General features: G+C 50.7%; 44 protein-coding genes (2 of these 44 running past the window's edge). 26 read left to right on the top strand and 18 right to left on the bottom strand.

Annotation, left to right across the window (positions count from 1 at the left end; translation table 11 throughout):
• The 4 genes from secDF to BM030_RS06850 form a co-directional block, all read left to right on the top strand.
• A protein-coding gene (gene secDF, locus BM030_RS06835; RefSeq protein ID WP_090972555.1) for a protein translocase subunit SecDF crosses the window boundary here: on the top strand, nt 1-128 show its 3' portion. It extends 2,893 nt beyond the left edge of the window; the window shows 128 of its 3,021 coding nt (coding positions 2,894-3,021); its start codon lies beyond the left edge, outside the window; its stop codon occupies nt 126-128.
• A 176-nt stretch (nt 129-304) separates the two neighbouring features.
• On the top strand, nt 305-1,801 hold the full coding sequence (locus BM030_RS06840) for a glutamate racemase (RefSeq protein WP_244518737.1): 1,497 nt from the start codon (nt 305-307) through the stop codon (nt 1,799-1,801).
• A gap of 5 nt (nt 1,802-1,806) precedes the next feature.
• Complete coding sequence (locus BM030_RS19825) at nt 1,807-5,136, top strand: penicillin acylase family protein (protein WP_170845652.1); 3,330 nt, start codon at nt 1,807-1,809, stop codon at nt 5,134-5,136.
• A gap of 132 nt (nt 5,137-5,268) precedes the next feature.
• A complete protein-coding gene (locus BM030_RS06850; protein WP_090972557.1) occupies nt 5,269-6,579 on the top strand; it encodes a dicarboxylate/amino acid:cation symporter in 1,311 nt (436 codons plus the stop codon).
• Here BM030_RS06850 and BM030_RS06855 read toward each other — a convergent pair.
• The gene (locus BM030_RS06855) at nt 6,576-7,871 is read right to left on the bottom strand and encodes a dicarboxylate/amino acid:cation symporter (protein ID WP_090972559.1); all 1,296 of its coding nucleotides are present in this window, start codon (nt 7,869-7,871) and stop codon (nt 6,576-6,578) included. The two genes, BM030_RS06850 and BM030_RS06855, sit on opposite strands and share 4 nt — an antisense overlap.
• A 160-nt stretch (nt 7,872-8,031) precedes the next feature.
• Here BM030_RS06855 and BM030_RS06860 point away from each other — a divergent pair, with 160 nt between their 5' ends.
• The 6 genes from BM030_RS06860 (at nt 8,032) to BM030_RS06885 (ending at nt 14,715) form a co-directional block, all read left to right on the top strand.
• Nucleotides 8,032-8,460: a MarR family winged helix-turn-helix transcriptional regulator gene (locus BM030_RS06860; RefSeq protein WP_244518738.1), complete on the top strand. Its 429-nt coding sequence runs from the start codon at nt 8,032-8,034 to the stop codon at nt 8,458-8,460.
• Between the two features lie 13 nt (nt 8,461-8,473).
• Nucleotides 8,474-9,505 (top strand): NAD(P)/FAD-dependent oxidoreductase, encoded by a 1,032-nt coding sequence (locus tag BM030_RS06865; RefSeq protein ID WP_090972561.1) that lies wholly within the window; start codon nt 8,474-8,476, stop codon nt 9,503-9,505.
• An 11-nt stretch (nt 9,506-9,516) separates the two neighbouring features.
• Nucleotides 9,517-9,843, top strand: a complete 327-nt coding sequence (locus tag BM030_RS06870; RefSeq protein ID WP_090972563.1) for a 2Fe-2S iron-sulfur cluster-binding protein — start codon at nt 9,517-9,519, stop codon at nt 9,841-9,843.
• Between the two features lie 61 nt (nt 9,844-9,904).
• Complete coding sequence (locus tag BM030_RS06875) at nt 9,905-11,221, top strand: NAD(P)/FAD-dependent oxidoreductase (protein WP_090972565.1); 1,317 nt, start codon at nt 9,905-9,907, stop codon at nt 11,219-11,221.
• 21 nt (nt 11,222-11,242) lie between these two features.
• Nucleotides 11,243-12,928: a helix-hairpin-helix domain-containing protein gene (locus BM030_RS06880; RefSeq protein ID WP_090972567.1), complete on the top strand. Its 1,686-nt coding sequence runs from the start codon at nt 11,243-11,245 to the stop codon at nt 12,926-12,928.
• A gap of 125 nt (nt 12,929-13,053) precedes the next feature.
• On the top strand, nt 13,054-14,715 hold the full coding sequence (locus BM030_RS06885) for a M1 family metallopeptidase (protein WP_090972569.1): 1,662 nt from the start codon (nt 13,054-13,056) through the stop codon (nt 14,713-14,715).
• 8 nt (nt 14,716-14,723) lie between these two features.
• Here the strand turns inward: BM030_RS06885 and BM030_RS06890 are convergent, their stop codons facing one another.
• On the bottom strand, nt 14,724-16,622 hold the full coding sequence (locus BM030_RS06890) for a DUF3857 domain-containing protein (protein ID WP_090972571.1): 1,899 nt from the start codon (nt 16,620-16,622) through the stop codon (nt 14,724-14,726).
• The gene (locus BM030_RS06895) at nt 16,619-18,604 is read right to left on the bottom strand and encodes a DUF3857 domain-containing protein (protein WP_090972573.1); all 1,986 of its coding nucleotides are present in this window, start codon (nt 18,602-18,604) and stop codon (nt 16,619-16,621) included. The genes BM030_RS06890 and BM030_RS06895 overlap by 4 nt, the downstream gene beginning before the upstream one ends.
• A gap of 126 nt (nt 18,605-18,730) precedes the next feature.
• Between BM030_RS06895 and BM030_RS06900 the strand changes: the two genes are divergently transcribed.
• The 5 genes from BM030_RS06900 to rodA all read left to right on the top strand — a co-directional run bounded on the left by BM030_RS06900 (nt 18,731) and on the right by rodA (nt 24,481).
• The gene (locus BM030_RS06900; RefSeq protein ID WP_090626315.1) at nt 18,731-19,753 is read left to right on the top strand and encodes a rod shape-determining protein; all 1,023 of its coding nucleotides are present in this window, start codon (nt 18,731-18,733) and stop codon (nt 19,751-19,753) included.
• A 123-nt stretch (nt 19,754-19,876) separates the two neighbouring features.
• Complete coding sequence (gene mreC, locus BM030_RS06905) at nt 19,877-20,710, top strand: rod shape-determining protein MreC (protein WP_090972575.1); 834 nt, start codon at nt 19,877-19,879, stop codon at nt 20,708-20,710.
• Nucleotides 20,703-21,218, top strand: coding sequence for a rod shape-determining protein MreD (locus BM030_RS06910; protein WP_090972715.1), 516 nt, complete (start codon nt 20,703-20,705; stop codon nt 21,216-21,218). The genes mreC and BM030_RS06910 overlap by 8 nt, the downstream gene beginning before the upstream one ends.
• A gap of 31 nt (nt 21,219-21,249) precedes the next feature.
• Nucleotides 21,250-23,217: a penicillin-binding protein 2 gene (gene mrdA, locus BM030_RS06915; protein WP_090972577.1), complete on the top strand. Its 1,968-nt coding sequence runs from the start codon at nt 21,250-21,252 to the stop codon at nt 23,215-23,217.
• The gene (gene rodA, locus BM030_RS06920) at nt 23,210-24,481 is read left to right on the top strand and encodes a rod shape-determining protein RodA (RefSeq protein WP_090972581.1); all 1,272 of its coding nucleotides are present in this window, start codon (nt 23,210-23,212) and stop codon (nt 24,479-24,481) included. Before mrdA ends, rodA begins: the two co-directional genes overlap by 8 nt.
• 175 nt (nt 24,482-24,656) lie before the next feature.
• On the opposite strand, the gene BM030_RS06925 is transcribed toward rodA, so the two are convergent.
• Both BM030_RS06925 and BM030_RS06930 read right to left on the bottom strand, forming a co-directional pair.
• Nucleotides 24,657-25,190: an RsmD family RNA methyltransferase gene (locus tag BM030_RS06925; RefSeq protein WP_090972583.1), complete on the bottom strand. Its 534-nt coding sequence runs from the start codon at nt 25,188-25,190 to the stop codon at nt 24,657-24,659.
• On the bottom strand, nt 25,181-25,984 hold the full coding sequence (locus BM030_RS06930) for a DUF3822 family protein (RefSeq protein ID WP_090972586.1): 804 nt from the start codon (nt 25,982-25,984) through the stop codon (nt 25,181-25,183). The genes BM030_RS06925 and BM030_RS06930 overlap by 10 nt, the downstream gene beginning before the upstream one ends.
• A 66-nt stretch (nt 25,985-26,050) precedes the next feature.
• Here BM030_RS06930 and BM030_RS06935 point away from each other — a divergent pair, with 66 nt between their 5' ends.
• The 5 genes from BM030_RS06935 to BM030_RS06955 all read left to right on the top strand — a co-directional run bounded on the left by BM030_RS06935 (nt 26,051) and on the right by BM030_RS06955 (nt 33,752).
• Nucleotides 26,051-27,469, top strand: a complete 1,419-nt coding sequence (locus BM030_RS06935) for an ATP-dependent DNA helicase (RefSeq protein ID WP_090972717.1) — start codon at nt 26,051-26,053, stop codon at nt 27,467-27,469.
• Between the two features lie 109 nt (nt 27,470-27,578).
• Nucleotides 27,579-28,988 (top strand): APC family permease, encoded by a 1,410-nt coding sequence (locus BM030_RS06940; RefSeq protein ID WP_090972588.1) that lies wholly within the window; start codon nt 27,579-27,581, stop codon nt 28,986-28,988.
• Nucleotides 28,989-29,078: 90 nt separating this feature from the next.
• Nucleotides 29,079-29,606, top strand: coding sequence for an SAM-dependent methyltransferase (locus BM030_RS06945; protein ID WP_244518740.1), 528 nt, complete (start codon nt 29,079-29,081; stop codon nt 29,604-29,606).
• A 240-nt stretch (nt 29,607-29,846) separates the two neighbouring features.
• The gene (locus BM030_RS06950; protein WP_090972590.1) at nt 29,847-32,093 is read left to right on the top strand and encodes a sodium-translocating pyrophosphatase; all 2,247 of its coding nucleotides are present in this window, start codon (nt 29,847-29,849) and stop codon (nt 32,091-32,093) included.
• Nucleotides 32,094-32,264: 171 nt separating this feature from the next.
• Complete coding sequence (locus BM030_RS06955) at nt 32,265-33,752, top strand: amino acid permease (RefSeq protein ID WP_090972592.1); 1,488 nt, start codon at nt 32,265-32,267, stop codon at nt 33,750-33,752.
• Nucleotides 33,753-34,011: 259 nt separating this feature from the next.
• Here the strand turns inward: BM030_RS06955 and BM030_RS06960 are convergent, their stop codons facing one another.
• From BM030_RS06960 to BM030_RS06975, 4 genes are all read right to left on the bottom strand, one after another.
• Nucleotides 34,012-37,233, bottom strand: coding sequence for a TonB-dependent receptor (locus tag BM030_RS06960; protein WP_090972594.1), 3,222 nt, complete (start codon nt 37,231-37,233; stop codon nt 34,012-34,014).
• A gap of 170 nt (nt 37,234-37,403) precedes the next feature.
• Complete coding sequence (locus BM030_RS06965; protein ID WP_090972596.1) at nt 37,404-38,051, bottom strand: MgtC/SapB family protein; 648 nt, start codon at nt 38,049-38,051, stop codon at nt 37,404-37,406.
• 35 nt (nt 38,052-38,086) lie between these two features.
• Nucleotides 38,087-40,465, bottom strand: coding sequence for an endonuclease MutS2 (locus BM030_RS06970; RefSeq protein WP_090972598.1), 2,379 nt, complete (start codon nt 40,463-40,465; stop codon nt 38,087-38,089).
• Nucleotides 40,466-40,468: 3 nt separating this feature from the next.
• Nucleotides 40,469-41,155 carry a DUF4296 domain-containing protein gene (locus BM030_RS06975; RefSeq protein WP_090972600.1) on the bottom strand — a complete coding sequence of 229 codons (687 nt, stop codon included), beginning with the start codon at nt 41,153-41,155 and terminating at the stop codon, nt 40,469-40,471.
• Nucleotides 41,156-41,269: 114 nt separating this feature from the next.
• Between BM030_RS06975 and BM030_RS06980 the strand changes: the two genes are divergently transcribed.
• From BM030_RS06980 to BM030_RS07000, 5 genes are read left to right on the top strand one after another with little or no spacing between them, the layout of a single operon-like run.
• Complete coding sequence (locus tag BM030_RS06980; RefSeq protein WP_090972602.1) at nt 41,270-41,935, top strand: YggS family pyridoxal phosphate-dependent enzyme; 666 nt, start codon at nt 41,270-41,272, stop codon at nt 41,933-41,935.
• An 8-nt stretch (nt 41,936-41,943) separates the two neighbouring features.
• A complete protein-coding gene (locus tag BM030_RS06985) occupies nt 41,944-42,402 on the top strand; it encodes a GNAT family N-acetyltransferase (RefSeq protein WP_090972604.1) in 459 nt (152 codons plus the stop codon).
• 20 nt (nt 42,403-42,422) lie between these two features.
• Nucleotides 42,423-43,220, top strand: coding sequence for a DUF3298 and DUF4163 domain-containing protein (locus BM030_RS06990; protein WP_139215830.1), 798 nt, complete (start codon nt 42,423-42,425; stop codon nt 43,218-43,220).
• Nucleotides 43,221-43,233: 13 nt separating this feature from the next.
• On the top strand, nt 43,234-44,502 hold the full coding sequence (locus tag BM030_RS06995) for an aspartate kinase (protein WP_090972608.1): 1,269 nt from the start codon (nt 43,234-43,236) through the stop codon (nt 44,500-44,502).
• 23 nt (nt 44,503-44,525) lie between these two features.
• Nucleotides 44,526-45,107: a peroxiredoxin family protein gene (locus BM030_RS07000; protein ID WP_244518743.1), complete on the top strand. Its 582-nt coding sequence runs from the start codon at nt 44,526-44,528 to the stop codon at nt 45,105-45,107.
• Between the two features lie 46 nt (nt 45,108-45,153).
• Here the strand turns inward: BM030_RS07000 and BM030_RS07005 are convergent, their stop codons facing one another.
• Nucleotides 45,154-45,372 (bottom strand): hypothetical protein, encoded by a 219-nt coding sequence (locus BM030_RS07005; RefSeq protein WP_139215831.1) that lies wholly within the window; start codon nt 45,370-45,372, stop codon nt 45,154-45,156.
• A gap of 31 nt (nt 45,373-45,403) precedes the next feature.
• On the opposite strand from BM030_RS07005, the gene gap reads away from it, so the two are divergent.
• On the top strand, nt 45,404-46,408 hold the full coding sequence (gene gap / locus BM030_RS07010; protein WP_090972614.1) for a type I glyceraldehyde-3-phosphate dehydrogenase: 1,005 nt from the start codon (nt 45,404-45,406) through the stop codon (nt 46,406-46,408).
• A gap of 104 nt (nt 46,409-46,512) precedes the next feature.
• Here gap and rplT read toward each other — a convergent pair whose 3' ends face one another.
• From rplT to BM030_RS07050, 8 genes are all read right to left on the bottom strand, one after another.
• The gene (gene rplT, locus BM030_RS07015; RefSeq protein ID WP_090972616.1) at nt 46,513-46,857 is read right to left on the bottom strand and encodes a 50S ribosomal protein L20; all 345 of its coding nucleotides are present in this window, start codon (nt 46,855-46,857) and stop codon (nt 46,513-46,515) included.
• Nucleotides 46,858-46,936: 79 nt separating this feature from the next.
• Nucleotides 46,937-47,137: a 50S ribosomal protein L35 gene (gene rpmI / locus BM030_RS07020; protein ID WP_090972618.1), complete on the bottom strand. Its 201-nt coding sequence runs from the start codon at nt 47,135-47,137 to the stop codon at nt 46,937-46,939.
• Nucleotides 47,138-47,171: 34 nt separating this feature from the next.
• The gene (gene infC, locus BM030_RS07025) at nt 47,172-47,741 is read right to left on the bottom strand and encodes a translation initiation factor IF-3 (protein WP_090972620.1); all 570 of its coding nucleotides are present in this window, start codon (nt 47,739-47,741) and stop codon (nt 47,172-47,174) included.
• Nucleotides 47,742-47,754: 13 nt separating this feature from the next.
• Complete coding sequence (gene thrS, locus BM030_RS07030) at nt 47,755-49,680, bottom strand: threonine--tRNA ligase (RefSeq protein WP_090972622.1); 1,926 nt, start codon at nt 49,678-49,680, stop codon at nt 47,755-47,757.
• 148 nt (nt 49,681-49,828) lie between these two features.
• Nucleotides 49,829-52,006 carry a hypothetical protein gene (locus BM030_RS07035; RefSeq protein WP_211657540.1) on the bottom strand — a complete coding sequence of 726 codons (2,178 nt, stop codon included), beginning with the start codon at nt 52,004-52,006 and terminating at the stop codon, nt 49,829-49,831.
• A 15-nt stretch (nt 52,007-52,021) separates the two neighbouring features.
• Complete coding sequence (locus tag BM030_RS07040) at nt 52,022-52,837, bottom strand: DUF3823 domain-containing protein (protein WP_090972626.1); 816 nt, start codon at nt 52,835-52,837, stop codon at nt 52,022-52,024.
• 27 nt (nt 52,838-52,864) lie between these two features.
• Nucleotides 52,865-54,925 carry a RagB/SusD family nutrient uptake outer membrane protein gene (locus BM030_RS07045; protein ID WP_211657541.1) on the bottom strand — a complete coding sequence of 687 codons (2,061 nt, stop codon included), beginning with the start codon at nt 54,923-54,925 and terminating at the stop codon, nt 52,865-52,867.
• Between the two features lie 11 nt (nt 54,926-54,936).
• Nucleotides 54,937-57,671 carry the 3' portion of a SusC/RagA family TonB-linked outer membrane protein gene (locus tag BM030_RS07050; protein ID WP_090972630.1) on the bottom strand. It continues 436 nt past the right edge of the window, so 2,735 of the gene's 3,171 nt are visible here — the last part of the coding sequence; its start codon lies off the right edge, out of view; it ends in the stop codon at nt 54,937-54,939.

Genomic DNA, 57,671 nt, shown 5'->3' on the forward strand with positions numbered 1-57,671 from the left:
TTGTGGCTACATTTTCGTCCATCTTCCTGGCGGCTCCCATGGTGGCTGACCTGCAAGGCAACGGCCCCGCTGAAGAGACTGATTCGGCGGTAGCAAATAAAGCTCCGCTGAAACCGGCCAAAGCATAAGCCATACGATGGCATGAGTTAAACGGGCCGTTGGGACAGATGTTCATCAACGGCCCTTTTTTGTAATCTTTTCTACGCCCAAAAGGCTTTTCATCCGTCTTATACCATAAGCGGTTGATGGTTGGGTCCGGCAAAGCAATTCAGGCATCGCTGCATAAATAACTAATTCAATTAAAATGAAAACCGTAACGACACTATTAGGATGGATCGGCATGTGTGCCGTGCTGTATTCCTGCAACCAAACAGCTGGCGACAGCAACCGGCAAACCGGTGTGCTCTCTCCCATTGAACAGGCCATTATAACCGATACAGCAAGTTTTTATTATGTTGATGTGGCCGCCTATCCGGCACATGACGAATCGTTGCCGATAGGGGTATTCGATTCCGGCACAGGAGGACTTACGGTGCTGGACGCGCTGGTAAGGTATGATGAAAACAACAACGACAACCAAACGGCCGGAAGAGACGAAAGACCTGATTTCCAGAAAGAGAAATTCATTTACCTGGCAGATCAGGCCAATATGCCGTATGGCAACTACCACAGCGAACAGAAATCAGATTTACTGGTAGAGCATACCATCAAGGATGTCCAGTTCCTGCTTTCAAACCGCTATTATCCGCAGGCCTCGTCGGTTGAGCCCTCTGGCAGGAAACAACCGGTGAAAGCCATCGTTATTGCCTGTAATACTGCTACCGCCTATGGCAAAGCGGCCATTGACGCATTCATGGAAAAAGCGGGATTGAATATTCCGGTCATCGGTGTCATTGATGCCGGTGCGCGCGGTGCATTGGCCGCCTTCGGGAAGGATGAAAGCGGTTCCATCGGAGTATTTGCTACGGTGGGAACCATTGCGTCCAAAGGGTACGAGAAAACATTAATGCGCATCAAGGATGAACTGGGATACACGGGGAATATCCAGGTGTATAACCAGGGCGGCCATGGTGTGGCTGAAGCGGTGGATGAGGAACCAGATTTCATCGACCGGAGAGCAACCGCCCCGCGCCCCAACTATCGCGGCCCGGCGCTTGACAATAAGTCATACGCTATAGATAAAGATTTGCTCGACGTCTATCGGTTCGACTTCTCGGGCAATAAAATGCTTTGTGATAGCGAGTCGGCATTGGACTGCTCGATCATGCAGTTGAACGATACCGAGAACTATGTGCGTTACTATTTGGTATCCCTGCTGGAACAAATGCGTAAACAGCCGGATGCCAAGCCTTTGAAGGCCCTGCTCCTGGGGTGTACCCACTACCCCTACCTTACGGATAACATCAAGCAGGTACTGGATGAATTATACCATTTCCAGGAAGCAGGGGAATACCGGTACCGGCATTTGATGGCTGAAACCGTCCATATTATCGACCCGGCCGAGAATGTGGCAGATGAACTGTATACATACCTGAAAGCGCAGCAACTGTTCAACCCGGCGGGCGACATGACCAGCAGTGAGTTTTACATCAGCGTGCCCAATACCCACAATAGCAACGTTAAGACCGATAAAAGCGGGCACTTCACTTATGATTACAAATACGGGCGGCGGGCCGGTGAAATACAGGAATACGTCAAGGTCGTACCCTTTGATTATTCAAACATTCCTGCAGAAACCATTGAACGGATGAAAACGGCCATTCCGCAGACCTTTAGGCTGATTAACACGTTAAACCAATAAATACCATGCGAAAACACCTGCACGGCTTCTTACTTCTGCTCTTTTGCCTGCCCGGGGCGTGGCAACAAGGTCAGGCCCAACATATGGCAACCAAGCCTGACCCCTCCCCTATTCTACAAGCCATCATGCACCAATACCAGGCGGTAGGACTGGCTGTTGCGGTTGTAAAAGATGGCAACATCATCTACAACCAGTCTTTTGGCTGGAAAGACGCTGATAAACGTTTGCCGCTTTCCAACGACGATGTGTTCCGTATCGCTTCAATCTCAAAGTCCTTTTCCGCTACGGCCATTATGCAGCTCGTGGAAGCCGGCAAGCTGACGCTGGACGATGACGTCAGCGAGCTCATCGGATTCACGGTCAGGAACCCCCGCTACCCCGACGCCGTAATCACCCTGCGCATGCTGCTCTCACACACGTCGAGCCTTAACGACAGCCAAACCTACCACTCCCTTGACGTTGTCAATCCGGCGGCAAATCCGGATTGGCAGAAATGTTACAGCCGCTATCGCCCGGGAGAGCGATACAGGTATTGCAACCTGAACTATAATATGGTGGGTACCATTATCGAGCGGGTTTCGGGTGAGCGGTTTGACCGCTACATCAAGCGGCACATCCTGGATCCACTCGGTTTGTACGGAGGGTATTGCATCGATTCTCTTGACGCGCGCCGGTTTGCCAATATATACCGTTACAACGCTAAAGAAGGGCGTTTTAGCCATTCCGAAGCGGCTTATGCCCGCCAGAGTGATGAACTGGAACGATACGTAATGGGTTATAGCGCACCCATTTTCTCCCCTACCGGGGGAATGAAGATATCGGCGCGCGATCTGGCCCGGTATATGATCATGCACATGAACCTGGGGCATGTGGGGCAAACGGAAATCATGACAAGGGCAAGTTCCGAGGCCATGCAACGGCCCGTGGCGGCTGACATCCCCTACGGATATGCCATCCGTACAACTGATGAGCTCATCAAAGGCAAAACCCTCAAAGGGCATACCGGCTCGGCACATGGCCTGTATAGCACCATGTTTTTCGACCCTGAAGAGAATTTCGGCATCGTTGCCATGACCAATGGCTGTAGGCACGAAACCATCAACGGGTTCGATGCGCTCCTATGGTCTACCGTCAATTGCCTGTATACGCATTTTATTGGAGAGAATAACGATTTGGCGGACCAGGTCGTTGTACGCCGTACAAGTTACGGCATCCCGCATATCAAAGCCGATAACCTTCGTGCGGCGGGATATGCCATGGGATTTGTACAGCTTGAAGATTATGGAAGGCGCGTAGTAAACGGACTGGTACGGGCGCGCGGCGAGTGGGGCCGCTATCATCAAGCCAAAGCAGAAGAACAGGACGGCCAGATCGACCGTGACGCCGCAAATAAATTGAAATATTCGCGCGCGGCCACCACATACCACCGGCTTGGAGCAGACACCCGCGATGTGCTGGAAGGTTTTGCCGCCGGCGTAAACCGGTATATCGAGCTGCACCCCGATGAGTTTCCCTCCTGGGTTAAGCCCGACTTCACGGGCTATGATGTCCACGCATTAGGCATAGGCTCTTATAGCGAAAGCACCGTGAAAGCCTTTATCCGTGCACACCGGCGCAAACAGGATACCGCTAATATACACTCCGGCGCAGGCGAGCATTCGGTATGGGCCAACTTGGCCGTTGTTGCTCCTGATCCGCACCCAGACGAAGGCTCCAATACCTGGGCATTCGCACCCAGCCGTACTACAGGGGGAAATGCCATCTTAATGCGTAATCCGCACCTGTCGTGGGATGCCGGATATTATGAAGCACATGTGGAGGTGCCGGGGAAATTGAACTTCTATGGCGATTTCCGCATCGGCGGCCCCCTGGGCATCATATGCGGGTTCAACGCCGATCTGGGCTGGTCGACCACCAATAATGCGCCCGATACGGACGAAATTTATGCTGTACATGTTGATCCGGAGGATCCGAACCGGTATTTGCTCGACGGAGAAAGCCATATACTGGAAGAAAAATCAGTTGCAGTGACCGTCAAGAGTGGTACGGCACTGGACACGGCAACCCGCAAATTCCATTACACGTCCTTCGGTCCCGTCATTTACCGGGACGATAAACACATCTACGTGATGAAGGCCGCCGGAGACGGCGAATACCGTACGGGCGAACAATTCCTTCGCCTGATGTTGGCCCGCAATCTGGAAGAATGGAAGGAAGCCATGCGTATCCATTCGAAAACGACGTCGAATTTCACCTATGCCGACCGCGACGGAAATATTTTCTATGTCTGGAATGCCATGGTACCGGCATTGCCGCTACCTTCTGGCGGCGATACCACGGCTGTATTGGTCACCGCAAGCAACCAGGTATGGAACGCGCTTATCCCTTGGGATGATCTGCCGCAGTTGCACAACCCTGAGACGGGGTATTTACACAATGAAAACGACCCGTTCCATTTTACCAACCTGGAAGAACCTTTTGACGCGGCTGATTTTCCGGAACATTTCCCCGAACCCCGGCTACGGTTGAGAAGCCAGCGGGGGGTGCAGCTCGTTATGGGCAACGATAAGCGCTCACTGGAAGACATCATCGTACAGAAGCATGACGCCCGTTTATTGCTCGCTGACCGGGTAACAACCGACTTGATTGCTGCGGTACGCCGTACCAAGCCGAAAGGTGATATCGCCAAAGCGATTAAACTGATTGCCAAATGGGACCATACGGCCAATCACGACAGCCGTGGCGGCGTTTTGTTCGAGACCTGGTGGGATCGCTATGTAACGTTGGTAAACGGCGGCAAACAAGTTGCTTCCACGCCGGCATCCGCAGGCTATCCTGCGCCGGCTGATTCGCTCTTCAGCACGCCTTGGTCGCCAGAGAACCCCATTACCACCCCTTACGGTCTGGCCAGTCCGCAGAAGGCTGCCGAGGCTTTCGAATGGGCCGTGGAGCAGTGCAAAACACGCTATGGCGCATGGAATTTGCCGTGGGGCGACGTTTACCGGGCCCGTATCGGCGACAACGAAATACCCATAAGCGGCGCCCCCGGTGAACTGGGTTGTTTCAGGGTATTGTGGTTCCGGCCGCATGAAACCGACAAAACCAAGCGGGAAGTCCGGGGCGGTGACGGCTGGGTACTAGCCGTGGAATTCGGGGAAACGCCGCGCGCAATGTCTGTATTGGCTTACGGCCAGAGCAACAAATCAGGGTCGCCGCATGCATCGGATCAACTGGAGCTCTTCGCACGTGGAGAATTAAAGCCTGTGGCCTTTACCGAGGCAGAAATTCAAGCGCAATTGCTACGCACCTACCGTCCGGGAAAGGACTTTTTATAACTTTGCCGGCGTATAACTAACTAACGGAAGTAAACGCAAGATCATTTACGCTTAACACCATTGCGGTCGTACCGCAATTTACTCATATATTCACAAATTATTAATGCCGCAAAGCGGCACTATCATTAATACATGAAGTTACATACGAAGATTTTCATCGGCATGGTCGTCGGTATTGTGGCCGGGTTGATTGTCAAAACGCTCGGGTTACCCCAGGAAACACTTCAGACCATCGTTAAATGGGTGGAACCCATCGGCCGGATATTCATGAACCTGATTTTCATGATGGTCATTCCCTTGATCCTGTCGGCACTTATTTTGGGCATCGCCGAAATCGGGGATGTGAAAAAGTTGGGGCGCATGGGCATCAAACTGTTGGTATATACCATTGTGGTAAGCTTCATTGCCGTCCTCATTGGTGTAACCATGGTCAATATGTTCAACCCGGGCCGTACCATTTCTGAAGATACCAGAGAATACCTGGTCAGCGAATTCGGGGCCGAAGCGGCAAAAGCAAAAGCACAGGCTCAGGCGATCGAGGCAGATGAACGTACCGTGGGCGATATATTGGCGCAGATAATCCCCAGAAATCCGTTCGACGAAATGGTCAACGCCTTTAATTCAGCACACACTGGTGGCGGACTGCTTTCGGTCATGTTTTTTGCGCTCATTTTCGGTGTAGCCATGGCTGCTGTGGGCGAAGAGAAAACCGCTACGCTGAAGAAGTTCCTTGAGGGGCTCTATGAGGTAGTGATCAAGGTGATCGGCTATGCTATGGCACTCGCCCCATATGGTGTTGCTGCGCTCTTGTTCAATATGGTCTTGAATGTCGGTGCTGACTTTCTGCTGTCGTTGCTCTGGTATGTCTTGATTGTGTTGGGTGCACTGGCCATTCACCAGTTTGTGGTTTATTCCATTATTCTGAAATACTTTGCCAAACGTAATCCCATCCAGTTCATGAAAGATATGGGAGAAGTGACCCTCACCGCATTTTCGACCAGCTCAAGCAACGCCACGTTGCCTACGGCCATACGCGTGAGTATCGAAAAGCTTAAAATACCTAAACCTATCGCACATTTTGTGCTTACCATCGGCAGTACGGGCAACCAAAATGGCACAGCGCTATTCGAAGGGATAACGGTACTGTTCCTGGCGCAGGTGTTCGGTGTGGATTTGAGCCTGGGTTCGCAGATTACCGTGGTTTTGCTATGTATCCTGGCTGGAGTCGGCACGGCCGGCGTACCGGGCGGATCGCTTCCTGTAATCGTTACGATTCTGGTATCCATCGGAGTACCGGGCGAAGCCATTGCATTGATTTATGGTGTTGATCGCATCTTGGATATGTCGCGTACTACCTTAAACGTGAACGGCGATATTACCGCTGCGGCGTATATACAGCATGTAGAAGAAAAACAGGCGGCAAAAGAAGCGGCAGCCCGTTAGGGCTGCTCGTTTACCGGCGACTGGGGAGGATGCAGCAGTCCTACGGATTTGGCCACCATGGCGGAGACTGCTGTATCGCTCGTCACATTCGTCAACGTCCTGCACATATCCAAGGGCCGGTCTACGGCAAAAATTAGCGCCAGTCCCGCTTCGGGAATTCCGGCCTGCCCCAAAACGATAACCAACATCACAATGCCGGCGCTGGGAACGGCTGCCGTACCGATAGACGCCAACACCGTTGTGAGTATAATCATCAATTGCGCTTCAAGCCCCAACGGCACCGGCAGCATCGCCTGGGAAATAAAAATAGCGGCCACTGCCTGATATAGCGCGGTGCCGTCCATATTAATGGTGGCTCCCAACGGCAAAACAAAGCTGGAAACTTCATCGTCAACGCCGAGATGATCAGTAACCCGTTCCATGGTTACCGGAAGCGTGGCCGCGCTTGAACTCGTAGAAAATGCCAATAGCTGGGCCGGCGATATCGCCCGGAAAAACTGCCCAGGTTTGATTTTGGCGAACAGATAAACAAGCGTGGGATAAAATGCGAATATCAGCAGGGCCAGCCCGATTAAAACGGTCGCGCCATAGATACCCAACGCCCCGAGCGTTGAAAAGTCTGGTATCTCCACTATCAGCGCAGCCATTAACGCAAAAACACCCACGGGAGAAAACAGCATGACGATATCAATAACCTTAAGAATGACATCGTTAAGCCCCTTGAAAAAGTCAACCACCGGCTTCGACTTGCGTTCGTCAATCATAATCAGTCCGATACCGATGAGGATGACGAAAAAAATCACCTGCAGCAAACTGCCGTTGTCTGTCATCGCCCCAAAAAAGTTATCCGGCACGATATCCACCAGGGGTTGCAAGGGCCCTTGTTCTTTAGTCGCTTCAGCTAACTTAATCTTTTCATCCGCCTCGCCGGCAAACCCTTCCAGTAAACGCTGTCTGGACGACTCGTTGATGAACCGGCCGGGTTTGATGAGATTGGCCAAAATCAATCCCAGCGAAACCGCGCAGACCGTCGTAAACAAGTAAAGGACGATAGTCCTGCCACCCAGCTTAGACAGTTTCGATATGTCTTTCAGATCGGCAAGGCCAACAATAAGCGATACGGCCACTAACGGTACCGCAATCATCTTTAGCATATTGATAAATATGGTTCCGAATGGCTTTATCCAATCAACTACGGCCTGTTGCAGACCCATTTCCTTGAATAGGAAACCGGCGAGCAAGCCTGACAACATACCAATAAGAATCTTCCAATGTAAAGCCATACGTTTCATGCAGCTATGATATAGTAAGGGTTTATGTTTAAATGATCGAGTTATGGGGCCAAAAGTAACGGTTTTGCCCGACTTTGAAAGGATTGTAAAAATGTTTTTATACGGAGAGCGAATTTCGTTGGAATTCCATATGTTTGTCAGACTAATTATTATTATGCTAATGGAGCAATACAACGCATATTCCTTTCTGTTGGATCGTACGGCGCGGAGGGTAAAGCAATACGCGCAATACCAATTCAATTGCAGGCAGTTTGGCATTACGGTTGACCAGTGGGCGGTACTCAAAAGCCTTAAGCTGCATGCCGATTTATCACAGAAGGAATTAGCCGAATATTGTGGCAAAGATCAACCCACGTTAACCCGTATCGTTGATCTGCTGGAAAATAAAAAACTGGTCGAACGGCGCCCTCACCCCGCCGATAGGCGCAGTTTTGTCGTCCACCTGACCCCTGTGGGTGAGCAGAAAGTAACAGAGTTGTCTGCCAGCGTAAATGAAATCCGTATGCAGGCTTGGAAAAACCTTGGCGAAACAGATTTCGAGCAGCTGAAGCGGATATTGAACACCATATACGATAATTTGGAGATTTGAACCCAGTAAAAACATGAATACACAACAAAATACAACCGAACCCATAATAACAGACATCTGCATCATCGGAGCAGGCCCGGTAGGACTGTTTACCGTGTTCGAGGCGGGACTGCTGAAAATGCGTTGCCACCTCATTGATGCCCTACCCCAGGTAGGCGGACAGTTGTCTGAGATTTATCCCCATAAACCGATATACGATATCCCCGGCTATCCTTCCATCAATGCCCAGGAACTGGTGGATAGGCTGATGGAGCAAATCCACCCCTTCAAACCCACATTCACCTTGGGCGAGCGCGTTGAAGCGCTGAGGAAACAAGCCGATGGTTCTTACCATGTGATTGGCAGTGAAGGCACTGTAATCCATGCCGCGGTGGTGGCCATCGCAGGGGGGCTTGGTTCATTTGAGCCCCGGAAACCTGAAATCCCCGGCCTGGCCGATTTTGAGGGCAGGGGCGTCAGCTATATGGTTAAAAACCCTGAACACTATCGTGACCGGCGGGTTATCATCGCCGGGGGCGGCGACTCCGCATTGGATTGGACGATCTTTCTGAGCGACTTGGCCAAGGAGGTAACCCTGGTGCACCGGAGCGAAAGTTTCCGCGGAGCGCCGGATTCAGCCGAAAAGGTCTTTAACCTCGCCGAGCAGGGAAAAATAAACCTATTGTTGCAAAGCAACCTCAGCAGCGTGCACGGCAACGGCACACTGAGCCACGTGGGGGTTATCGGCAAAGAAAAGCGCGAAACGTTATTGGAAGCCGATGCGTTGATACCGTTGTTCGGTTTAAGTCCCAAATTGGGTCCGATAGCCGATTGGGGGCTGGCTATTGATAAATCAGCCATCGCCGTAAACACATTCGATTACAGCACCAATGTGGAGCGCATCTATGCGGTTGGCGATATCAATACCTATCCGGGCAAACTTAAGCTAATCCTGTGCGGCTTCCACGAGGCAGCATTGATGGTTCAGAGTGCGTTTAAGTTTGTTTATCCCGCAGAGCGCCTCAGCTTCAAGTATACCACAGTAAACGGCATAAATCCCTTTTAAAGGACAACGTTATGACAGACAACATTCGCATCATCGTCGAAACCGGACAAGGAGAGACGCAGCAACTGGAAATCCCTGACGGCATCAACCTTAGTCTGATGGAAGTGCTCAAAGCCTCCGGATACGATATCATGGCTACGTGCGGGGGTATGGCACTTTGTGCCACCTGCCGCATCGATGTCATTGAAGGCCTGGAAAGCCTCGAACCGGTATCCGATGCCGAGCTCGACATGCTCGACACGCTTCCCGACGCGGGTGAAACCAGCCGGCTGGCCTGCCAAATTCGGCTGAAACCATCGTTGGATGGGCTAAAAATACGGGTGTTCGGAAACAATTGACGCCACCATCCGTTCATATTATACAGGCAATTTCCTGGAAAAACACAGATTCAAACAAGACATGCGACACATCGACAGTAAATTCCCTCGGGTAGTCATCATCGGCGGAGGCTTTGGCGGAATAGAGGTAGCTAAAGGACTCAAAAATAAAGAAGTGGACGTGCTGCTTCTGGACCGGAATAACCACCACACCTTCCAGCCACTGCTCTACCAGGTCGCCACCGGCACGCTCGACGCCCCCTCCATCGCGTTCCCGCTACGCAAGATGTTCAGAAAGCAGGAGAACTTTACGTTCCGTATTGCTGATGTACAGGCCATAGACGCCGTGAATAAGCTGCTCCAGACCGACATCGGGCCGATTACGTATGATTATCTCGTGATTGCCACAGGCGCTACCACTAACTTCTTCGGCAATAAAGACATCGAGTACTATGCCATGCCCATGAAGAATGTGAGAGAAGCGGTAAACATCCGGAGCTTTCTATTGCAGAACATTGAAGAGTCCTTGCTTAAAAGCACCTCGGCGGAACGCACTCCATACTTGAATTTTGTGGTGGTTGGCGGGGGTCCCACCGGTGTGGAGCTATCGGGCGCCATTGCCGAAATACGCAACCATATTCTCACGAAGGATTACCCAGAGCTCAAAAAGGAAGACATGAGTGTCTACCTCGTTGAAGGGCTGCCCAAAATATTGGCCAACCTCTCCCCGCAAGCATCTGAAAAAGCGGAACTATACCTACGCGAACTTGGTGTCAAAGTGTTACTGAATGTACAAGTAACGGGCTACGATGGCGATGTGATTACCTTTGCCGATGGGAAGAGCATACCCACCAAAACCGTGCTTTGGTCTGCCGGTGTCGCCGGCCAGTTTCCTGCCGGCATCAGCGACGAGATTGTGGTACGGGGCAACCGCATACGTGTCGATGAAGAGTGCCGCGTAATCGGCATGGAGGATGTTTTCGCCATCGGCGATGTCGCTGCGATGATTTCCGACGAATTACCCCGCGGGCATCCCGGGGTAGCCCCCGTTGCCCAGCAGCAAGGAAAGTTCCTGGCCAAAAACATTATCCGCCTGATTAACCGCCAGCCCACAGAGAAATTCAAGTATTTCGACAAGGGGTCCATGGCCACCGTTGGGCGCAATAAGGCAGTGGTTGATATTGGTAAGATACGGTTCCAAGGCTTTTTCGCCTGGTGGGTGTGGATGTTCGTTCACCTTATGTCGCTGGTGGGCTTCCGCAACCGTGTGGTTACCTTTATCAACTGGGCGATTAACTACATCACCTTCAACGCGGGTATCCGCTTGATTATCCACAAATACCAGCGACCACCCAAGCGTGTATCGGATTTAAAGGACACCCATCATGTAAATCAATAGGGAATCGCTAATTTTACCGCCATGGATAACAAGGCGATTGCAAAAGCCATCAGGTTTTATGCACAGTTGATGGAATTGCATGGGGACAATCCCTTCCGGACCAAGGCAATGGCGGCGGCAGCTTTTAAGCTGGACAAGCTACCGTTCATGATCACACCCGATACTGTGGGGACACTGGCCGAAGTGCCGGGGATAGGAAAAAGTACCGCCCAAAAAATCGAATCATTGCTGGCCAGTGGTACATTTCCCGAATTGGACAACCTGTTAGCAGCCACGCCGGAAGGTGTATTGGAGATGTTGCGTATCAAAGGGCTCGGGCCTAAAAAGATACAAGTGATATGGCAGACACTGGGTATCGAAAGCACGGGCGAATTATACTATGCATGCAACGAGAACCGACTGGTGGAGGCCAAGGGTTTCGGCCTCAGAACACAGGAAGAAATCAAGAAAGCCATCGAGTTTTCCATCGCCAACCATGGTTGGTTCCTTTATGCAAATGTTGAAAAACTGGCGGAAGATGTCCTGGCCATCCTCCGGGACGTGCTTCCCATAGATCGGAGGCTCTCCTATGCAGGCGAATTCCGCCGGAAATGCGAAGTGCTGCAAACCGTTGATGTAGTCATTGAGGCTTCACACGGCGAATTGGCTGACGCCGTCGCGAAAGCCGGTATGCTGGTTACCCGAATATCGGATGATCCGCATTTACTGGAGGCCACACACGAAACAGGCGTCCCGTTCCGCTTTACACCGGCAGATCCCACCTCTTTCCACAGGCAATTGCTCATTGCCACTGGATCGGACGAACACCTGCGGCAGTTGGACGATCTCCTGCAGGAGCAGCAACTGCCCGATTTTGACACTGAAGCGGCCATCTACAAATCGCTGGGGCTACAATACATTGAGCCCGAATTGCGTGAGGGCACCAATGAGCTGGCCTTGGCTAAAACAGGCCACCTGCCCACCCTCATCAACTATGCCGATATCCGGGGAGCACTGCACAACCACAGTACGTACAGCGATGGAGTAAACACGCTGGAAGAAATGGCCCTGTATTGCCGTGACGAACTGCGATTGGAATACCTGGGGATCTGCGACCATTCCCGCACGGCGGTCTATGCCAATGGACTGGGTGTCGAGCGCGTACAACAACAATGGGCAGAAATCGATGCCCTCAATGCCAGCCTGTCGCCCTTCCGGATATTCAAAGGCATTGAGTCGGATATTCTGGCCGATGGTTCATTGGATTATCCCGATGATATCCTCGCCGGATTCGACTTTGTGGTGGCATCCGTGCATAGTAACTTTAAGATGGATGCCGGAAAAGCTACGATCCGTCTGATCAATGCTATCGAAAACCCATATACTACCATCCTTGGTCATCCAACGGGGCGCCTGTTGCTCAGCCGGTCTGGTTATCCCATAGATTACCGGCGAGTTATCGATGCTTGCGCCGCCAACGGGGTGGTTATAGAAATCAATGCAAACCCACTGCGTCTCGACCTTGACTGGCGATGGCACCGTTATGCCGTGGAAAAAGGCGTGCTACTATCCATCAACCCTGATGCACACCGCAACGGAGGCTTCCGCGATATGCAGTATGGCGTCTATGCAGCCCGAAAAGGGGGACTGTCCGCCGGCAATTGCCTTAATACGTTTACAGTTGACCAGATTTCCGCCTATTTTCAACGCCGGAAAGAACGTCTGTAACCGTCGTAACGCCAGTCTATTCGAGCCATCCCATTTCATATATTACCATCATTTATTACTTTTGGTGACGTAATAAAAATCCCAGCACGCACGCCTGCCTTTTGGCAGCCATCAATAATCCGGAAATGAAACAGTTTGTCATCATCTTATTCCTTGCCGCTGTATCAGCAACGAGCCACGCACAACTGTTTGTGCCCGCCAGCAAATTGTTCAGCCGCGCGGATTCGCTGCGCGGCCAGCTGACGCCACTGCGCACTTGTTATGATATCAATTATTATCACCTTAACGTTGCCGTCGATCCGGACAAGCGCCACATCAATGGCTCCAACCTATTCCGGTTTACCGCAACAAGTGACTTTTCACGCCTGCAGTTTGATCTCTTCGATAATCTGCGGATAGACAAGGTGGTATACCACGGGCAGGAACTACCCTTTAAACGCGAGTACCATGCAGTATTTGTCGACTTTCCCCGTACCATTAAAGCGGGACAATTGGATTCGTTCACCGTGTATTATCAAGGGCATCCCGTACAAGCTAAACGGGCACCCTGGGATGGCGGCTTTGATTTTAAAAAAGACAGTAACGGCAAGCACTGGATTGCCACAGCCTGCCAGGGACTTGGCGCAAGTGTTTGGTGGCCGAATAAAGACCACCTGTCGGACGAGGTTGACAGCATGCTTATCAGCATCAGCGTCCCCACCGGGCTGACTAATGTATCAAACGGACGGTTCCGGGGCCAAACCGCTCTGGACAACGGCTATACACGGTTTGACTGGTTCGTAAGCAACCCCATCAACAACTATAATGTAGCCGTGAACATTGGTGACTACGTGCATTTTGCCGATACCTTCCACGGAGAAAACGGTGTGCTCGATCTCGACTATTGGGTGCTCCGAGAAAACGAGGCCAAAGCCAGGCCGCATTTCGATGCAAATATTAAGCCTATGCTGCGTGCCTTTGAATATTGGTTCGGCCCGTACCCGTTTTATGAAGACGGTTTCAAGCTCGTAGAGACGGCCCACCTTGGCATGGAACACCAGAGCGCCATCGCTTATGGCAACAGGTACCAGAACGGCTATCTCGGCACGGATGGCTCGGGCACCGGCTGGGGCAACAAATGGGATTTCATCATTATCCACGAGGCGGGGCACGAATGGTTCGGCAACAGCATCACCTCCAAGGACCTTGCGGATATGTGGATACATGAGAGTTTCACGAACTATTCCGAATCGTTATACATCGATTATCATTTCGGTAAACAGGCCGGACAGGAGTATATCCACGGCAACCGCCGGGGTATACAGAACCTCGCCCCCATCATCGGCAACTACCATGTCAATAACGAAGGATCCGGCGACATGTACAATAAAGGCGGCGTGTTGCATAACATGGTACGCACCATCATTGACGACGATGAAAAATGGCGGCAGATACTCCGGGGCCTCAATAAAGAGTTTTATCACCGCACGGTTGACTACGAGGACGTGGTCAACTACATCAGCAAGCATTCCGGCAAAGATCTGTCCAGTGTTTACGCACAGTACGTTCGGCATGCCAACATCCCGACCTTGGAATTTTATTTCAACGCGGACGGGAGGGCGTTTTGCAGGTGGACAGCAGATGAACCCAGGTTCGACATGCCGGTGCGTATCCGCGCGGGGGGTGGTAAATACCACGTTATCCAACCCACGCGGCGCCTGACACCCGTCGCCATACCCGGACTAACGCGTGACAATCTTGAGGTAGACACCTTTAACTTTTATATCGGCGTGCTCGTGAACGAATAATATCCCCGTTACCTTCTGGCCAATACCGATTTCTGATTATCCAGCACCGCAATACGGTTCATAAATTCGCGGAACGCCTCATACTTTTCGGAAGCAAACGTCCCCCCGTAGACCGTGAGCCTGCGGTAAACCAGCAGTTGGTTCCCTTCCTGCCGAACGGTGGTTTCGTACCGGCCGAACGGACTGTCTAACTCCATGGCCGTTGGCCCCGATATAAGCAGGTATCCTTCAGGCAGTGTATAGTTTAGCTGATCTTCATCGGTGTATCCTCGGTTGATATACAGCGGCAACGTCCGGTTTTTCACTTCTGGCACCATGCCACGGCGATTAAACACGTTGGTCACGAGAAACACCTGGCCATCGTTTTCCGGCGCATACCGATCCAGGTTTACCTCAAAGGTTTCTTCCAGTTCGGGTTGCCCGTCCAACCGTTTGTCATATGCGATATTGCTGAAGGTGATATGATCGATGTCATAAGCTTCTTTAAGCAGCTTCAGCTGCTCTTGGCCGCTGGTCCCCGCAATTTCCAAGTGATTATCATATTGTCCTGCAGAAAAAACCGTTTTCACGCTCCCTGCAACAGTGCCGTCGGCACCCAGCGTCAGTACCGCTTGGCGGACCTGGGTACTTTCTTCTGCGTTAAAGCCGGGAGTGCGTAGTACCCTCCCTCCTTCAGGGGTGCACGCCCAAACGGTTCGGTCATCTGTAAAAGTGCCCAGGTAACCAAACGGAATCCGTTGGCTGGTGCATTCCAGCCAGGTGGTATCGTTGGCAAAAGGTATGCACAAAATCACATGATTGCCCTGTTCCATGCCCGCGAAGTCGGCCTGGATATCGCGTTTCGCGTTACCAGCCTGCACAACGCAATAATAAGAGGGAATGTCTACGACATCCAATAACGCCTGCATGTAATTAACCAGCGCTTTGCAATCGCCATATCCCAGTCTATCCACTTCGCTGGCCGGCATCGGCTTGAACCCGCCGATACCAATCTGCACGCTGACGTAACGTGTCTTACGTTGCAGGTAATCATAAAGAATGCGTGCTTTTTCCTTGTCTGACGCTGCTTCGGCCACCAGAGACCGCACCTCCTGCACCGTAGGCGCAGGCAGTGTACGGCCGTCGGAAAGCAATGCGCCATACATCCAATGCCCCAATTCATTCCAGTCGGTATAACGTCCTTTGTGTTTATAATAAGAAAACTCCACCGGCGCTATCCGCACCGTAGTAACGTAGGTTTCCGGATCGGGGCCATAAGGCTCTTGGCGGCGGGCGGGCATATTGTTAACCCGCCATGAAAGCACTTTCCGCCCGTCCACCATACCGGATTCAGGTGCCCCTTCATAGTTGGCCGTCCGGATACGCACCTGTTCGGCCGGATCATAAACAAAGGTGTATTCGCTGTGTTCTACGGCAACATCGGAATGGGCGTTTGGCCGCCATGCGGGGATAATCAGGTTTTGTTTAAGCTCCACTTCAAAGTCATATTCCACCGTAAACGGATAACTCGTCACCGACGGCAGGAAATGTTTCCTGCGGCTGTCTTCATATAAGGAGACGCTGCTTACCGCGCTTTCGTCACGAAAATCACGTTGGGAAAATTTTCCCGTTTGGAATCCGTTGGCGTCGAACACCCGGCCGGCGATGCGCTTAATAGCTGTGCTTTTGTCGTAATGAAGCACCAGCCGGGCCTTCGCTTCGCCCGCCCGGTTGAATACCGTTATCGCTCGCTTCACCGCATACCGCACGCGGGTCGGCGATTGCATGTCTACGTTAATCGTTTCATGGCGCACCACCGCATCGGCCCGGTTTTTCAGCACATCTGTAAGATGGCCAACGGCATAATCGGACTGTCCCCGGGCTTGGCTTACCAAAAGCAGCGCAAGCAGGCAAATCATGTTTCTCATCGTGCCTCCACCTTACGTAACACAACATCCACTTTTTCGTGCTGGATAATCCTGCCAAAAAACTCTTTTAACGAAAAATAATGCTCCGGCGTATACATCGGCCGGTTCAGCGACAACAGCTGCTGGAAGCTAAGCATATTGCCATCACGCCTGATCTGACCGATGTACCTCCCTCCATTATCCTCCAGAGCCATATTGCGGTCGTCTGGCATAGACACTACTTCATAGTTGTCAGGCAATCTGATGTTCATGACTACCCGGTCTTCGCGTGCGGCCCCCATGTCAACGGGGTATGTCCGTTCGTCCAGGTTAAACGGATTTTTACCGACCCGGTTCAGAAAAAAGGGGTTAAAAAAAAGCGTCGGTTGCCCTGTTTCGTCGTATAACTTCATTTCGATATCATAAATTTCGGTCAGCAACTGGTCCAAGCTGTCAACGCCACGGATATCACCATGGGTAATACTGATGTTCGGCCACCGTTCGTCAACCATTTCAATATACTCATCCACCGTATTGTAATGAGCCAGCTCGCGGCGCTTATGGAGCGCGGCGTATCCGGATGCCGAGGCAGTCAAATTCCCTTTCAGCACCCCGTCGGGCTGCAGTTCAGCCGAAAGCGTATACTGTGTCCGCGATGGCTGGGCGGCAACCAGATCTATCCAATAGGAAGGCCTTTTGAGCGGTACCGCCCGCCCCTGTCCATTGATGCAATGCAAGGGAAGCAGTCCGAACGGCAGCAGGGGATCCGAAGCATCCAGCAGGTAATATGCGTTACCGATGTTCACTTTAGCCACCACATAGTTGAAATCACTCAATACCGGGTGCAGGCTATTTACCAGCCCGTTGTCGCGGGTAGACAGCATCACCGCTTCCGCTTCCAGTCCGGCGGCCGTGAGACCGGTCACCAACGCCAGATTGATGTCGCCGATATTCCCTGAACGGCGCTCCAGGGCGTTCTTTATCCCATTTTCGCTATACTTCCCGAGGTAACGGTTCCACCTGATATGCTGTTGAATGTACCGGTATACCGCTTTGGCCCTGTCCAACTCGTTGGCAGTTCCGGCCAAGACAGCCGGCAGCACATCCTTAAACACTTGCTCCCGTTTAAGCTGGCCACCAAAGTCCGTATTGGTTGTCAGTTCCCGGTCTACATCCTTCCAGTCTTTAGTTATTTTTATATTGGAACCATTGAGGCGGTATATATCAGACAACTCAAAATAAATAGCTGATTTGAAATTGCTTGCCGCCGTCATATAATCTTCCGCTACAAAAGCGGGGATGTGCTGCATCCCCCAGGTCATTTGCGAGCAATCGATGTCCTTTCCAGCTATCCGGAATCCTCCCCGATTAACCTTGGCGTTATTGGTCGTAAGCGGATACGGTCCGCGCAGAATCACATTGTAATTATACATGCTTGGGATAACGGCCACATAGGTACTGTTCACCTTGGGGATATCCTCCTGCAGCTGCCATGTTCTGAAATTGAAGATATGGGGTGATAGCAAGCGGTAAGAATACTCCACGATACTTCCCTCCTGCAAGTCGGGAAACGTGAATTTAACGTCTGTCCGGTATTTGCTCACATTTTCTTTAAACACCTGGTTTTTGTCCAACGGCACAGATACGATACGGCCATCCACCACATTGAGGGTCACCGCCTGCAAATCCGAGATGGTTTCCACGTGTTCTCCGGTTTCATTTTTATAAATGGGTATTACCACCTCGGCATGCTTATAGCCGTCGCGGTTAAACAACTTGATGCGCACGTGGTGTTCAAACATAATTTCCGTCATTCCCTTGGTGTCATTATACACCATAAACGCCCGGCCATATTCGTTCAAGACGGCCGCGTTGGAAAAACTGTCGAGGTCATACTTGGCCAGCTTGATATCTTCCGGCATCAGGGAGCCGAATTTGAAGTCCTGGGCAAGCAAACTAAATGGGAATAAAGCCCAAAAAGCAATGGTTAAGCAGGTTTTCATTGTTGGTTAGGTAAATAAACCGGTGTTTCAATATAAAACAGAATAAATCAATTAATGCTGGCTAAAGTTATCGGTTTTTTTGGTAGGTTTGCACATTAATTGAAAAACATCATATTGAGTTAGCACATGGGGTTGTTTAACTGGTTTACACAGGAAGTTGCTATTGATTTAGGTACGGCCAATACATTGATCATCCATAACGATAAGGTGGTGGTAGACGAGCCTTCTATCGTCGCGTTCGATCGCACCACGAACAAAGTAATAGCCATCGGCCGGCAGGCCATGCAAATGGAGGGCAAAACACACGATAATATCCGTACGGTGAGGCCATTAAAAGACGGGGTTATCGCGGATTTCAATGCAGCCGAACACATGATACGGGGTATGATTAAGATGGTCAACAACGGCAAGGGATGGTTTTTTCCCTCTTTGCGTATGGTCATCTGCATCCCATCGGGGATAACCGAAGTCGAAAAGCGCGCCGTGCGCGACTCTGCCGAAATAGCGGGTGCCAAAGAAGTGTACCTGGTGCATGAGCCCATGGCCGCCGCGGTGGGCATTGGCATTGATGTGGAGGAACCCATGGGCAACATGGTCATCGATATCGGCGGAGGTACAACCGAAATTGCTGTGATTGCCCTATCCGGCATTGTGTGCGACCAGTCTATCCGTGTAGCCGGCGACAACTTCGATTCTGACATCGTGCAGTATATCCGGAGGCAGCATAATATTATGATAGGCGATCGGACAGCCGAAAAGATCAAGATTGAAGTTGGTTCTGCCTTGCCCGAACTGCAGGACCCTCCGGCGGACTTCGCCGTGCAGGGGCGCGACCTGATGACGGGTGTGCCAAAACAGATTACGGTGTCTTATACCGAGATTGCCCATTGCCTCGACAAATCCATTTCCAAAATCGAAGAAGCTATTTTAAAAGCACTGGAAATCACGCCACCTGAACTTTCAGCCGATATTTACCAGACCGGCATTTACCTCACCGGAGGCGGGGCTTTACTGCGCGGGCTGGATAAGCGTATCCAGGCAAAAACCAAGTTGCCCGTCCATGTTGCGGAAGATCCCCTACGCGCCGTGGTCAGAGGCACCGGCATTGCACTGAAAAACATCGGCACGTTTAAATTTTTGATGCAGTAGGGGCGATATAACAACAGGCTGCAAGCAATAGGCTGCAGACCTACGACATAACGCGCGTACCGCATAAAACGCATAACGTAGCAGGCAGCTTTAGCGCATAAGCACCAAGCAAAAGACCCGGGTATGAAGAACCTTTGGCTAATTCTCCATAAGTACAATGCATTTTTCCTTTTCATCGTATTTTTCGGGGTGGCCTTCTACCTGGTGGTACAGAACAACACCTTTCAGCGTGCCTCAGCAATCAATTCATCCAACCAGCTAATCGGTGGCGCGTATGCAGAAATCAATGGGTGGAGAAGTTACCTTCACCTGGCTGAAGAAAACGCCCTGCTGGCCAAAGAAAATGCAGCGCTGCGCAAAAAATTGCAGTATTATATCACACCCGATAGCGTGGAGCGCGGGATGACCAGCGATACATTGCGCGATGTGCAATACCATTATATCGTCGCCAAGGTAACTAACAACAGCATTCATCAGAAGAACAACTATATTACGCTAGACAAAGGAACAAGGCATGGCGTAAAAAAAGGCATGGGCGTCATATCGGCCAATGGAATAGTCGGCATTGTGCTCAATGTATCGCCGCACTTTTCAACCGTGCAGTCGCTTTTGCACAGCGAAACCCGCATTAGCGCTTCCCTGGAAGACAGCCAGACGTTCGGTTCGTTGGTGTGGGGCGACAACTACGATGCGCGCAAGGCCATGCTCAAAGACATCCCCAACCATGTGAAAGTACGAAAGGGCGAACGCGTATATACCTCCGGATACTCCCTATTTCCTCCCGGCATCCTGATAGGCCGGGTCATTGAAACCGGAATCTCAGGAGGAGACAGCTTTCTTGACATTAAAATCGAATTGAGCACCCCATTCCATAACCTGCAGCACGTTTATGTCGTGGAAGATTATTTTGCTGACGAAAAAACGGAGCTGGAATCCCTGAATGACGATAATGGCTAGGCTTTTGGTATTCAATATCGCCCGTTTCATTGTGCTGCTGATGCTGCAGGTTTTCCTGTTCAAAAACATCGGATATTACAACCTGGCTACCCCTTTTCCCTATATCCTGTTCATCCTCCTTCTTCCCGTCGGCATGTCCAATTTCATGCTGTATTGCCTGGCCTTTGTCATGGGCATCTCGGTAGATGCGTTTTACGACACCCTGGGGGTCAATGCAGCGGCGTCCGCAGCACTTGCCTGGGCGCGCATCGCCTTCATCCGTATCACCCTGCAAACGGACCACTATGAAAACTACATGACACCGCTTTGGGGCAATGTACCGTTCAGGTGGTTTTTCCTTTATACCGTATTACTCACCCTAATCCATCATTCCGTGTTGTTCATGGTGGAAGCCTTCTCTTTCCATCAATTCCATTACACATTAATCCGTATTTTATTAAGTTGTATATTTACAGTCGTTATCATCATGTTGTTCAGCTTGCTGTTTTACCGGAGAAAACAGCGTTGAAAGCAGGGTCACCGAAACATCTTCCGCGTAAATGAACGGTCTTTTCGAACGGAAATATATTATTCAGGGCATCTTCATTGCCGTAGCGGTCATCATAACGGCACGGCTGTTTTATCTGCAGGTCGTAGATGATTCATACCTGCTATCCGCCAACAATAATGTGTTGCGTAAGATGATTATTTATCCGGCCCGGGGAGTAATTCTGGATCGAAACGGCGAGGTGCTGGTGCAGAATGAACCGGTTTACGACCTGCTGGTAACGCCCAGGGAGGTTAAGAATATCGATACGGCACTGCTTTGCGAGCTGGTGGGAATAGACATGGAGGGGTTCAAACGCCGCATGGAAAAGGCAAGGAGTTATTCGCCGTACAAAGCATCACAGTTTGAAAAGCAGATTCCCGCAACAGCCTACGCCAAACTTCAGGAGCATTTATACAAGTTCCGGGGCTTCTACGTGCAGAACCGGACGGTACGGAGTTACCCGGACAGTATCGCCGCCCAATTTTTAGGGTACATCCAGGAAGTGAATGATCGCGACATCGAGCGTTCGAATGGGTTTTACCGCCCCGGGGATTACATCGGCGCCAGTGGTGTCGAGAGCGCTTATGAAGAGTTGCTGCGGGGACAGCGGGGCGTGAAGAATGTGATGGTCGACGTGTTTAACCGGCCCCAGGGCGTATTTGCCGACGGCAAATACGACACACTGGCCGTGGCGGGCGAAGGATTGGTATCATCGCTGGACAGGGACTTGCAACTGCTGGCCGAAAAACTGATGCACAATAAAATCGGCAGTGTGGTAGCCATAGAGCCTTCCACCGGCGAGATCCTGACGTTTGTCAGCAGCCCAAGCTATGATCCCAACATGATGGTGGGGCGCGAGCGGGGCAACAACTACATGAAGTTGTTGCATGACCCCTATAAACCCATGTTTATCCGGCCAATACAGGCACAATACCCCCCGGGTTCGGTATTTAAGGTTGTTGCTGCGCTTATCGCCCAGCAAGCGGGCGTTATCAACGCAAACACGGTATTCCACTGTCCGGGAGGATACCGATATGGCGGCGGACGGGCGTTTATGCGTTGTACCCATGTGGACGGCTCCATCCCGCTTGTGCCGGCCATCCAGCGTTCCTGTAACACCTATTTCGGCTACACCTATGCCCGGATGATTGATCACCGCGGCATGCCATCGGCCAAGGCGTATGAACACTGGCGGGAAGCCGTGATGAAATTCGGTATCGGGCACCCACTGGGTATAGACCTGCCTGGCGAAAAAAGCGGCCTCCTGCCTTCAGCAGATTATTACACGAAACGATACGGAAATACCAAGTGGGGCTCGAGCTTCAACATCTCCTTATCTATCGGCCAGGGAGAAATGGGTATAACCCCGCTTCAGATGGCCAATATCATGGCCATTGTAGCCAACCGGGGCTTTTACTACCGCCCCCATCTTATCAAAGCCATCGGGGAGAAAAAAATCATCAAACCCGAGTTTACCGAACGGATATCGGCCGGTGTGGATCCCGCCTATTACGAACCCGTTATTGAAGGGCTGAGCCGTGCGGTGAATATGCCCGGAGGAACGGCATATTCCGTCCGGATTGCCGATATCGAGATGTGTGGAAAAACCGGCACCGCCCAGAACCCTCACGGTGAGAACCATGCGGTATTCTTTGCGTTCGCCCCGCGCGAAAACCCCAAGATTGCTATCGCCGTGTTCGTGGAAAACGCCGGTTACGGAGGCACATGGGCCGGCCCCATTGCCAGTATGCTTGTGGAAAAGTACCTGAAAGACACCATCACCCTGCCGAAATATATACAAGACCGGATATATAACGCTAACTTGCTGCCCAAACTGAAAACAACGGAAAAGAAAGCCCCTGATACGGCCGGGTCAACGCAGAAACAGGCAAGCGTCAACCGGGCGGAAAGCAATAAAGAAGAAAATGTCGCGTTTGTTCACCACAGTGCTGTCGTAAATAGGTTTAGGCATGAGTAACCCGAATCGGAATAGGCTATTTGGCGGGCACGTTGATTGGTTTACCGTGCTATTATGGCTACTGCTATGCATTATTGGCTGGTTTAATATCCATGCGGCCGTTTTTGATCCGGAGTACCCGGGCCTGTTCAGCATGAACACCAACTATGGCAAGCAATCAATTTACATTTTCTCGGCCATGATTATTGCTTTGGCCATACTTATCGTAGACGCCAAGTTTTACAGTTCCGCCGCACCCCTCCTATACGCCCTTACCATTGTGCTGCTGGTCGTTGTGCTGGCCGTGGGACGTAATGTAGGCGGCAATCAATCATGGATTCCCATGGGCAACTTCCGCTTGCAGCCTTCCGAATTTGCCAAACTGGCCACCTGTCTTTTGCTGGCAAGGTACCTCAGTACGCAAAGCAATAAAACGCCGACGTTCAGAAACCTCCTTGTTGGGGCGTCCATTGCTTTGCTGCCGGTTGTATTGGTATTGCTTCAACGCGATACGGGCTCGGCACTGGTATTTTTCTCTCTTGTGTTTGTATTCTACCGGGAGGGCTATATCTCCGGCCAATGGATGCTTATAGGCGGTCTGTCCATCCTGTTGTTTGTGCTCACATTGGCCTTCAATCAATGGCCCATTATCATTGCCCTCGCCATTGTAACGGGTTTCGGGATTTACATTTTCCGGAAAAGACGAAAAGTAATCGCTTCGCTTGCGGTGCTGTTCGTTATTGCCGCAACCTATGTGTTTTGTGTTGAGTTTGTCTATCAAAATGTACTCCAGCCGCATCAACGTACACGTATAGACGTTGTATTGGGAAAAATTGACGACCCGCGTGGCGAAGGCTACAACCTTAACCAGTCCATTATAGCTATTGGGTCGGGGCAATTCTGGGGCAAAGGCTATCTACAGGGAACGCAGACCAAATTCAATTTCGTGCCCGAGCAGAGTACCGATTTTATCTTTTGCACCATCGGCGAAGAATGGGGTTTTGTAGGCTGTATGGTCATCATCGGCATCTACCTCACCCTGCTCCTGCGCATCGTCAATATTGCGGAACGCCAACGGACGGCCTTTGCGCGCATCTATGCCTACGGCGTTGCGTGCATCCTCTTTTTCCACTTCGCCATCAATATCGGGATGACCATCGGCATCGTACCCATTATTGGCATTCCACTGCCCTTTTTAAGCTATGGTGGCTCCTCTCTTTGGAGCTTTACTATCCTGCTATTCATTATGTTGAAATTCGATTCGAACCGGAAAGGAATTGTCTGAGGTGGTAGAAGTACCAAATGCGTGGCCCTGCAAGGGGTGCAGGGCACTACGCAAATGGCTGCACACATGAATGACGACAAAATTAATAGATTTTTAATAAAAATCTAAAAAAATTAAAATTATTTTATTGCTTTCTCCAAACCCTTGAAAAGTCGCCAAAAAAGGCGCTTATCGCTTACGCCTGATAAAAGGAGAATGACGAGTAACCGTATTTGCGGGTCTCTACCCAGTTGGGATGGGCTGCTATTTTCCGGGTAGACGCATGTTCGAGCACCAGCAGTGCACCGGCTTTCAGTAACCCATAATGGAAAATCAGTTGGGGAAGCTGCGGAAGCTGGGCCAGGTCATAGGGCGGATCCGCAAAAATAAAATCAAAGGTTTCCCTGCATGAGGTAATAAATTTCAATACGTCGGCCTTAACCGCTTTAACGGCATCCATGGTCAGTTTTCCCGCGGTTGAGTTAATATACTGCACACATTTGAAATGCGCGTCTACCGCAAGCACATGCGCTGCGCCCCGGGAAGCCAGTTCAAAAGAAATGTTACCGGTGCCCGCAAACAGATCCAGCGCATGTATCTCCGTCAGATCCATGCGGTTTTGCAAGGTGTTAAACAATGCTTCCTTGGCCATATCGGTCGTCGGCCGCACAGGAAGATTTGCCGGTGGATGCAGCCGCAGACCTGCGTGGTGCCCCCCGATTATCCGCATAAATACAACCCAAAAAGCGTTAAAAAACGATGCCGGGAAGCAACGCTTCCTGCCGCTGCGGTAATCCCCGCAGCGTCCAAGGGGTCGGCAAACTCAACCCGGTTGCTATATTTCAATAAGCGCTGGTGGTAATCGTCGCCCTCTTCAACCTGGCCTGACAGGTAATACGCTGGCTGCCGGTCTACTGCAAAACGTTGTAGCAACAGGAGCAAGTAATAATTCAAGTCATCTGCATGATGTATCTCAAAATCATTACCGTAAATAAAATCACCAGAATCAAAAATGCAAATGCTGGTCGACTCGGACTGTTTATCGACCGCAATGGTCAAGCCCTCCGTTTTCCGGCCATAATCAAGAAGTACGCCCAACAATACTTCCACGGCAGGGTATACACGCGCTTGGGAAAAACGCGCTTGCCAGGCCTCCAAGCCAATGTGTGCGGTTTGGTGCACAAGCTTAATGGCCAGCTCCGGAACATCCGCAACAACAGATTCCGTCAGGTCATCAGACGGGAGATAATATTGATAGGCATTCAAACGGCTGCTATCATACACTTCGGCCGGCACAAACGCATAGCGCCCATTAGGAACCGCTATTTTCACCTCCCTGAAATCCAACCGCATAATGTCTGCCACTTTCTGCGGAACGGCGGTGGTACTGTATTCCATAAGGAATTGCAGCCGCTTTTCGCTGTCAATGATGGCTACGGCGCTGCCATGGTCGCCCGCGCGGACCAATAACGTGCTGTCCGCCGATTGGTTCCTGTCAAAATCTGCCGAAGTATACGTCATCATTGTCCTTTCGTTGGGCAAACATACTCAGATAAATCATTTTGACCAAACTTTTGGGTACCTTTGGCTGTGCGTATCGCAGAATTGATCTCCAGCCGTTTCCCCATACAGCCCACGGAACAGCAACAGCAAGCGTTCCATCAGCTGGCTGATTTCCTGACGTGTACAGACACCGGAAGCTGTTTTGTACTACGCGGTTACGCGGGCACCGGCAAAACCACCATCATCAGCACGCTGGTGAACGTGCTTCCATCCCTGCACATGCGTGCGGTCTTGCTGGCTCCCACCGGCCGGGCGGCAAAAGTAATGAGCAGCTATGCCGGCAGGAAGGCATCAACCATCCATAAGAAAATATACCGGAAAAAAGTGGCGTTGTCGCCCGATATGGCGTTCGGCCTTGCAGACAACCCACATACCGACACGCTTTTCATCGTAGACGAGGCCTCTATGATTTCCAATGAGCGGTTTGCATTCAACGGAAAGAGCCTGCTTGAAGATCTGGTTGAATATGTCAACAATGGCGAAAACTGCCGGTTGCTGTTCGTGGGCGACACCGCACAGCTTCCGCCGGTAGGCTTGCAACAGAGTCCGGCCCTGGATGCGCGCTGGCTTGCCGGTGCCTTCGGGATGCAGGTATTCACGCACGAACTCACCGACGTTGTCCGCCAGGAAAAGGATTCGGGCATCCTCTTCAACGCCACGGCCATACGGCAGCAGATACAGCATGCGAAACGCGATGCCGTATCTCCCGCATTCCCGCATTTCAAGGTAGCAGGTTATCCCGATATCTACCGCATGACCGGTGAACGGCTCATAGAAGGCCTGCATTATGCCTACGAAAAATACGGCATTGAAAACACCATCGTTATTTGCCGGTCAAACAAAAACGCAAACCTGTATAATCAGCATATCCGCAACCGCATCCTGTTCAGGGAAGAAGAACTGACCGGGGGCGACCGCATCATGGTGGTACGCAACAATTACTACTGGCTTACCGCCGATTCAGACCGGAGCGGCTTCATTGCCAACGGTGATATGGCTCAGGTGCGCCGCGTACGCAACGTCCATGAGCAGCACGGATTCCGCTTTGCCGATGTAAGCCTGGAATTTATGGATTCAGATGAAATAGAGCCCGTTGACTGCCGGGTTATGCTCGATACGCTGTATGCCGATTCCGCTAACCTTGCCCATGCCGACCAGCAGCGGCTGTTTGAAGCGGTAATGGCGGATTACGCCGACATCCCCGATAAGAAAGAACGTATGGCAGTCATGAAAACCGACCCCTATTACAACGCGCTGCAAATCAAGTTTGCCATGGCCATCACCTGCCACAAAGCCCAGGGCGGACAATGGCAGGCCGTTTTTGTTGACCAAGGGTACCTCACGGAAGAGCTCCTTGACCTGGAGTTTCTCCGTTGGCTTTACACCGCATGTACCCGGGCCACCAAAGAACTGTTCCTGGTTAACTTTCACGAGCGCTTCTTTTGACCAACCTCGAATCACCAACCACCAACCACCACAAAAATATTACACGTCCCCAAAAAACAAAGGGCCACTTCACTTGTATCTTACGTACACCAATCGTAGTAAAGCGCTTATGAAAGAAAGCACGCCTGTCCGTCCCTTCCCCCCTGTCTCCGCGAATGGCAACGCAACAACTCCAGCACAACATCATGCAGCACACACTGGTGGCGAACCCAGGCCGCTCATCCGGGTTATTGATGCCGTGGCGCTCATTGTCGGCATTGTTGTGGGTGCTGGTATTTTCCGCACACCGTCACTGGTAGCGGCCAATACGGGTAGTCCCGAACTATTCTTCTCCGCTTGGCTGCTGGGCGGCGCCGTCTCCCTTGTAGGGGCGTTATGCTACGCGGAGCTGAGCACCACATTTCCGCATACGGGGGGTGATTATCATTTCCTCATGCGTTCATTTGGCAAACGGATGGCCTTTCTGTTTGCTTGGGCCCGGATGAGTATTATACAAACCGGCTCCATTGCATTACTTGCTTATATTGTTGGCGACTACCTCTCGCAGATTTACGCGATAGGCCCCTACTCATCGGCGGTGTTCGCTGCGCTGGTTGTAGCCTCGCTCACGGCAGTTAACATCCTCGGTGTTCATTTCGGAACAGGAACACAGAACATACTTTTTGCTATTGAACTCATCGGCATCTTATGTGTGGTCGTTGTTGGCCTGTCTATATCGCCCTCCCCCGCAGCATTGGAAGCGCTCCCCGCTGCAGCATCAGGCAATACCGGTGCGATGGGATTGGCCATGGTGTTCGTGCTGCTCACCTTCGGTGGTTGGAACGAAGCCGGCTACATCTCCGCCGAACTGCGGTCGGGAAGCCGTAAGATGGTCCATGTGCTGGTCTTCAGCATCATCATTATTACGACGCTGTATCTGCTGGTCAATTGGGCGTTCCTGAAAACACTGAGCATCGAACGCATGGCCGCTTCAGAGGCGGTGGGCATAGACCTCATGCGGGTAACCTGGGGCGAAACCGGCGTATTGTTCATCGGCCTGCTTGTGGTGATGGCAGCACTTACCTCCGTTAATGCGACCATTTTTACCGGAGCGCGCACCAATTATGCCCTTGGGCGGGACTTCACGGTCTTCGCATGGCTGGGCCGATGGAACAAAAAAACATCTGCCCCGGTCAACGCGTTGCTGACGCAGGGGATTATCGCCATGGCATTAATTGGGCTCGGGGCCATCACACGGAACGGATTCCAATCGATTGTAGACTTCACGGCCCCTGTTTTCTGGTTCTTTTTTCTGGCCACGGGCCTGGCGCTGTTTGTACTCCGCGTAAAAGAACCCAACATCCGCCGACCCTTTAGGGTTCCGTGGTATCCCGTTACCCCCATCATATTCTGCGGTTCCTGTGCATACCTATTGTATTCCAGTCTGGCCTATACCGGTGTCGGCGCGCTGGTGGGGGTAGGTGTACTGTTGTCGGGCATGCTATTTTTACTGATAGCCAAGCCCAAGCAGAAACAATAGATACACTTGACTGTTTAAGCTATGGCTTATTTAAACAATGCTATAAATGACAAAACAACAAATAAAAATGGTGTAACCCTAAAAATGAACATGATGAACACTTTTAAAAACTGGTTAATGGTGCTATTCGTTGCCGTATGCACGGGTGCATACGCACAAGAACCCTCACTGGACGTACCCTATGTGCCAACCAATCAAGAAACCGTAGAGAAAATGCTCGAATTGGCGGGTGTCAAAGCGGGCGACGTAGTGTACGACCTGGGCTGCGGCGACGGCCGCATCGTGATTACCGCCGCAAAAAAATTCGGTGCTACCGGTGTGGGGGTCGATCTCAATCCACAGCGCATTAAAGAAGCGAAAGAAAATGCCAAAGCAGCGGGCGTAGAAGATAAGGTAAGGTTTGTAGAAGGTAATCTTTTCGACTTTGACTTCAGCAAAGCCAACGTGGTAACCCTCTACCTCTTGCCTTCAGTAAACCTGAAATTGCGTCCGAAACTACAGAAGGAGCTGAAACCCGGCAGCCGTATTGTATCCCATGATTTCGACATGGGCGACTGGAAGGCCGACAAGGAAATCGAAGTAGGCAACGACACCATCTATTTATGGACCATCCGATAACGGAAAGGGGGGCGCTAATGCCCCCTTTTCTTTGATACCTGACCGAATTATCCAGTCTGCCTAAATCAGCCTTCCTCTCCGAATGCCGGCTTATCATTTCGCTTTTCAACCGCCTCCTTGACTTGCCGACGAAATCGTGCAAATAAATTTGATTATTGCAATAAGCATCTTATTTTTGGCGACTCCCTTTGGAGACCTATTTTAGAAATGTAACAATTTATAAACTATTGATCGGTTATAATGGAATTTCTACAAGACAACTTGATTTACCTGATTCCTGTACTGGGCCTCGTCGGCATTTTTGTAATGATTGCCAAGTCAGCATGGGTAAGCCGGCAGGATGCCGGTGATGACAATATGCGGTCGCTTGCGGGCCATATTGCCGAAGGAGCCATGGCCTTCCTCAAAGCAGAGTGGAAGGTGCTCTCCTATTTTGTGATCATTTCGGCCATCCTGTTGGCTTGGTCGGGCACGCTCGTGGAAACGTCCAGCTGGGTGATTGCCATATCGTTTATCATCGGTGCGGTCACTTCCGCGTTTGCGGGGTACATCGGCATGAATATCGCCACCAAAGCCAACGTGCGTACCACCCAGGCCGCGCGCACCAGCCTTGCCAAGGCCCTGAAGGTATCGTTTACCGGAGGTACGGTAATGGGCCTCGGCGTAGCCGGACTCGCCGTATTGGGTTTGGGCGCCTTATTTATCATATTCTACCAGTTATACGTGGTAAGCACCGGATCCAGCGTTAATGGCGTTGAAATGGAGAAAGCCCTTGAAGTACTGGCGGGATTCTCGTTGGGTGCTGAGTCCATTGCCCTGTTCGCCCGTGTGGGCGGCGGTATCTATACCAAAGCCGCTGACGTGGGGGCCGACTTGGTTGGCAAGGTTGAGGCCGGTATTCCTGAAGACGATGTACGTAACCCAGCGACCATCGCAGACAACGTAGGTGACAACGTGGGCGACGTAGCCGGTATGGGCGCCGATTTATTCGGTTCATACGTGGCCACCATCTTGGCAACCATGGTGCTGGGCAGGGAAATCGTTTCCGCCGACAATTTCGGAGGCATCGCCCCCATCCTGCTTCCTATCCTCATTGCAGGGCTCGGACTGATTTTCTCCATCCTCGGTGCCGCATTGGTCAAGGTTAGCAACGACCAGGGAGACGTACAGCAAGCATTAAACCTGGGCAACTGGTCTTCCATCGTATTTACTGCCATCGCCTCCTACTTTGTGGTAGGTTGGTTGTTACCGGAACAGTTGGAATTACGGGGTGTACCTTTCAGTTCCCTTGACGTGTTCTTCGCCATCGTTGTGGGCCTTATTGTCGGCGCACTGATGAGTATTGTTACGGAATATTATACCGCCATGGGTAAACGCCCGGTCAGCTCCATCGTTAAACAGTCGTCCACCGGCCATGCCACCAACATCATCGGCGGACTGTCCGTCGGCATGGAATCCACGGCTGTACCCACTATCATCCTTGCTGCGGGTATCATCAGCTCCTACGCATTTGCCGGCCTGTATGGCGTGGCCATCGCGGCCGCCGGAATGATGGCCACCACGGCCATGCAGCTCGCTATCGATGCCTTCGGTCCAATCGCAGACAACGCGGGCGGCATTGCAGAAATGAGCGGACTGCCCAAGGAGGTCCGCGAACGTACCGATAAGCTGGATGCCGTAGGCAATACCACCGCTGCCACAGGCAAAGGCTTTGCCATCGCTTCGGCGGCGTTAACCGCACTGGCACTCTTTGCTGCCTTTGTGGGCATTGCAGGGATAGACTCCATCGATCTCTATAAAGCCCCGGTATTGGGTGCCCTCTTTATCGGAGCCATGATTCCCTTTATTTTCTCCTCGCTGGCCATCGCGGCCGTTGGGCGTGCAGCCATGGCCATGGTTGAAGAAGTCCGCCGCCAATTCCGCGAAATCCCAGGAATCATGGAATACAAAGCAAAGCCAGAATATGATAAGTGTGTAGCCATATCCACCAAAGCATCCATCCGGGAAATGATTTTCCCGGGAGCGATAGCCCTCATTGTACCAATCCTGGTGGGTTTCGGCTTCAAAGGCGTATTTGCCGACACTTCCTCGGCAGAAATCCTTGGCGGCCTGCTCGCCGGTGTAACGGTATCCGGCGTATTGCTCGGTATGTTCCAGAACAACGCAGGCGGAGCTTGGGACAATGCCAAGAAGTCGTTTGAAGCCGGCGTGGAAATCAATGGCAAAATGGAATACAAAGGTTCAGACGCGCATAAGGCATCGGTAACCGGCGATACCGTCGGCGATCCGTTCAAAGACACGTCCGGCCCATCCATGAACATCCTGATTAAACTGATGTCCATCGTATCACTCGTTATCGCACCGCATATCAGTGTAACGGAAGGCCTTCAAGCTAAAGCGGACGTAAAACAACAAACAGAACACGTAGCCGCAACAACTCCGTCAAGCCAAACCACTGCCAATCCATCCAGTACACTGACATATTAATTTACTTGAAGCCGATTCAACAATACAAAAAGGGGATTTGCACCAGCGAATCCCCTTTTTTGTGTACTTTCCAAGCTGTAAATAAAAAATTACGCGTTTAAAACCAAAAAATTTGTAGGTTTGGCCGTTACTAACTGGCAAGACCTGAATTTGTATTAAGAAAAGAGCGATATGTTATTTAAAAAATCGATTCCTACATTGATTGCCGAAGCCGCTGAAAGTGGTGAAGGTACGCTTAAACGGACATTATCAAGCGGAGGACTGGTAGCGTTGGGCGTTGGCGCCATCATTGGTGCAGGTCTTTTCTCTTTGACAGGCATTGCAGCGGCAGAAAATGCCGGACCTGCGGTGACCCTTTCCTTTATCGTGGCAGCTTTAGGCTGTGCATTTGCAGGGCTATGCTATGCTGAGTTCGCCGCCATGATTCCGGTTGCAGGGAGTGCCTATACCTATTCTTACGCCACCATGGGTGAGTTTGTTGCCTGGATTATCGGATGGGACCTGGTACTCGAATACGCGTTGGGCGCTGCAACCGTCGCCTCCAGTTGGTCGCAGTATTTCAACCAATTACTCCTTGTATTTGGCATCCATCTCCCCGAAAGTTTGCTCCATGGCCCTTGGGAAGGCGGCATTGTCAATGTCCCTGCCATCATCATTGTATGCCTGCTTTCGCTTTTGCTGATGCGGGGTACGCGCGAATCGTCGTTGGTCAACAACGTCCTTGTCGTCGTCAAGGTTGCAGTTGTACTGGTGTTCATTGCCTTGGGCTGGAGTTTCATCAACCCGGAAAACCACGTTCCCTTTATTCCCGCAAACGAGGGCGAACAGTTGGTGAAGTCAGGCCAGATGGGCTTTTTTGACTTTTTCAACAGTGACTATTTCGGCCATTTCGGCATCAGCGGCATCATGCGCGGCGCTGGCGTCGTCTTTTTCGCCTTCATAGGGTTTGATGCCGTCAGTACGGCGGCGCAGGAAGCCAAAAACCCACAGAAAGGTATGCCCATAGGAATTATCGGATCGTTGCTGGTATGTACCGTGCTCTATGTGCTTTTTTCTTATGTGATGACCGGCCTTGAGCATTACACCATGTTCGCCGGCGATGCCAAGCCTGTAGCTACAGCATTTGAAAAGACCGGATACACCTTTCTGAATACCGCCTTGATTATCGCTATCCTTACGGGTTACACATCCGTGATGCTCGTGATGCTGCTCGGCCAAAGCCGCGTTTTCTATACCATGAGTAAAGACGGTTTACTGCCTAAATTCTTCTCCGACTTATCTAAACGCCAAACGCCATGGAAAACCAATGTGATATTCATGGTATTCGTAAGCATTTTCACGGGCTTCGTTCCAGTGTCAGATCTGGGCCATATGGTAAGCATCGGCACCTTATTCGCATTTGTTCTGGTATGCATAGGCATTTTAGTGCTCCGGAAAACAAATCCTGAAGCCCCTCGGCCGTTCCGTACCCCGTTGGTGCCGCTGGTGCCGGTTTTGGGCGTGGTGGTCTGCGTCGCTATGATGGCTTCTTTGCCGGTACAAAGCTGGGAGCGGCTGGCCATTTGGATGGCCCTTGGCGTAGGGGTTTACTTCTTGTATGGTAAACGGCATAGCAAAATCAGAAAGGTGGCTGCCCAGAAGAACGGTTCGCCGCAATAGTATCCAATACAGCACATCCAGTTACCCTCCGTGTCCGTTCGCTTGATCGGTCGCAGGGGGTAACATCACCTTACTTGTTATGTTTGCCGGATTACGGTCCCATGCTCATGGGAAGCCGTCGAATCGCCCGCTAAAACCGTTCTGAAATACGTAAAACCACAAGTGCTGGACAACCTTTCGGAAGGTGATTTCTGGATGGTAGCAATAAAAGAAACGACGGCCTTTTGGTCGTCGTTTCTTTTATTTATTAATGCTCGGATCAGTTAAAAATATATCTCAAGCCTAACTGAATCTGATATCTAGAATCTATCGAAGTATTGTTTCTGAAGGTCGACGCTTCCAAATTTTGATTGACAGTATATGTAGGAGTACTGCTCTGCACTCCCCTGAATTGCAAGAAATTCGTCATGTTCGGCATTTGAACGACTCCCCAGCTGCTATTGAGTAGGTTTCCGACATTGATAATATCTAATGACACCTGAAGACGATGAGTATTTTTACCACTAATAACGCCGGTCAATTCTTGTATATACCTAATATCAAAACGATTCATCCAGGGATACTCACCTCCATTCCTTTCCGCATAATTTCCCCTCCTTGTTTTCAAATAGTCATCTTGCTCAATGTATGCATCTAACCTTTGCCATTGCGCATCCGCAGACTCCGGATTATCTCCTGTTATATCGACTAAAACAATATCATTTCTATCTCTTGGGACATATATCAGGCTGTTTGAGAATCTGCCACCAGTATTCAGAATATCGCCAGCCACAACGTAGTTGAACCTTGTATTACCAAAATTGTCGCCTGCAGGCCTTCCTTCATAGAACAATCCAATTTTTGAAGGAAGGTTACGGGTGATATTGAAGTTTATATTTATTCCGGCAACTACTCGATTTCTTACCAGAAAACTTGAATATGCCAGAACAGGGTTATTGGGGTCATTTACTATGGCGTTGCCAACGTACGCAGAATTCGCCTGTGAACCGGGGTTAGACGTTATATCCCGAGCGTCACTGTATGTATAAGCAAGCATTGCATCACCATACCTGCCAAATTGTTTCTGCAATTGAGCGGTGATATTGTAGGCATAGCCTTGATTCGTATTATCCATAACAATAGCGTTCGTGATATTTTCGTTAATACGAGATGCCGTTCCCCCACCTTGAAAATAATCCCTATTATCCCCTGTTCCTGAATACTGACCTGCGGGAGTACGCAAATTAGCATCGCGATGGAAAACCTCATTAATTGATTTGGTGTATATACCTTCCAATGATGCCCGTATTCCAGCCGGCAGTAAATATTCAACAGCCAGGTTAGACCTCCAAATTTGAGGTAGCCTGAAATCGTTAGCCGTCATATTAATCGCGAAGGTCGATGGAACTGTTGGGTTAGACGGGATGTAAGCTGACGGGTCAGGATCAAATGGACGATTTGCTGGGTTGTTCAAAAAGTCCTGCCCGAATGTCAGCCCGGTATTTCCAGCTTGATTGGTCAACCAAACCCCAGGCAACCCTCCTGTAAACACACCACTACCGCCTCTAACGATCAATGACCTATCTTGATAAACATCCCAATCGAAACCTACCCTTGGCGACATCAAGACCCGCGTTTTAGGTAATTGACCGACATCTAACCGCTCACCGTCTCTGAATGTCATGGCATTAACTATCGGATTGGAAGATATCTTAGCGGTATAAACCGGTATATCGGCTCGTATACCATAACTTAATTTAAAATTAGGCTTCACGAACCATTCATCCTGCGCATATAAGGCTATAGGCATCATACTGAACTCAGCAAAGGGCCGGCTGACTCCCTCCACAGCAGAATATGTCAACTGATACAGCAGCGGCGTTACAGAACCGTCACCATTTGCCGCAGCTATAAAATCATCAACTGTGTTGTATCTGAACTGACCATTAAAAAACTGAGCGAATGCATTCGCATATTTTTGATAACCTAAAGAACCACCAAACGTGAAGGTATGGTTGCCAGAAAATAGGTTAAAATTGTTAGTCAACGTAAAGATATCTTGATTTAGCTCATTGAGTCCACTAAACGGCTCAGACCCGAACGAAATGTAGTTTGCGCCGGCACCATCCTCAATATCTACCAACGGGAATGCACCACTTATAGGTTCTCGATAATCCCTAAATGCCGTATAAACTATCTGCAGATTATTGGCTGTACGGCTGTTGAAACTGGAATTCAACTCGGCAGTAATGGAATTGATGTTGTTATACTGCCTGTACCTCAATCCATCATATATCATGGATGTCAAACTTGGCCCCCTTCCTCCCCGTGAGTTAGATGTACTTGGGTTGATATCCCTGAAAGAACTGAGGTAATTATACCGCAATGTCATCTTATGCTGCGCGTCAATGTTCCAGTCAAAGCGTGCCGTCAAGTTATCAGCCTGTTGTAGATTATCATATCCCTCGTACACTCCAGGGTTATAACCAAAATTATTAATTAATACGTCCCTAACCCGATCTAAATCTGAGGCTAACACCCTTGAAATATTCGGACCCTCGGTTCCCCGGTTAGCCAATATCGTTGTGCCCGGCGTTGTCCTCCTTGTTATTTCACCGTTAACAAAGAAAAACAACTTGTCCTTGATTATCGGTCCACCTATTCGAACACCGAACTGTCTATTCGTATAACTTTCATTTTTAGGTAACTTGACGCCATCCACGGTATAACCCTGTAGATCTTGGTTCTTATAATATGTATAAACGGAACCTGACAATGTATTGTTACCGCTTTTTGTAACAGCGTTAACACCCGCTCCTGTAAAACCGCCTTGCTTGACATCATAAGGCGACAAATTAATCTGAATGGTTTCTATAGCATCTAAAGAGAAAGGCTGTGCACCTGTTTGCCCGCCTGGCAAAGCCGACAAACCAAACGCATTGTTCATTTGAGCGCCATCCAATGTTAGCGAGTTAAATAGACTATTGCGCCCTACAAACGAAAAACCGTCACCTTGCGAATTTGCCTGTGGTGTTAGCTTAGTCAAATCTGTGATACTTCTTGAGATCGCAGGCATTTCCTCTATTTTTTGCCGTGAGACTATCGTTGAAACGCCAGTTTTAACGCCTTGTTGCCTATCCGCACTGACCGTAACCTCATCCAACGCGGTAGTTCCGTCAGACATCAGCGCGTTCAACACATACGGCTGCCCCAATTGCAGGTGTATGTCTTCATAGACTTCCGGTGATTGGCCAACATAGGTGACTTCAACGCGGTAAGGGCCGCCCACGCGCAGATTCGCTAAGTTGAAACGGCCGCTTTCATTGGTTGTTGTGCTGTACACCGTGCCGCTGGGTACGTGCGTTGCCTTTACGGTAGCGCCAGCAAATGCTTGTCCGTTTGCTTGCAATACGGAACCGGTCATGCTACTTGTGGTCACTTGTGCATGCGTTGCACCAACTGTAACCCAAAACACGACCATGATAAGTAAAAACTTCTTCATGTTGCTTTGATTTTTGTGAAATATTTTGTTTTCGTTACAAAAATAGGAGGCAACAATCAGTTTTTTGATTAACTTTAAATAAGTTAATGCAAACTTAATTAAAAATAAACATCAGTAAATCAAAAAAGTAACACAAAATTAAAGAAGAATACAAAGCGATATACTATAATTTAAGAATTATAGTAAAACTCCTCCACATACATCAACGTCATCATTTCATTATTGAACTGCTGCAGGCTTTTCCGGTCGCCGTTCAATTCAAACACGACTGATAGTTGGCGTGCACGCTTGCTAACGGTCTTCCGCACGTATTTTAGATGATGCCTATCCATCACTTCCTTCAGTTTCTCCAAATTACCCACATCCACATCTTGGAAAACGACAAAAAGCGTTCGCGTCAAAAACAGCTTTTCCATCGAAATTTCCACTTTACTAAAAAGGGATAATACGGCCACCGTAATGAAGGATAACGATAAAGCGAGCCCATAATAGCCTAATCCCGCAGCCATACCGATACCGGCAACCACCCAGATGACCGCCGCGGTGGTAAGTCCCATCACGGAAAATTTGTCCTTGAAAATCACACCTGCCCCGATAAAACCTATCCCGGTAATGATGTTCGCTGCAATGCGGTCATCGCTGCCCGCACCAAAGCGCGAAGCTATCGTAAACGCGGTAGCTCCCAGGCAAATGAGCACGATGGTGCGGAAACCTGCCGACTTGTTCTTGTATTCGCGTTCGAGGCCGACAAGGCTGCCCGCCAATATGGAGATGCCTATGGAAATCAAATCTTGCTGTTCGGGCAAAAAATCCATCATTTCTCTATTTAGTTGACCAAACGCGATGCAAAGCGCTATTCGAAATAGGCGTAAGTGATGCCTTCGCCCCCCCTATCCGGATGCTCGTCTTCCATCCGCGTTATTTCACTGTACTTCCGGAGGTAATCCCGGATAAATTTACGTAAGATCCCATCTCCTTTGCCGTGCACGATCTTCAGGCTTGGAAAACCCATCATCACCGCTCTGTCCAGGTATTTTTCAATTTCATAGAGCGCTGCCTCGGTACGCATGCCGCGAACATCCACTTCTGGACGGAAGTTACTCACCTCGTCCATTAACCGTGCCTGGTGGCTTTGGCGCCCGCGCGATTGCGGTGTTTTCTTATTGATGCGCACCACATCGCCGCGCTTTTGGACCGTGCGGAGCTCGCCTAAGGCCAGCACCAGGTTGTTTTTCGCTACGCTAATCACCTGGGCTTCGTTTCCGGTACTCACAATCTTCACCCAATCCCCCACCTGAATGTCAACCGTTTCCGCCTGATTTTGTTTGACGGCATGCTGCGCCTTCTTCGGTTCGGCGGTATGCCGGTCCAGTTCAGCGCCCAGTTGCTTCCGCAGCGCCCTCGTCTTCTCTTTATCGGCCTGGCTTTCCTTAATGCCCGCTATGGTATTTTCAACCAATCGGTTGGCATTGCGGATGATGTCGCTGGCCTGCTCTTTGGCTTTATTGAGGATTGACCGCTTGTTCTCTTCGAGGTACGCCTGCAACCGCTCGTTTTCTTCCTGGAGCTGGGCTAATTTCTTTTCTTTTTGGGCAATAGCCACCTGCGCCTCATGTATGGTTTTTTTCTCCCGTTCAAGGTCTACCAACAACGTGTCAACACGCTTCTGCTGTGCGCCGATTTTCTGTTTGGCAACGTGGAGGATATCTTGGCCAAGCCCGATTTTCTGGGCGATTTCAAAGGCGTACGAACTTCCCGGTTTGCCGGTTTGCAAAATATACAACGGCCGCATGGCTGCGTTGTCAAACAGCATCGAAGCGTTTTCCAGCCCTTCCGTATTGCTGGCAAAAACCTTAAGGTTGGAGTAATGGGTGGTTACTACTCCGCGCACTTGCTTACGGTTGAGCACGTCCAGCACCGCTTCGGCAATCGGCCCGCCAAAAAGAGGATCGGTGCCCGTGCCGAATTCATCGATGAGCACGAGTGTCTTGGCGTCGGCGTGCTCGGAAAAGTGCTTCATTTTGGAAAGATGGGCACTGTAGGTGCTTAGGTCGCTCTCTATCGACTGGTCGTCGCCGATGTCTGCAAATACCTGCCTGAATATCCCTATTTTCGACGTGGCGTCAGCCGGAATAAGCAGTCCGGCCTGTGCCATCAGTTGCAGCAGACCGACAGTTTTCATGCACACGGATTTACCTCCTGCATTGGGGCCTGACACCACGATAATCCGCTGTTCCTTATCAATGGCGATGTTAAGTGGCACCACCGCGTGCCCGCTGTCTTTGAAATTAAGCAACAACAGCGGGTGCCGCGCGTTTACCAGCGATATCGATGCTTCCTTGCTTAGCTCCGGCATATCGGCGTCGATGTCGATGGCAAATAAGGCTTTGGCTCGCACAAAATCGACCTTGCTCAACAGGTTATGATAGTCCAGCAGCAACGGTATATGGGGGCGCAATTCATCGGTCAGGGCTGTCAGTATGCGGATAATTTCGCGCCGTTTATCGAATTCCAGATCGCGCACCTTATTGTTCAGGTGGAATACTTCTTCCGGTTCGATATAAGCAGTTTGTCCGGTGGCCGACTCGTCGTGAATCCAGCCCTTGACCTTTCTTTTGTTTTCGGCCAGCACGGGGATACACAGCCTGCCGTCACGGATGGTTAGGTTGCCGTCGGCTGTCCACCCGTTCTGCTGCGCCGTCCGGAATACCTGGTCTATGCGTTTTCTGGCTTCCTGTTCCGTCTTGGCAATGCCGGCAATAATTTCGGCCAATAGCGGCGATGCATTGGGTTTCACCTTACCTTTGGCGTCAATAACCTGTTCGATAGCGGTTACCAACTGCTTTTCTATGGGAAGGTGTTCAAACAGTGCTTCGAGATTGGGATATTGCCCGTCACGCTCGTTAAAATACCGGATAATCGCAAATACGGTTTTCAGAGAAAGCAGTATGCTGAAGAACTCCTCCTCCGCAAGAAACGCCCCCATCACCCGGGCTTTTTCTGCCAGCGGTTTAATGGGATACAAATGATCGACCGGCAACGGCGCGTCGTTGAGCAGCAGTTCCTTGAATTCGTATGCCTGTCTGAGGAACTTGTCGATTTGGTCGAATCGGGTCTGGGGCTGTATTTTGGCCACCATCTCTTTCCCCGGTTCGCTCAGGCATTTCGATTTAATAAGTTCCTTGATGTCCGTGAAACCCAGTTTGTCCACGGCATTATCGGGATATATCATAAGTTATTTTATCCTTTCCGATGGCCTCGCCGTTGGTGGCTTTATGCCTTTTGGCGGCGGTGCGGGTGTTGGCGTTGGCTGCCGCGAAGGTGGTATCGCCGGGGGAGCCGGATGCCGCGGTTCCGCCTCGTCTGCCAATCGCAGCACTTCCATCATCCGCCTGCGCAGCCGCTCATGCGTCACCGGTACTGCCTTGCTTTCTGCAAAAGTGGTGTCGGGTACCTCCACGTAAAGGAGATAGCGCTTCCGCTTGAAATCCAGCGAATCCCGCGTTATCCTGTTCAGGCTGTCCACACGGCGGGCGTTCCGGATGGAGTCTTCGCGGTGCCGCGCCTTGTACTCCTCTTCCATGGCCTTTTGCTCAGCCATATTCAGCTCCTGCAAACGCTTTTCAACCACGGAATACAGCTCATCGAAAAGGTATGGCCGCGTGGAGTAAAAGGCGATGCTCTGTATGAGCGCCGCAGAATCGATACCATAACGGTCAAAGATGGCCGAGTAATACGCCTGGCGGTAAATGCGGGCAGAATCAATGGGCATCGATGTCAATTGCCCATCAGCCAGATGCACATCCAGCAGCACATCGGGCATCTTCTTTGGCGAGATAACCCCTTCGGGTATCTTTTCTCCGCAAGAACCCAATAAAACCATAATCACCAATCCGGTCAACAGCCGCTGCATTTTATTCATCTGTTTTTCCCGCGCACATTGTCCATTCGGCAAAGGCCCACGAGGCAAGCAACGCTTGGTGGATAGCCGCGGGTTTCGTAGTTTTGCAAAAATACAAAAATAGCGCCGTTATTTATGCATGTTGCCAACCGTATCCAAGCCCTGAAAGAAGAGTTAGACCGCATGGGTGTTAAACTCATCGCGGTATCGAAAACGAAGTCGCCCGAAGACATCTTGGAAGCGTACCAGGCTGGTCAACGTGCCTTCGGCGAGAATGTTGTACAGGAGCTAATCGGAAAACAGGAAGTGCTCCCCAAAGACATCGAGTGGCACCTCGTCGGCCACCTCCAGACAAACAAGGTAAAATACATAGCCCCCTTTATTTCCTTAATCCATTCGGCAGACAGCCTGAAATTACTTAAGGAGATCAACAAACATGCGCAAAAGCACCAGCGGATGATAGATTGCCTCCTGCAGGTGCACATTGCTTCGGAAGACACAAAATTCGGCCTTGATCACGTGGAATTGATCGAATTGCTCCGAACAGACGAGCTCGCTGCATTGCGCCACGTACGCATCCGGGGCCTGATGGGCATCGCTACCAATACGCCAAACCAAAAGGAGATAAAAGAAGAATTCCGCGAACTCAAAACATTGTTCGATGGGATTAAGGCGAGCTTTTTTAACGATGCGCCCTATTTTGATACGCTTTCCATGGGCATGTCTGCCGATTATAAAATCGCTGTTGAGCAGGGAAGCAACATGGTGCGCCTCGGCAGCACCATCTTCGGCGAACGATAACGCGCAATATGAACATCACCATACGCAAGGCCGTAGCGGCAGATTGCCCGCAAATGCTTCAATTGATTAAAGAGCTCGCGCTATATGAAAAAGCACCGGAGGAAGTTACTGTATCCATGGATGAGTTTGTGGATGCCGGCTTCGGAAGCACGCCCGTATGGGAGGCGTTTGTAGCCGAGCTCGACGGACGCATTGTGGGCATATCGCTGTTTTACATCCGCTACTCCACTTGGAAAGGCCGGCGCCTTTACCTGGAAGACATTGTGGTCACAGCATCCCTGCGGGGGCAGGGTATCGGCAAAAGGCTTTTTGACGCCACCCTCCACCTGTGCAAAGAACGGCAATACAGCGGTTTGGTATGGCAGGTACTGGAATGGAACACGCCGGCCATCCGTTTTTACGAAAAATATGGAGCAACTTTTGATGGAGCTTGGCTAAATGCTTCTTTGACCACAAAAAATCAGTGATAACCAAACAACAATATCGCATGAAAATAAAACGGTACACCCCCTATTTCATAGCCGCCCTGCTTGCCGGGGCTTGCCAGTCCAATCCGGGTACCGGCAACGGAGACGAAGCGGATAAACGCGCCGATACTTTGGTTTATGAGTACAAAGACTACATCAAGTACAGCCAGCACATCATCCAGACCAGCGAAACAACAGACACCTCATTTTTCTCGGTATCATACCCCGAGTTCCGGGATTCGGCGGTCAACCGTTTCGTCATGACCTCGTTGCTCGGCAACGACACGGCCACGGTGGAGGCATCAGCCCAGGCGTTCATCGGCGATTTTGACCAATTCTGGCAATCCGACCCTTACCCGCGGGTGTGGACTTCCCAATCGCACGCCAAAGTATACCGCATCACCCCTTCTTATCTGGCGCTCTCCATTGATGCTTATTCATATACCGGCGGTGCGCATGGCAATTACGCCACCGTGTTCCGGCATTATGATTTGCTCAATAACGTGCCCCTTACGATGAACGATATCGTTACTGAACCCTACCAAAACGAGCTGGCCGCGGTAGCCGAGCGCTATTTCCGGAAGCAGGAAAACCTCTCGGTCAATGAACCGCTCGAAGAAAAATACTTCTTCGAAGGGGGGCAATTCAGTCTGCCGGAAAATTTTGCACTGGAACGCGACAGCATGCTCTTTCTGTATAACATCTATGAAATCAAGCCCTATGTCGATGGCCAGACCGAACTTCGTGTTCCTTATTCGGAATTCAACCGGCTGCTGACCGATCGGGCAAAGCGTATTGTCTCGGAATTGAACCTATAAAGCTTAACCTTGGATGCAGATATTTAAATTTGGCGGAGCATCGGTTAAAGATGCCGAAGGTGTGATAAATCTGGGCCGCATTGTCTCGAAGCATCAGGGCAACCCCTTGCTGGTTGTTATTTCCGCAATGGGCAAAACCACCAACCTGCTGGAAGAACTGGTATTCGCCTACGCCAAACATGGAGGTAACGCTTTTGATCTGCTCGACCGGGCCAAACAATATCATCATGGGATAATGGAAGCGCTGTTCCCAGACAGCAGCCATCCCGTTTATAATGACGTGGCCAATCGTTTCGTCGAAATCGAATGGATACTGGAGGACGAACCGATGGATCCCCTCGATTACCTGTATGATCAGATTGTCGCTGTCGGCGAGCTGGTATCTACCACCATTGTATCGCATTACCTGAACACCATCGGGCTTCAAAATGCCTGGGTAGACGCCCGCGGGCTCATCCTCACCGACAATACGTACCGGGAAGCCCGTGTTGACTGGACGGCTACCGAATCCAGGATACAAAGCGAGCTGCCGGGCATATTGGCTAACCAGTTGGTCGTTACCCAAGGCTTCATCGGCTCCACTTCCGAGAATTTCACCACTACCCTCGGGCGGGAAGGTTCAGACTATTCGGCCGCCATTTTTGCTTCCTGCCTCGGTGCCGAAAGTGTCACCATCTGGAAAGACGTTCCCGGCGTGCTGAACGCCGATCCGAAATGGTTCGACCAGACCGAGCTCATCCCGGAACTCTCCTATCTCGATGCCATCGAACTTACGTACTACGGGGCCACGGTCATCCATCCCAAAACCATCAAGCCGCTGCAGAACAAGAACATCACCCTCCACGTCAAATCGTTTATCGATATCGACAACGGAGGCACGCAAATCCGGGCCACTCAAGAGTCACTCCCGGTGCCTTCGTTTATCTTCAAGGTAAACCAGGTGCTGATATCCATACTGCCCAAGGATTTTTCCTTTATCGTGGAAGATAACCTGAGCGACATTTTCAGTCGTTTCCACCAGCATAAAATCAAGGTCAATATGATGCACAACAGCGCCGTGAGTTTCTCCGTCAGCGTTGATAATACCGGTGAAAATGTGCAGGGATTACTTGACGACCTGAAAACACGCTACGATGTACAGCACCAGAACGGTCTGGAACTCATCACCATCCGCCACTACAACCAACAGACAATAGACCGCGTGCTGATAGAGAAGGCCATTATCATGGAACTTAAAGACAGCTATACCTGTCAACTGCTGGTTCGGAAACTAACGGCATAATCACTATCTTTGCCGTCATGACAATGCAAAGAACAATCCTGCAAGCCGCAGTGGGTGTGGCACTATGGGCGTCCATGGCCTCCTGCAACCAGCAAGCGAATACAACGCAGGCTGACGCCGCGGCAACCGGAACTCCCCCTACGTCGGCCAGCGCATCCCAGCAGGCGCCACAAACACCCGAGCCGGCTAAGGTAATCCCTGAATTTACGTTTTATATCCTCAAGAGCGGCATCCGTTTTACCAAGGCTGATTTGGCTAAAACCGGCAATCAGGTGTTCATCCTTTTTGACCCAACCTGTGGCCACTGCCAGGACGAAGCCAAACACATCGGTGAACATTACGACAAGGTAAAAACTGCAAACTTTTATTTCGTTTCGATGAACGACCCTGCCCTGATGAGCACTTTTCTGGAAACGTACGCTAAGCCGCTTGTGGGCCGTCCCAACGTCGAATTGCTATACGACCGGAACGCCGAATTCATCAACAGGTTCCATGTTCCGTCACAATACCCCGCAACCTACGTTTATGGCAATGACGGTCAGCTCAAAGACTATTGGAATGGCGAGCGCGACATCAAACAGATCATAGCTTCCATCCAGCGGTAGCCTATCGGCAACAGTAAAGCATCGACGGCGATCGCACGCCTACCGGTCAGGGTTTCGCATTCCGTTGCGTAGGCGGCTGTTCGCTGTATTTCCTGCGCTTGGCGGGGTCAGCCAAATCGGCTTCCTCCTGCCGGTAACGTTTGTCGGCGGCTCGCTTCACCACCTGCCCATCATCCTTACGGTCACGCACGGAGTCCCGCGGTTCAAATTTTTCATCTTTTCCCATACCGTAACAACCCCCGCCCCGGCAAAATGTTTCGTCCACGTTCCACCTAAATGCGTAACTTTGGCTGCAAATGCTGAATATCGCGATCAACGGGTTCGGCCGCATCGGCCGGAATACCCTCCGTAACCTGCTCCGCCATGCGGATAGCTCCATTAAGATTGTCGCCATCAATGACATGGCAGACACGGCCACGCTGGCCCATCTGTTGAAGTACGATACCGTGCACGGCCCGTATCCCGGAACGGTAGCGGCAACGGCCCATACATTAATCGTCGACGGCCATACCATTGCGGTATGCAGGGAACAGGAACCCGAAAACCTGCCTTGGAACGCACTCTGCATCGACGTCGTCATCGAATCCACAGGTCGGTTCACCGCATCAGCGAAGGCTGCCGGCCACCTCCGGGCCGGGGCAAAGCAGGTGATCATTTCCGCACCCTCGCCCGACAGGGAAGTCCCCACAATCGTGCTGGGCGTTAACGATGCAGCCATCGACCTGCACGCCCCCATCCTCTCCAATGCCTCATGCACAACCAACAACGTGGCCCCATTGGTCAAGGTGCTCGATGAAAACTGGGGTATCACCGATGGTTATATCACCACGGTGCACAGCATGACAGGCGATCAGAACCTTCACGATGCACCGCACCGCGACCTCCGCCGGGCGAGAGCCGCTGTGGCGTCCATCATCCCCACCACCACGGGTGCGGCGAAAGCCATCACCAATGTCTTCCCGCATCTCGACGGTAAACTGGGCGGCGCAGGTATCCGGGTGCCCGTGCTTAACGGGTCGCTCACCGACTTCACTTGCACATTACGCCGGCAGCCCACCGTGGCCGAGATCAACGCGGCCTTCAAACACGCCGCTGAAAACGAACTCAGAAACGTACTGCTATACACCGAAGATCCCATCGTTTCCATTGACATCGTCAACAGCCCCTATTCCTGTGTGTTCGACGCCCAGCTGACTTCCGTGGTGGGCGGCCTGGTCAAAGTCGTCGGCTGGTATGACAACGAATACGGCTACTCCAACCGGCTGGTGGATATACTTATCAGGCTCGCTGCCGATCACTGACCGGGCGCCACGGGCAAAAGCCGCCATTTGCCACGTCACAATAAAAAAGGGAAGCCAGATGGCCTCCCTTTTCCTAACAGAATCGATATCGGGTTTTACAACGTTTATTTTACGGCGTCAATGACAGCCTTGAAAGCCTCCGGATTGTTCATCGCCAAATCGGCGAGCACCTTACGGTTCAATCCGATGTTTTTGGCGTTCAACTTGCCGATGAGCTGGGAATACGAAATTCCATGCTCGCGGGCACCGGCATTGATACGCTGTATCCATAAAGCCCTGAATTCCCTCTTTTTGGTCTTGCGGTCGCGATAAGCATACTGCAAGCCTTTTTCTACTGTATTTTTCGCAACGGTATATACCTTGCTGCGTGCCCCATAATAGCCCTTGGCTAATTTGAGGATCTTTTTGCGTCTTCTTCTTGACGCTACTGCGTTAACCGAACGTGGCATAATCTTCAGATTTTTTGGTAGCAGGCGCCGTGTCTTCCAACGGTCTTACAACCCGATACCCGGTTTAAAATATATTTAATTACTTTCCTAAAGCGAGCATACGCTTCACATTACCCATATCTGCTTCAGACACTAAACCGGAGTGGGTAAGGTTCCGTTTGCGTTTCGTGCTTTTCTTGGTCAGGATGTGACTTTTGAAAGCATGCTTCCGCGCAATCTTACCTGTTCCAGTCAGCTTGAAGCGCTTCTTCGCACTGGAATTGGTTTTTACTTTTGGCATGATCTATTAATTTTATATCGATTTGTTATTTACACTATTTCTTGCCCACTGATTTAGGCGCTACGGTAAGGAACATGCGCTTACCTTCCAGTTTCGGAAGCAGCTCCACCTTCCCGTATTCTTCCAGCGCCTGGGCAAAACGCAGCAACAGAATTTCCCCCTGCTCCTTATACACAATGGCGCGGCCCTTGAAATGCACATAAGCCCTTACCTTCTCTCCCGCTTCCAGGAATTTGATGGCGTGCTTAAGCTTAAATTCAAAGTCATGGTCACTGGTATTCGGGCCGAAGCGTATTTCCTTGATAACCGTTTGCTTGGCATTGGCCTTAATTTCCTTTTGCTTCTTTTTCTGCTCGTAGATAAACTTGCTGTAATCTATGATTTTGCAAACGGGCGGGTTAGCATTCGGCGAAATTTCCACTAAATCCAACTCCAGCTCATCGGCCAGCTCCAATGCTTTGCGCGTGGGGTAAATTCCCGGCTCCACATTGTCACCCACCAGACGTACCTCAGGCACCCTGATATTCTCGTTGATCCGGTGTTCCGGCTCCTTCTTTTTAAATGGAGGCCTCGGGCCTCTGAAACCTGGTCTGTTTAATGCCAAATGTCTAAAATAATTAAACGGTTATCTCTTTAATTAACTGCGCGCTAAATTCGTCCACCGTCACGGATCCCATATCTCCCTGGCCGTGTTTCCGCACAGAAACCATGCCACTTTCCACCTCTTTTTCCCCCACAATCAGCATGTACGGTATTTTTTTGATTTCCGCGTCACGGATTTTCCGTCCCACCTTCTCATCGCGCAAATCTATTAGGCCGCGAATATCGGAATTATTGAGCGATTCTAAAAGTTTTTTTGCATATTCCTCGTATTTCTCGGACACCGGGAGTACGATGAACTGTTCCGGTGCGAGCCACAGCGGGAACTGCCCGGCGCAGTGCTCAATCAACACAGCCACAAAGCGCTCCAGCGAGCCAAACGGCGCCCGGTGAATCATCACCGGACGGTGCTTGCTGTTGTCGCTGCCGGTATATTCCAATTCAAACCGCTCGGGCAGGTTATAATCTACCTGAATGGTACCCAGCTGCCATTTACGGCCCAGCGCGTCCTTCACCATAAAATCCAGTTTCGGTCCGTAGAATGCCGCTTCACCATATTCCACCACAGTCTTCAGACCCTTTTCTGCTGCAGCCTCAATGATGTCCTTTTCTGCCCGGTCCCAGTTTTCGTCGGTACCGATATATTTGCTCCGGTTTTCCGGATCCCGCAACGATACCTGGGCAGTATAGTCTTCAAAACCCAACGCGTTGAACACATACAGCACCAAATCGATGACCTTTTTAAACTCGTCCTTCACCTGGTCCGGCCGGCAGAACAGGTGGGCATCATCCTGCGTAAAGCCCCTCACCCGGGTAAGTCCGTGCAATTCCCCACTTTGCTCATAGCGGTACACCGTACCGAATTCAGCAAAACGGATAGGCAAATCCTTGTATGAGCGGGGTTTCGTTTTGTATATCTCACAATGGTGCGGGCAGTTCATCGGCTTCAGCAGAAACTCCTCCCCTTCTTGCGGCGTATGGATGGGCTGGAAAGAATCCGCTCCGTATTTCTCGTAATGCCCCGACGTTACATATAGGTTTTTATGCCCGATGTGCGGGGTAATCACCGGTTCATACCCTGCCTTTAACTGCGCGCGTTGCAAAAAGTCAACCAGTTTCTGGCGCAGCCGCGCGCCTTTAGGCAACCACAGGGGCAGCCCCATCCCCACCTTTTCTGAAAAAGCAAACAGTTCCAGTTCACGGCCCAGCTTGCGGTGGTCGCGCTTTTTGGCTTCCTCTATCATGTGCAGGTAATCGGCCAGTTCGCTGGCCTTCGGAAACGTCACCCCGTAAATGCGGGTAAGCTGCTTCCGCGTCTCGTCGCCCCGCCAGTACGCTCCCGCCACGTTAGTCAGCTTCACCGCCTTGATGAATCCCGTGTTGGGGATGTGCGGGCCGCGGCACAGGTCGGTAAAATTACCCTGCGTATAAAAGGTGATGCTGCCATCGGGCAGGTCCTTAATCAAATCCAGCTTATACTCGTCGCCTTTCTGCGTAAAATAAGATTCGGCCTCCGCTTTGCTCACCGGTTTGCGCACGTATTCCGATTTCGTACGGGCCAGTTCCAGCATCTTTTCCTCAATCAGCTTGAAGTCGTCCGAAGAAAATTCGCGGTCGCCGAAATCCACGTCATAATAAAAACCTGTTTCTATAGCCGGCCCGATACCGAACTTGATACCCGGATACAGCGCCTCCAGCGCCTCAGCCATCAGGTGTGCAGACGAGTGCCAAAACGTGGCCTTGCCGTCATGGTCGTTCCAAGTAAGCAGGCGTACCGCAGCATCGTGGTCAATGGGGCGCGAGGCGTCCCAGACTTCGCCGTTTACTTCCGCCGCCAGTACGTTGCGGGCCAGACCTTCTGAAATGGATTTCGCGATGTCCATCGCTGTGGCGCCGGGGGCATACTGCCTGACGGAACCATCTGGTAGGGTAATGTTAATCACTTACAACTATGATTTTGTGTTATCTAAAAAAAAATGCCTAAATCACGGTACAAACGTGATTCATTGTTCGGCGCAAAGGTACGGAATCGAATCGGAACAACGAATAGCTAAATCATGCCGGATATACCGATCTCCAATAGCCATGGTTCTACCATGCTAGCTTCACGGAGATCCCGTCCGGACTGTTTTCAAACTTTAGAAAGGCCGTTCCGCTTTCCTCATCCCAAGAGAAGCTGTGTTCAACAGCTTGTCCGGTACTGCTGGTTACTTCCCATCGGGTAGCCCTCGCTGGTAAGAGAATGCGCATCACGTTGGTGGTATACAGCGGACTTTTTGCGATGAAGGTAAAACCGTTGCCTTCCGCTTTCTCCTTGCTGACGCGCGCAGCTGTGGCCAATACACGAGGTCTCATCCTGTCTTTTATGGAACTGATGTCATAAAGCAGGGCCTGTTCGCCAGGATTCACCACTTTCGTCTTAAGCACCGGTATCTCGGGGTCGAAAAGATCAATGAAGCTGCCAGCAGCCACATATGGCGACCGATCAGGAGATTCGTCCAGAACGGAAATAACCCGATAAGGTCCCCTATTTAAACTGAAATAATTTTTAAAATGAAGCTCGTCATGTGTCAGTTCTTTGTAGACTCTTTGCAGCAAATCCATAAAACGGGCATCGCCATTTTCGGCGAGAACGAATTCCTTGGGATCGTTTCGCAGAATACATAGTTTTCCCTTACCGACCACATGTTCCCCCTCTTCGAACGGCCTGTCCAAGCCCAACGTTTTAAAAAGATGCTCGGAGGCCGTTGCAAAATTATGTTCCCCGCTGTTCCACCATTCCGGAACATTCTGAAACGGATCGTTATCCCTCCCGCAATAGACCAACACCCCGCCGCCCCTGACCCATTCGGCAAGATAACCATGTGACTGTTCATCCATCGGCTTCATCCCAGAATAGGATGCAATCAGGATTTTTATATCTTTCAGTGTTTCGTTGTAAGAGAGATTTTCCATGTGGACGGTTTGCACCGGCACCCCCCGCTTTAGCAGCGGAAGTGCCTGACCGTAAAAATTGGACAACTGGGGATCATTATAACCGTTATGTTCGGGAAAACGTTGAAACATCAAGGAGTTCGACATCAGCACGCCAATACCGTCGGATCCGTTCAGCCGATTATCCGTTCGTGGCATATGGTTCAACGTATTGATCATTACCTGAACCTGTGTGGAATAATGTCTCGGTATTTGTTCTTTTTTATCGCTATCGGGACTGGTTTTGTATAATCCTTCATAGATCCGCTCCGGCCAAGGCATTACCTCAAACTTGTCGATACTCGGATAAAGCAATTGGGCCGCAAATGTCGCCTCATAATTCTTCTTATAATCGACCCAATCACGTGGCCAATCTTCAATAGGGTCCGTGAGGAAAAACATTTCCCTCCCCGTAGGGGCCGTCATGGACTCCATTGAGCCGTATTCCAGAAATGCCGTCTCAAAGACCCGTTCTTTCCTCGTCCCGTTGAAATAATTGGGCTCGCGGGCGGTACCTGTCCATACCTGAGCGATGTACCCATCCACTGACGGGAGTGAGGCAAGACTTGCTTCCGGACTGACAATCTTCCATTGCGCGTAATTTACCAGCGAGTGCGTGGGTACATAACATTTCACATCCATCCCTTTGCTTTTTCCATATTGCTTCGCAAAGGAGAAGATCTCATCAAGGGCGTTATAATAGAGGTGATATTTCAGTTTATTGGACAGGTAAGTGTTCTCCGGCGATTCGTGCTGGGGTCTCCAATCAAATCCGTAATACGTCTTCCATTCTCGTTTAAACGCCTCGCTATAACCGGCCCTAGCCCAGAACTCGGGTTCTTCCATAAAAATAACGTCAATTCCTGCATCAATAACCCGTTTGATGTGCCGTTCCTTCAGGTAGTTCAGAAAATTTTCCGTAGGCACGATATAAGGCACCATGCGCCCATGCCAAATGGTATCGCCGTTTTGTTGCACCTGCCCCTCATCGAGATGCATCTTCCCGTCCCATTCTCCCGTAAAATAATCCTGGTATTGCCCCCAGGCGATGCCAGTCATGAAATGGGTAACATATCCCCTTTCTCTCCAAGATTTCACCCGCTCTTCGAAAGGCACTCTCCCTGACCGATCAGACGGGTTACCTCCAACCCCGTATACCATCACCGCATCCGATCGCACGTCAATGGTGGGCCTCCACTCCCTCGAGGTCTGAAAAGTAGTACGGATTTGTTGTTCAGTTTGGGCGAAAAGCTGAAGCGCCAGTCCAACCAAAATTGCGGTCATTAACGTTCTCATAAGCGTTTTTTGAAGTTACGGCACCATCACCTCTATCGGTTCACTATAATTCCATCGTCTGGTTCCGCTGCCCCTGGGTGTATCGTAATTGATACGGGCTGCCGCACGGATAAAAACGATGCGTCCGGACGGGATGGTCCCATTGGACTCGATGGTGATTGCCTCGCCGAACAGACTGTTGAAAGATGAACCGGAATATTCAATTGCGCTCGACCAACGTTCATCCCGTGCACGATATCCAACCGTAGCAGAATAGCTTACAAAAAGCTGAATATCCGTCATGTTTTGAAAGCTGCTGCTATACCCACCCATCGGTTCTATTTTCTCACGGAATTCACTTTCCGAAACCGCACGGGTTACTCGCACCTTCGCCTGAATCTTGCCGTTGCTCACGCGCGGTTCTTCCACCCACTCTACTTTAAGGAACGGTTGCACTTCAAACCGGACTTTCGTCACTCCTTCGATGTCGATGTCCTTTGTTTCGTCGGCGAGCGGAACACCGCGTTCATCTTCCCTCAATAAGGGAATGAACGGTCCATCTACTTGGACATTATATCTTCCTTTGAACAGTTTTGTGTGCTGGAACGTTCCGTCGGGCATACAGAAAAAATCGGGATTAGGTACCACGTTGTCTCCCCAACTGGTTTCAATGAGACGTACCCTGATCCCTTCACTTCCCTGGTCAGTCAGCACCCGTTCACCGGTAGCCACATCCACCACTTCGCCCCATAATGTTTCGGCGGGAGCATCATAGTTGTCCAACTCGAACAAACTACAGGAAGCCAAAAAGAAAGAAGATATCAACAAAATAAAAAAGGTTAACTGTTTCATGTGATTAGTGCTATTTTAAACGATTCATTACCTGTTGGGTTGCTGATCTATGACGGGGCTCTTCGACACTTCCCCACCAGGGATGGCAAAATAGTAGTCCACGATATTGTATTCGAAAGTCTTCAAGCTAACCCATTGGAACCGGGCGTCGAAAAAATACTTCCCGCTTTCGGTAGAGAAGAATGGGTAGAGTCCGCGGAAACGATAACGCGTGTTGTTACTGAAGGCGTCTTTGTTTCTGTATTCACCCCAGAAGCCGTCCCTGCCTTCATAGTGCTGTACTCGCCATCGGCGGATATCCCATTTGGATTTATGTTCCAGTGCCAACTCCTTGCGCCGCTCCTTCCTTACAATATTCCGGCCGTTCTCGTCCGGTGTAATTGCGCCGGAAAGTAAGGATGCACCTGCTCGCTCCCTGATATCGTTGATCGCCTGGGTAGCCACTTGCATCAGGTCCGCTCCATCGGGGGACGGCTCACCGGCAAGCGCGAGCTCAACGGCAGCTTCGGCAGCATTCAAAAGCACTTCGGCATACCGCATCAGCACAAAATGTTGGTCCGATCTTCCTTCACCTGCCTCGAAAGATGGATCAGGGTTCAGCCATTTTCGGCCATAAAGACCGGTCAAACACCCTTCACCGTTATCAAAGAACGGCCCGTTAGCACCGGCAGCAGTCATCTGCGTCCCGTTGTACGTAACCACCTCTTGGCTGCTCCCTTCCCTGGGGCTGAGGTAAAGGGTTTTAGGATTCGCCCTATAGGCATTTAGGTGCTGATACCTCGTTTCAGCTGCTTGGTAAGAATAGTCATTAAACAGGGGCTGTATCGGCTCGGCACCTGTATAGACGCCTGCCCGTATTTCGATGTCCGTCCCTTTGAATCGGTCGCCCGGGAAAATCACATAGGCACGTAAACGCGGCTCTGCATCCTTGAAAAAATCGAGCGGCGTGTCATATAATAGGTACTGCCCTTGCGTGTTGGAGTTGCCGGTAGTCACCTTGATTGTTCCGTCGGGATACCGGTCAAACCCTTCAAACAGCTCCAAAAAATCGAGCGTGGGGCATGTTCCTGACGCGAGTGGGGCTTTAAAGATAAACGGTGCACTATAGGCATCATACCCATGCGTAGCCACGGGGAAAGAATATTCCTTCACATAGATATTCTCGGGGCTTTCCAAATCGCTGAACATATCCACCATGTTCTGGTATTGAGCCTCCCGATCATTCGCGACCCATCTTTTCTTATAAAGGGAATAGTTTCTGCTTTTTATAATTTCCTGGGCAGCGTTATAGGCCTCTCTGAAATATTTTATCGATGCCGCCCGCCATGAGTTTTCCGCAAAGCCGATTACCCGTACCCCGGTTTTTTCCCCCAATCCGGTGAGACGGCCCGGGACCGTTTCATTGTATTTGGCCACACTTCCGGCATACAGCATTGCTTCCGACTTAAACGCCAGGGCAACGTACCGGTTTGCATAACCTCTTTTTGGGCTTGTCGGCAGCAACAGTTCAACGGCTTGGTCAAAATCGGCAAGTACCTGATTCCAGGTCTCCTCTTCGCTGGCCCGCGGTACCTCCAGCGCTTCCGGATCTGCAGGATAATTGATAACCCTCGTCACCAGCGGTACACCTCCAAATCGCCTGGCCATAGCGCTGAACACGAATGCCCTTACAAAGTATGCTTCACCAAGATAGTGGTTATACCTGCTCTCGGGGAATGCATCTTCGTGGAGCGGAAGGTTTTCAATCAAGTAGTTGGCATCCCTCAAAAGTGTCATGGCCATACTCCAGTAAGGTGTCCGTTCCCCGGTAAAAGCCGTGCTTATCCCATCGCGGTTCAGGGCCTCGCCCGTTCCCTCAATACCCATCGCGCCCAGCCACGAATTAAATTCCACCCCCCATTGGGCCATGTACTTGAAATCTTCGAAGGGCATATGGCTATACATCCGTGCCAGGTAGACTTCCATACCTGATTCGTTGGTCAACAGGTCTTCATCACCGATAATGTTCGTCGGTGGGATATCCAAATCCACACATGAGGTGGATAAAACGGAAATAACCAGCGCAAGTCTATATACTTTTTTCATCATTGTTTCTGGAACTAAAAGTTGAGTGAAAGCCCGGCCGTAAATGTTTTGTTCAACGGGTACATCCGTCCTAAATCATCATCGGGGTGCTCAGGGTCAACAAATTTAACATTCGTAATGGTCAACAAATTATAGGCGTTGGCGAATACCCTCAGGTCCATCGATGGAAGTGCCCGAAATTTCGGGAGGGTATACCCCAATTCGATGCTTTTGAGCCGAAGATAGGCCGTGCTCACGCGGTTAAACGTAGAGTTTGCAAACGGATAGTTGCCTGTGAATCCGTAATAACCGCTGATCCATTCCAGAGAAGGATCCCAAGGGTCGGCCAGTGGATCAACCGGGCGCCACCTGTCTACATATTGTTCGAGTGTCCCACCGCCATTGGTTCCCCAGATTGAATAAAGCGGTTCCTTGTATTCCATGGAGCCGAGAGCCGAACCCTGCAGCAGGAAACTGATATCGAACTTCTTATAGTTGGCATCAAACACGAGACTATAATTTAACCATGGCGTTTGGTCAAACGCAATGGGATGTACATCCAAACCGTTGATTTCCCCGTCGCCATTCCAGTCGAGGTATTTATAATCACCCGGCAAGATCGTGCGATCTTTGTATATTGGGTAGCTCCATATGTCCTGCCAGCTCTCGAAGCGTCCCACCCCTTGATAACCGAACTGCATCCCCTGGAAACGGTTGTTCAGGTTATCATTCCGCCATTTATCATAGGAATTTCCGTATGGCCCGTTTTCAGACGCGACAAGATATTTCTGACGAGTAATTGTTCCGATTGCTTTCACCCGGTAGGATAGCTCGCCTACCCTGTTCCGGTGTGAAATTTCGACATCCATCCCGAAATGTTTGTCACTGTCGAGATTTTCCCGGGGGGCGGTAGCACCCACAACGGTCGGAAGGTCACCCGTGCGGCGCGCAAAACGTCCTTTCCTTTCTCTTTCGAAATAATCTACTGAAAAACCAAAAAGGCCGTTCCATCCTTCAAAATCAATCCCGACGTTTAACGTGTGGGCGGTAAACCACGTGATCATCTGGTTAGGGAGTGCCAGCGTTGAAACGCCATACACGAATTCGTTTCCGAAAATATATCCGGGAGCATACTGGTTGTAATATCCCTGTGCCGCATTTCCCGACGTGGCGGGATATACATAGCCGGTGGCCCAGTCGAATTGCAGTTCGCCGTCATCTCCCAACACGCCATAGCTTGCACGTAGCTTCAACTGGTCTACGAATGATGTCAGCGCCCAATTTCTGAAGAAAGGCTCTTCCGAGATACGCCAACCAACCGATGCAGAAGGAAAGAATCCCCATTGATGACCAGGGGCAAACTTCGATGAGCCGTCGTAGCGGAACTGCGCTTCAGCTATATACCGGTCGCTGAACGTATAGTTAGCCCGTCCGAAAAGCGCGGCGTTAGCCAGTTGGTAAACGTCATTCAATGAGCTGCTCATGCCTCCCAACTGGTTCTCATCAACCCCGCCAAAGAGATAGTCCATGCCGAAGGCAAGATCGCGTTGCGCATAAAAATTATCGCCGGTATGTTTTTGTACTTCCCAGCCCAGTAACCCGGTCACCTGATGCTTACTGCTGAACGTCCGGTCGTAATTTGCAATGAACTGTCCCAGAACCTGCCGCCTATTGAACATCTCCCTCCGGATCTGGTTGGGAGAACTGTTGTTATACAATTTCGCTTCATACGAGTCGGTCAAAGCATTATATGCATACTGGTAATACTCTCTCCGGTTTATATGGTTATCATCCGTCCGGTAATCATAGCTTACCAACGCCTTTGCTGATAAGCCTTGCAGGACATCCGTTAGTGCGCCGAAATCGTAATTGAGGCTGGCAGAAGATTGAAAATGTTTCTGGCCATGCTTGCGATACCCCGAAATGTCGGAAGTCATCTTCGCCACAGTATTCTCCTCAAGGTCCAGTCCCTCGTGGTTGAGCATCGTATTTTCTGGATCGGCATACGCGGGGAAGAGCACACCCTGTCGCCAATAGTTCCGGATAATATCCACCGAACTGGAGTATGGGCTATTCCGTTGGTCCACCACTCCGCTCAGGTTAAGATCAAAGGTCAGGCCATTAGAAATCTCCGTACTGATGTTCGACCGGAGATTCACTTTGCTGTAATTTAAATCCCCTGATTTGAAGAAACCTTCCTGGTAAAGATGGCCAAACCCGATATAATACTGGGTTTTATCGCTTCCTCCCGTGATACTCAGGTCCTGCTGGGCTTGCGGCGCATAATCCGAAAAGATAAGAGACGTCCAGTCCGTCGTGCGGCGTGCACCCGTACGAAAGGCCTCAAAATCGTTCTCGGTGAACACGATATTACCCCCGTTTATATTGTTCATTGCCATTTCATTGTAGATGGTCATCGTTTCATAAGGGTCAGCCAGCACCGGCAATCCCGACGGCCGTTGAAAGGTGTAAGAGGTATTGACAGCCACGTTTGTCCGTCCCTCCCTCGTTCCTCTTTTCGTAGTTACAAGCACTACCCCATTAGCGGCCCGCACGCCGTAGATGGCGGCAGAGGCGTCTTTCAATACCGATACATCTTCGATATCATTGGGGTTAAGCCGCTGGAAGTCTGCCGTAGTGCGCGGCACCCCGTCAATAACCACCAACGGACTGCCCAAACCCCGGATATCGAAGTTGGCGGCGAAAGATCCAGGTTCCGCACTTCGTTGCCAAACCCTTACACCGGGGACACGACCGGTGAGCATATTCT

This window comes from Parapedobacter composti (assembly GCF_900112315.1).
Lineage (GTDB): Bacteria > Bacteroidota > Bacteroidia > Sphingobacteriales > Sphingobacteriaceae > Parapedobacter > Parapedobacter composti.

Coding starts and splice junctions, on each gene's coding strand:
- BM030_RS06875 (WP_090972565.1), top strand. CDS start 9,905: ATGCGACACATCGACAGTAAATTCCCTCGGGTAGTCATCATCGGCGGA.
- BM030_RS07035 (WP_211657540.1), bottom strand. CDS start 52,006: ATGAGAACGTTAATGACCGCAATTTTGGTTGGACTGGCGCTTCAGCTT.
- BM030_RS06950 (WP_090972590.1), top strand. CDS start 29,847: ATGGAATTTCTACAAGACAACTTGATTTACCTGATTCCTGTACTGGGC.
- BM030_RS19825 (WP_170845652.1), top strand. CDS start 1,807: ATGCGAAAACACCTGCACGGCTTCTTACTTCTGCTCTTTTGCCTGCCC.
- BM030_RS06940 (WP_090972588.1), top strand. CDS start 27,579: ATGAAAGAAAGCACGCCTGTCCGTCCCTTCCCCCCTGTCTCCGCGAAT.
- BM030_RS06900 (WP_090626315.1), top strand. CDS start 18,731: ATGGGGTTGTTTAACTGGTTTACACAGGAAGTTGCTATTGATTTAGGT.
- BM030_RS07000 (WP_244518743.1), top strand. CDS start 44,526: ATGCAAAGAACAATCCTGCAAGCCGCAGTGGGTGTGGCACTATGGGCG.
- BM030_RS06975 (WP_090972600.1), bottom strand. CDS start 41,155: ATGAATAAAATGCAGCGGCTGTTGACCGGATTGGTGATTATGGTTTTA.
- BM030_RS06855 (WP_090972559.1), bottom strand. CDS start 7,871: ATGAAACGTATGGCTTTACATTGGAAGATTCTTATTGGTATGTTGTCA.
- BM030_RS06930 (WP_090972586.1), bottom strand. CDS start 25,984: ATGATGACGTATACTTCGGCAGATTTTGACAGGAACCAATCGGCGGAC.
- BM030_RS06865 (WP_090972561.1), top strand. CDS start 8,474: ATGAATACACAACAAAATACAACCGAACCCATAATAACAGACATCTGC.
- BM030_RS06980 (WP_090972602.1), top strand. CDS start 41,270: ATGCATGTTGCCAACCGTATCCAAGCCCTGAAAGAAGAGTTAGACCGC.
- BM030_RS06885 (WP_090972569.1), top strand. CDS start 13,054: ATGAAACAGTTTGTCATCATCTTATTCCTTGCCGCTGTATCAGCAACG.
- BM030_RS06960 (WP_090972594.1), bottom strand. CDS start 37,233: ATGAAGAAGTTTTTACTTATCATGGTCGTGTTTTGGGTTACAGTTGGT.
- BM030_RS06995 (WP_090972608.1), top strand. CDS start 43,234: ATGCAGATATTTAAATTTGGCGGAGCATCGGTTAAAGATGCCGAAGGT.
- BM030_RS07045 (WP_211657541.1), bottom strand. CDS start 54,925: ATGATGAAAAAAGTATATAGACTTGCGCTGGTTATTTCCGTTTTATCC.
- BM030_RS06970 (WP_090972598.1), bottom strand. CDS start 40,465: ATGATATATCCCGATAATGCCGTGGACAAACTGGGTTTCACGGACATC.
- BM030_RS06910 (WP_090972715.1), top strand. CDS start 20,703: ATGGCTAGGCTTTTGGTATTCAATATCGCCCGTTTCATTGTGCTGCTG.
- BM030_RS06985 (WP_090972604.1), top strand. CDS start 41,944: ATGAACATCACCATACGCAAGGCCGTAGCGGCAGATTGCCCGCAAATG.
- BM030_RS06990 (WP_139215830.1), top strand. CDS start 42,423: ATGAAAATAAAACGGTACACCCCCTATTTCATAGCCGCCCTGCTTGCC.
- BM030_RS06860 (WP_244518738.1), top strand. CDS start 8,032: ATGGAGCAATACAACGCATATTCCTTTCTGTTGGATCGTACGGCGCGG.
- rplT (WP_090972616.1), bottom strand. CDS start 46,857: ATGCCACGTTCGGTTAACGCAGTAGCGTCAAGAAGAAGACGCAAAAAG.
- BM030_RS06965 (WP_090972596.1), bottom strand. CDS start 38,051: ATGATGGATTTTTTGCCCGAACAGCAAGATTTGATTTCCATAGGCATC.
- BM030_RS07040 (WP_090972626.1), bottom strand. CDS start 52,837: ATGAAACAGTTAACCTTTTTTATTTTGTTGATATCTTCTTTCTTTTTG.
- BM030_RS06880 (WP_090972567.1), top strand. CDS start 11,243: ATGGATAACAAGGCGATTGCAAAAGCCATCAGGTTTTATGCACAGTTG.
- BM030_RS06890 (WP_090972571.1), bottom strand. CDS start 16,622: ATGAGAAACATGATTTGCCTGCTTGCGCTGCTTTTGGTAAGCCAAGCC.
- BM030_RS06870 (WP_090972563.1), top strand. CDS start 9,517: ATGACAGACAACATTCGCATCATCGTCGAAACCGGACAAGGAGAGACG.
- BM030_RS06925 (WP_090972583.1), bottom strand. CDS start 25,190: ATGCGGATAATCGGGGGGCACCACGCAGGTCTGCGGCTGCATCCACCG.
- rpmI (WP_090972618.1), bottom strand. CDS start 47,137: ATGCCAAAAGTAAAAACCAATTCCAGTGCGAAGAAGCGCTTCAAGCTG.
- BM030_RS06850 (WP_090972557.1), top strand. CDS start 5,269: ATGAAGTTACATACGAAGATTTTCATCGGCATGGTCGTCGGTATTGTG.
- mrdA (WP_090972577.1), top strand. CDS start 21,250: ATGAACGGTCTTTTCGAACGGAAATATATTATTCAGGGCATCTTCATT.
- BM030_RS06955 (WP_090972592.1), top strand. CDS start 32,265: ATGTTATTTAAAAAATCGATTCCTACATTGATTGCCGAAGCCGCTGAA.
- mreC (WP_090972575.1), top strand. CDS start 19,877: ATGAAGAACCTTTGGCTAATTCTCCATAAGTACAATGCATTTTTCCTT.
- gap (WP_090972614.1), top strand. CDS start 45,404: ATGCTGAATATCGCGATCAACGGGTTCGGCCGCATCGGCCGGAATACC.
- BM030_RS06840 (WP_244518737.1), top strand. CDS start 305: ATGAAAACCGTAACGACACTATTAGGATGGATCGGCATGTGTGCCGTG.
- BM030_RS06895 (WP_090972573.1), bottom strand. CDS start 18,604: ATGAAAACCTGCTTAACCATTGCTTTTTGGGCTTTATTCCCATTTAGT.
- rodA (WP_090972581.1), top strand. CDS start 23,210: ATGAGTAACCCGAATCGGAATAGGCTATTTGGCGGGCACGTTGATTGG.
- BM030_RS06945 (WP_244518740.1), top strand. CDS start 29,079: ATGATGAACACTTTTAAAAACTGGTTAATGGTGCTATTCGTTGCCGTA.